Below are 55028 nucleotides of genomic sequence, written 5' to 3'. Positions count from 1 at the left end.
ATCAGATCGGCCGAACGGCAGTAGCGGACGTTGCCACACTGCATTCCACTTTCACAAAGCTCACAACTACCGCGTAATGGACAACCGGCGCGGCCCGGCTAGTCATCCTGTGTCAACCTGAAGGCTGGCCGGGCCAATCCTAGCGACGGAGCGGCCATCGCGAAAGCGAGACGAGTTCAGCCTCGTCTTTGATGCCGGCCATATAATTTGCGATAATTCGCGATGCGATCGTATCGAGGGTGTCCGGTGACCCTTGCTCAAGTTTCAGCTTATCGAAAACCCTGCCGAGGAGCGCCACTTCGGTTGCGTCGAATATACCGGCATCAGTCGCCTTTCGCCGGATTGGCATGATTTTCCTCCCGAAAGTCCTGGAGGGAAGCATGCCGCAAATTCTCCTCGCCGCGCAAGTGTTTCACGCGGCAGATGATGCCAGGCTTACCCATTGCGTAGCTGGCCGCTTTTGGGGCAGGCCACGGCATTGGTGGGTATTAGCGTCCAGCCTGCCGCCCAATTGGCTTAACCGCTGTGGTTCGTGCTAAGGGTGCCAGATGGGCAAAAAACCGGCATTCATCGTGTATCCCCCGCCTGCGAAGGGTTTCCCGTTCCTAGCCGTCATGCTCAAGCCAGACGGTGCAGCTACTGCCTACCCTTTCAATACCGAAGAAGAGGCCTCACTCTTTAACAAAGAAGCGGCTACGTCGCTCGGGTACGGCATCAAACATTAGGCGGGACACAGTCTGGAGCTTGATGCGGCTCTAGGTCCCTAGGAATGGTTAGGCAGTTCGTCGACTGTTGCTCGTCCCTAGCGAACCGTTCTAAGATCGGCATGGGGTGGACCGGATTGGCGCCAACGTTCATAGCTAAGCAGCTCTCTTGGCCGTCGGGGATCGGCGGCTGGCTAGTTCGGGCAGGAATGAATCGCGGCAACGCCCGGCTGAACAGCTACGCTCTCGATCAACTCCAGTTGGTGCCGGAAGATCGAGTCCTGGAAGTCGGATTCGGGGGCGGCGCAGCACTGCCTCGACGTCTCCGTGGCACATCATTGGTCTGCGGTGTTGATCGCTCTCAGGACGTCGTAAAAACCCCCTGTCGTCAGTTTGCCGAGGCTGTGAGCGCCGGACGAGCCGAGTTCCACTTCGGGACAGTAGAAGACCTGCCCTTGCGGGACTCGACATTTGAGGCCCTAAGCGTCCACACGGTATACTTCTGGCAAAGCCTTGAAGCTGGATCAGCGGAGCTTGCGCGCGTTTTGGTACAGGCGGGCGCATCGTGTTGGGCTTCCTCCCGAAGGTGCATATGGACCGGATGAACATGCCGGCGGATATCTTCACTCCGCGCGCCCCAAATGACGTGATCGCTGCTCTGCGAGATGCAGGGTTCAAGGAGACCGAGATTCGAATACCGAACTCGGAAACGGCAAGGGTCGTTGCGACAGCCATGCGAAGTTGCTTGAGCGGCGGTTCGCTGGCAGCCGCCGGAGTATCGCGCGCGTCCTGGCGATCGGCTGTGGCCAGCGCCATGCACTGCAGAGCCGCCGGTCGGCCGCCCGCCTTGCCTCCCGCATAGAGGTTCCGTCGACATCTAGTTTTGGGTCTGGCGCGTAGATTAGCCCGACCTTTTCCGAGCCGCATCGCTCGCAGTGTAATTTCGGGCTCAAGTCATCCGCCATAGCGGGAGCGTCCGTACCAAGCCTTGTCTTGAGCAGTTGCAGGTCCAGCATTTTGCTATGGTTGCAACTGGAGACGTGGCAGAACATTGTCAGCTTCATCTTTCCGTCGATGAGAGTTAGAACCGTCCAGCCTTTTCCCATTTTATCGGCATAGAGCAAGGCCAGTCAGTTCGCCACGCCGGCATCGTGGTGCACTACGGCATCAAGGATCGCCTCGTACACGCTACCTGTGTCTTCCTCGATCTCGGTACTGCTGAGTCCGACTGCCTTGGCGTCGGCGAACAGCTGCTGGGTAAGCTCAGCCACCGAGATGATATCGGCACCAATCGTTTCGGGCACGTTCGCCGAAATCCATTTGTACAAAAAATCTACACCGCGCTGGCTCATCCGCACCCTCCGTACGTTCACATATTGGCCCGCGCCCATTTGCAGCGGACGCGGGCCGACCAACTAAGGTCATGCCAACGTTGGCCAGCGGCACGCACCGGGCCGCCGCGACTTCAATTAGCAAACGATGAAAGGGTTCCAGAAAAAGGAGACCCGCCACCCGGATAAAATGACCGGTGGCAGCAAACTGAGCGCAGTCATTCATTTGCACGGCGGAAGCTTCAGTGAGCGCTGATATAAAGCGCGATCCGGTGCCCTGTATCGAGTCCGTGCCCCCGCCGGTCAGGCCCGGCCGTGGGCGCCACACCTTCGCGCCGGGCCGCGCCGTATCAGGGGAGCCACATGTGTAGGTGACGCGCTGCTGATCCTTGTTGGCAACAGCCATCTACGTCGTTCTCGAGGCAGTACAGCAGCTTTGGCCTTAGTCGACTTCGATAATCTTCGGCGACGGTTTTTTGGCGGGCGGCCGGCGCCTTTTAACCGGAGCTGACTTCTCCGTAGGCTGTGCCGAAAGACGAAGCTCCCGCAACCGTGCCGTCTTTGCCTTTCGCGCCTTCGTCTCTGCTTCGACTAATGGCTTAGCCTCACGATCAGCGCGCTCAAAGCGCTCTTCGTCCATCAGTCGTCGGGTCAAGATAGCCTCCCTCGGCTAACTGACCTATGAAATAATCGCTCGCTAAAATTGTTCCTTCGTCGGTCACCTAGAACAGAACGTCGCGGCTATTCCGTAAGCGATGGGCTTCTGCGATTGGAGCCGCTACACCCACGAGGGATGGACCACTTAGTTGTATATCCCCAAACGAAAATCGTTCTACAACTGCACACGAATTCTCTTAGAATCAAAACCGGTTGTGTGAGATAATAGGTGGCCATCCGGCCAAGGCGGCCCGGATTGGCTCTCCGGTCTAGCAAGCCATACGGCAAGTCGATTATGCTGGTTAACAAGGCAACTGCCGCCATAATCGGAGACTGCCCTGATGCATGACCGGAACGAAACTGCGAAGCGCGCTCGCGAAATCCTGAAGGCGTGCGGGATCGATATATGCACAGCCTTCGAGGCGCTGGCCGAGCGGCAGATCGATGCGCTGCTCGCACATCTGGATCAGCATCGGTTCAACAAGTACGGCCCTATGAGCAAACTTCGCCAACCGCCGGGCGGCGTCAATTCGCGAGTGCGATCGTTTCACGGCCTGCTTCAGCACCGCGCTGCACTCCGGCAGCCTCAGGCCTCTGCATCGCGGCAGAGTTGAAGGCCGCGGCATAGGGCTCACCATAGCCATCATAGGCGTCGGCCTGCAGGTGCCTGGTCAGGAAGGTCACGGTCGCGCTGGGCACAATGGTTACTGTTGATCTGGACAAGGTGCGTCTGGTTCAGAGCCACGTCTCGCCTAGGGGGAAAAAGGCGCTTGTCGATGAACCGGGTCGGCGCTTTATGACCAAGCGTTCAGACTTGGGGCCGCCTATACTCGGCAAGCGTGCTTCCCAGACAACAGCAGCGGTGCCGGCGACGATAGCGGCAAGCCCCATACCGGATCCCGATCCTGCAAGGCCAGACGAGACGAGAACAGGTCCACGAGGCTGATGCAGCCCCAGCCCAAGCACAAGGCCATGACGCCAAGTTTGCCGTTCCTCGCCCACGAGGACGGATAACGCGAAAAGCAGAACCGGGATCAGCGAGAGGTCGCAAGCCCGACGGGCCGGAAGGCACGGTCCTGCATTCCCAAGAAACAGGAGGCCCTAGGTGCCGGCATTCGTCGATGCGCCGAAACGATGTGCGGCCGGATCGGCTTCGGCCAAGGCAGATCGCAGGTCCCGGAGGACGACGACAAGGATCGAATCGGGTTAGGACATAGCACAGCCCAGCCAGCATGATCGGCGGCATATCCGCATCTAGCCCGAACTTGATCGCTGCCTAAGTGAGGCTCCAGATCAACGACATGATGCTGAACAGACGAGATTGCGCATGCCGCTGCTGATCAGCGTAAGTTCTGCTCATCGATCAGGATGTGGTGGACTTCGATGCGCTCGGGCAATTCGATCAGCAGTTCGGCATCACGATCAAGATGATGTACTTTGTCCGGCTTACCTTTAGTGAAAGCGGCCATCGCCTCCATGTTCGGCCAATAGGAGATGGTAGTGAACCAAGTCTCGTCGTCCTGATCCTCGCGGAAAAGTTGCACGCCGAGCGCCACTTTTTGAAGTGGCGGAATGCCTTCTGTCCGTATGTAGGGTTCGTAGATGCCTGCGACGTCACGACGGGTGCGGCCGCGCCAGATGCGCGCAATGGTCGGCTTCGTGGCCATGAAGGTCTCCCTATATCGAAGTGTTGTTCATGTCCGCAATCGGTTCAGCGTGCGCGAAAGGAAATCGCGAACGAGCGGCAGGGCTTCGTCGAAATGCGTTTCGAGCCTCAGTCGAAGGCGATAGTGTGCCAGCGATCTGCCAGCGCCGGCATTAGCCGCCGAAACTGGAAGGACGAGCAACAATATCCGTCCACAGGAGCATCCTCTGGGCCCGCCTCGCAGATGAAGAGATTTCGATCGCCCACCCGGGCATGGCGATGTCGCGTCACGTCATTCTGCAGCTACCTAAACACGCTTGGGCAGTTCGGGTTCCGAAGATACTTATCGATCAGGCCACATCAGCATCAAATGAGCGACGGTCGTGTGGACCCCGCTCGCTTCAACGCGTTGCGCCAGGACCACGAGCATGCCCAACCGGCCGCCATTTTCGCATCCAGAGGAAGCCCACGAAGATTAGAAAAACGCCGGCTGAGATGACGCCTTGGTCGTCTCACGGAAGCTGTTGGCCAGCCTTGAGTCAGCGCTTATGAAGCTTTAGCTCGATCGTGGGTTTAGGTTCGGCATCTGTTTTGCCCGCCAGTTCCTCATCGATTCGGAGTTCATATCGGAGTTCACCGGCGTAGCCTGACGTCAGCGCGCGCTTGACGTCAAACGTCCAGCCACGTGTCCCGCCAGAAATCCGGCTCGGGACGTTCCCTGCTGTCCTTTGTGTGGCGTAGGTGTCCTTGGTCGTTCTTGGAACTGCCTTATTAGCCCCAGCGGCGGCTGTAGAACCGCCCTCCGGATCGGTTTTGCATCGCTTCGAGAATGACCTTGGAAGAGGCTGCCTACCTCTTCGAAGATATCCCGTCGAGATAACCCCCTGTTTTTCCGCCGCGAGCAACAACTGATCAGCAAGATCCATGATGGCTGCCGGGTCTTCGATGAAGGTCTCCGGGAGGTGTTCCGCGATCCAGTCGTTGAGAAAATCGATCCCACGTCTGCTATCTTGCGGCAAGTTCGGTTGTAGCAAAGGTTCCGGTCGCGGCTCCCTGCCTGCCCAACGGCCCAACAAAACCAGATCAGCGCACGCGCTATTGAACTGGCCTGCGTCAGGCTTGGCGCTAGGTCCAAACTAAGCGAAGACAAGATCCCCTTACTCGCATCCGACAGGCGCCGGAAGCTGCCGGTGTTGTGGTGATCTTTCCGCGCAACCAATGGGTGGTGGTTCGACCGATTCGTCGCCGGAACAATCAGGCGCTAGCGCACGGCTTGATCTTCGACGCGGCCGTGCGTCGCTCATTTGAGGTATTGATTAAAATTCCGTAATTTAGGCGTAGATGCTGTGTGGATATCCCCGCCGAACCCATTGCCAATCGAACTGGTGCGGGCACCTTGGCCGGCATGGTCGCGGAACATGTTGAAATGGTGCTATTCGAGCAGTCGCTCGGCGACGGCGACGGCATGCATCGGCCATTCGGCGATCGCGTCGCTGATGCCGCGGCGAAAACATCGGGAACTGTCTTGTTCGACGTTCGTATCTATGGTGACAATCACGTCCAACGGATGGCCGCTATCGGGTATGACGACGCTGGCACCGCAATAGTTTTGATGGAGAAGACCGGAGATCTGAGGTGCGCGTCGGTAAACGGCGAGACCGCTGTGTTGGTAGCGGAGCTGGCTGCCTGGGAATCATCTCCTCTCAGCGAGCATGCGCGTGTTGATTTCCGAGGGGCGGCAGCGATGCTATTGGCAAAGCTTCGCAGTTCCGGTCACTTCGGCCGATCCAGTTGATCATCTACACAGCGCTGCGTTCGTGGGGGGACGTTTGGTGTGGGCCCCCGTCTAGACGGACCAAGTGAGGGATGCTTTGGGCGTCGTGCAGCAGACGTTCGAGCCTGACAGTCGCAATCCTCCAGTGATTGGCAGCGATAATCGCCTTCGCAATGCGCAAAATATCGTCCCAGCAATCGTATCGCTTGTGAGCAGACCTGCGGCCGGCGCCAATGGGAAGAACCGCCCTGATCGTCGCGTGCGTGAGATAGAACTGCCCTGACGCGGAAGGCGAGGTCCGTGCGGCGTCCCGAAGCGCGACCAGAAGAAAAGCCGTTTTCAACGTGTCTGTGTTCGAATGGCCCGTCGGGCTCGTCCCGCCTCCGCTCGCACCGAAATCCGCATGCCCCGAACAAGGCCTATGCGGGATGAGCGGGTGGCATCCGCTTCACCTTCATCGCCGCGCGGTCTTCTTGGCGAGATCGGCATAAACTGCGGCACGTTGTCCGTCATGCTTTTCGATCAGAGCCAACATTTCCGCTCGCGTCATTTGCCCAAGCTTCATCAGAAATTCGAACTCGTGCTTTGGTACCGACGCCGCCAGGCGTTCGAGCTTCATCTTTCTGCTTTCACTTCTGCCAATCATTGTCGCCGACCATCTGGTCGCGGCTGGACAACCCCTACATTAAAACTGGATGGCAAATTTAAGTGCGTGTTCTTGAACGCAGCTGTCTTTATCGCATCCACGGGCAAGACGATCACCATTCGCGCCGTCCGTTCGGGTAAGAGTTGTTTTCCGGAGACGAAGAACATGATTGCCAGAAGACCTAGCAGCAAAACGGTGGCGAACACATTAGCGATAATCTCTCCAATTTGCACAGTGCTCTCCGGTACGGGGGGGTGGTGCCACCTCATTGTCATGGCGGACATATTACCGGGGCGGGTGTCGCAGTCCGCTAGCTTGTCCGCTCAAGTTGTTGCACGGCAGCGATGAAGGGCGAAGATTCCTAGTGGATCCGGCCGGTGGGTTCCTCCATGGCGGAAGTCCCCTGTTATCCGAGCTTCGCGTACTCTTGCTTGAAGTTAAGCCTACAACGCTCCACCGCCATCGATGGCGGTGGAGCGAGGGCAATCCAGGTTAGTCATAGACCTTCACAATTTTTCGGGTGCTCGGATCCACAAGAACCGTCCGGTTGTCGATCACGACGTAGCGGTATTTGACTTTCGGAACCTCGTGGAGCTCGACCGTATCCGGCACAGGCGTGCCGACGTTGAGTTCCACGCCCGGAAGCTTGACGGAAGCCAGCGGCTGCTTCTTCACGTATTCGCGCACTACGGTATCCTGCTCAGGTGTGATGACAACATCTTCGGCGGCCACTGCGCCAACGCCAGCAAACAGGACGAGCGCCGCCGCGGCGCTGGTGAGGTGCATTCTCATCATTTTCTCCTCTTGTAATCTGACGACAGCGGGACCTTCCGCCCGCCGCTGTTCCGAACTTACCGCTAGCGGCATGGTTCCCGTGCTCAGACTTCAGTCGCATAATGAATCGGACTAAAGACCCACAGCAAAAGCATCTGTCTTGGCCCTTCCAGCTGCGCGGAACTGGAAAGGGGCGGTCAGTGTTGCCCGGAACATCAGGTTTATAGAACTGTTAGCCAAGCGCGATGGTTGCTGCGCCAAACTTTGCGGTGGCGCTCACTTTGCTAATGCCGGACTGGTTCTTGGCTGACATAGTGGATCGGCACAGCTACGTCCCTTCCTGTGCTGATAGGACCCGCGTTGCCCCCTCGCGGGCTAGCGGGTCCTCAACTTGTTACTCACCACGCATTCCTCTTATGCGGCCCACTTTAGCCACCGAGGGCCACGAAAACTGGGAAGCCTCGCGGGGCAAGTATTTCGCGCTTTGGCTGTCAAGGCGGTATCCACAAATCCATCCCAGAAGAAGAACAGAGCCGCACCGAACGCAACCATATAGGTCGTGAGGGGTAAAAAGGCGGGAAAAAGTCGCTGTGGTAGGCTGGCTGCGAATTAGAGTGTTGGCAATTTCATTGTGCAATAGGTCATCTTTGGCTCTTACTCCCCCGATGACTGGAGTTTTGTTCGCTTCAGTCGCCTCCGCTCGCTCTAAATAGCTGGCCGCCATTGGCAGCCGCTGCCGGGATCAGCCGCGGCTGGAGCCGTCGGCCCTGATGTTCCCCTCCAATTTCGATTAATAACGGTCGCGCAAACGGTCCACGCATTTGCGTGCCCCTGCAGGGCTAAGGTCCGGGGGCTACCCGACTGAAGTCCCTGCCCCGCAACCGAGGCCTATCAAGCACGTTACGACCGCACCCTTTGGCGCCGCCCGTGGGCGGACCGCTTTGTTGTCCATGCGACTTGGAGGTGACGTTGTGAGATACCTAGAAGCGAGGCAGGCCGTGACCTTTGTCGAACGGCCAACAGTCCATGACGGTGCAAATCAAGCCGCCGCAAATGACAACAATACCCCTGCTCCTGATACCTCGTCAGCGCTTGACCTCCTCCTTTCTGCGGAGGACGACAATATTGAGGACCTCGTCAGACGAACGGAGAGACTGGGCCTTTTCGCTGTCGTAGTGATGGCAATTGGACTCTTCTTCGTGCCGGCACTGTTGGTTGCGTTGAGCATGGGGAAATAGCCCGGACAAGAACCGGAAGAATTACTTCCTTCATTCGCCTCAATAGGCGGTCACGAGCGAGCCAAGGCGGCAGGGACCATGCGGGTGGCGCCGAGGCCCAGGCCTTACCTCGGCACTCGCTTCTTGCCGGTCATTGAGCAGCTTGCTGACCGCACTTCGGTGGGCTCACGTAGCCGATGGCTGCGTAAAGACATCATCGACATTCTGGACCACATTAGAAGGCCCGCCACTGAGGAAGCAGTGACGGGCTCTTTTTGATGGCAGCTCGGTTGACGGGACATTACCGAGCGACACCCGACCGAACTGCACGTTAACGTCGCGCGATCAGCGGGCAGAGCTGGTGCAGGTCCCGGTCATAAGCGCCCGCGTTGCTCAGAACGTCGACGCAACGCTTCTTCATTCGCGCCACCTGAGTGTCGGACATCCGGGCCACCTTGCCGGTCAGACTTGGTCCGCTCAGACTCGGATAGCTGGGGTTCGGCGCGTTGACGAGGTTCGAAGGACTGGGATGAATGCGCTGCTAGCCAGAACCCTGGCGAAAGTTGTCACGAATGACTTCATGATACTCTCCTGTTTGCGTTGCCTCACCCCCAATATTGCTGTGCCATTTCGTTGGCGAACTGGCTTCCGATTTGCCAAAACCAGCCAGAAGATTTTCCACAAATAAGGGTGCATGCTCGCCGCAGCGGCCGCCTTTGGGCTTCAACCCAAGCGAAGGATCTTATGCGTCTCGGACTTGCCGATTTCGATCGGCTGTAGACAACGCCTCGCCCCGAGGGAAGCCGATCTGCGACTATCGCTTTCTGGCGACCACCAAGAAATTCTGAGCAAAGCGTGCTGGCACACCGGCTCTCCTGCATATCGCCTCAACAGGCCCGACCAACATTTCGCAAAGCCTTGGTAGCAGCCACCCCGGCCGCGGCAAAAACCCATAGCCGATGACCCGTTCGACAACAAACCCGTTGGCAACGAGCATGTGGCGAAATGCGTGGATGCTCAACGTACTGCGCACGACGCGCCCCCGAATTCGGTTCAGAAAGCGGCAGACCAGCCCCATTGGCGAGGCTGCGTTCATGTGGATGTTCGACACCAGCAACCCGCCGTCGTTCAAATGCTCATGAATGGCCGACAGTGCATCCCGCTTAAGAGTGTCTTCGGCGTTCAGGAAGAATCGAAAAGCCGTAACCACGTCGAATCTTCTGGAAAGGGGGGCCACCGTCAGATCGGCTTTCACCAGCTTGACGTTGCCCGGAACCCGCGCGCAAGCAAGCATGGATTGAGAGACGTCGACGCCAACGACCTCACCAAACAACGGTCCTGCAACAGTTGTAACGCGGCCCGTGCCGCACGCGAAGTCGAGGCAGCTGCGGCCCGGCCCGCCAAGAGGCCTGAGAATGCTTTCGACCAGCGGGCGTTCGATCCGCGACCACAAGGCAGCATAGTAGCCCGAACGGAAGGTTTTGGCGTAATCGGCGCCGTAGCCTGGGGTCTTATGGCTCGATCGGTAATTGCTATAAGCGCTCCCCTCGAATGACCGCTCGGTCATTACATCACCATCAGAATCGCCCATCACAGCAACCTCCATTCTGGGCTTGCCAATAGATTTCACTCGTCCTGATCGATCCTCATGCGTTCACACGACGCAAGCCTTACAAATAGTTATAGAAGGGGCCAGAATTCCGATTATGCCGAGAGGCGGGGGTCAATTCAGGCCGCCCGCATCTCGCCTCCGCTAATCCTGTTTTTCTGTCTTTGCTGGGCCGGCGTCACAAGTGCGCATAGGAGCTGGCCGCTGTACCACGCCGACCACTTTTATGCCTTTGCGACTTGCGGGCAGAAAGTCGAAAGGTGCGATTTCCGCCGGGTGATGCATGAAGCCTTCCCCTGAGGGGCCGTGAGCCCCCGCTAAGGCAAAAATGCTCGACCCCCGATGGAGCTCGCATCATTGGAACGGCGAGGCGGAAGTAGGCAGCGAGCATCCCGACGCATAGTCGCGTCAAGATGCCAGGCCCCCGACTTAGGATCGAACTAGATATAGCTACCTTGCCGCCGCAATTTCCCGCTCTTGAATCAGGGCATTGTACGGGGCAGCATCAAGGTGGCGACGAGGTGGCAATCATGGCCACCATCATCAAGCGCGTCACCGACGGCATTTGGTCAGCGGCAGCTGCTGAAGAGCCGGCGGCCTTTAGTCATTCAATTGGTAGAGACCGAAGCCCGCCACCTTTCGATAGCGGGCAATTCACACGGAGTAGTCCGAAGTGGGCCCGCCTCAATGGCGGGAGAAGCGGGCTCGGCCAAGGATGCGGGTTCTTGGCCAGCAGCGGAATGCTGCCGTCACAGGAACAAGCCGTTGAATATCGGGTTCCGCTTATACGCGAAAAAGGGCCCGCTGTCCGTTTGTATGCCGCCTCAACCTGCCGTGGATGGCGCTGCGCGCGCTTAAGGAAGCCGCCGAGGTTGTTGACATCTGCTCGATGAAAGGCGTAGGTGCGCAGCTCGCCCCCCGCGTCCAGGGTGCAGTTTTTTGCCGATAGAGGTACCAAATGGACGACAAATATACTAATGCTCGTGAACACTTCTTCGCCGCGATCCGCGCGCTAGCAGCCTCCTCGGAAAGCATTCAAACGAGAGTGATCGAAGCGAACGTAAACGTTCTGAATGTCACGATCGACGAATTCGACGGCGACCCCGAACTCAAAATCAAATTTGCAAAATTGCTTGACCTTGTGGCTATCGATCAAGACGATTTGGAGACGGTCGCTGTTGAGAACGCGGCGCACATGTCGGACTTCGAGGCCGTGAAAGTCGCTGATCTGATCTGCGATTTCTACTACGAGATCACCTGACCGAGGTGGCTGGTGGCCGCGCAGCACGCGGCCAAATCGCCGACTTCCCCATAGTTGCCAGTAATCGTTCTGCGAAGCCGCTGATCCAGAACGTACTGTGTGGCGGAACCCCGGCTGCGGGCCAGTTTGGGCAGCGCTGCCGGAGCGGGATAGTACGCGGTAAGAAATCTGAACAGGTGTTCCATTCCACGTGGCTTAGCGGGACGTTGAAAATCGACTAAAAAAGCCCGCTGTTCCGTGGCAGAGCAGCGGGCAGTTTCAGGAAGCGTGCTGGGATCAACCAGCAAAGGTCAACGAGCGACGAAAGGGTTGGTTGCTGTGCCCGCGACACAGTTAACCAAGCTCATGCTTCACAGCTTGGATGACATAGATCGTGCGGCAAGACATCGCCGGGCTGACAAATGGTGTTCGGGATTGTCGCTGTCATTGTCGTTGTAATGGTACCGGCGGCTATCGCCGCAGCTCTAGACTAGGTCAGCGCCAAAAAGGGTATCGGGGGAAAGGTCGTTGTATTGTGGATCCCGACAAGCCCCCGGTCAGCGCGAACGTTCCAATCCGTCGGCCGAACATATGACATCGCGACCAGCGGAGCGACGGCCAGGATAACCAAGCCAAGATCTACGCCACCCCAGAACCCATGCGGTTGCCATACGATCGCCACGCCCGAACCGCCGCATCTGTGTCGCTGTGCCGCGTCCCTGCGCTGGCGTGGTGCTAGCTCACCCACTCGGCACGCCACGTTCCGTGGATATCTGCAGGGTTACCTTCGTAGCCATGTGACGCGACTCCTCTTCGCAGCCTCAGAGCCCTATAGGTATCGGGGCGAAACATCATCTCGACAGCGCCTGGCGCCAGACTGTGGCCTCAGCGTTTGACTGAAGCGCTGGATTGAATCGCTGCGAGCTCCTGCTGTGAGCAGCAAACGGTCGGCCGTCTCGGGTCGGAAATGTCGAGTTTGTCCCAAGGAATTCGATAAATGCCCTTGCGGTGCCGCATCCGAACGAGGTCGAGGATGGCCGTGCCGATTGACGAGGCTGACAGGCGCTCGAACGCCGCGAAAATACCGACATGGTATTCGGTGACCACCCATTCGTCGCCATGTTCCTCGGCGACGATCTCTTCCAGATGACCGATACAATGACCCTCCCTTGAAAGTACGCGCCGGCCAGCCAGTTGGTCGAGATTTACGGTATGCATCGTCAAGCTCCCGGAATCTTGCCGATGATGTGGTCGCGAAGCCAGACCTGCCAGTCAAAGATGGCAGTCTTGCGCACATCAATATCGAACTCGATATGGAGGCCGATGTCGCGAGCCTTGCTCCATGCTACCCGATGAGGCTTGGCGTGCCGTTTGCCGCCCAGCTTGGCGGCCAGAATGGCCATCCAGCGTCCGGGAAGCAGTCCCAAGCGGCGCGCCAGCGCAATCGAGCCGATTTCGACGGCAATGACCCTTGGGGGCTTGCCTTGTCTCAGCTGGGCTACCATCCCGTCCACCTTGCCGATCTTGACCTGATTTCCATCGACAATCTGCTTGTCCAAAACATCTCGTATAAGATGCATCAACTGCCTCCCAATATCTGAAGCGGGATGGTGACAACCGCGAGGATGAAGCCAAGCGCAACAACAAACAGCACTGCCGCGTTGGAGATAACGCCGTTGCGATGCTGGCCCATGTAAGACTTGTCATTGAGCAAGAAGAGAAATGGCACGACCGTCAGCGGCAAACTGGCGGCCGTCAGGGCCATTGAAAAGATGGTGAGCTTGAGCGGATCAATGCCGAGTGCGATCGGAATAGCGGCCGCTAAGATCGTCACGGTATAGACCATGGTGAAGCCTGGATCCTCACGAGGCTTCCGGTCCTCACCCCAATTCCACCCAAACCCCTGCGCGACGAGGTATGCCTGCTGAAGGGCGATTTCGGCGGTGGCGCCGAAGCAGGCGATGCCGAGCGAGGCCACGAACAGCACAAAGCCCCAGAAACCGAACACCGGAGTCAGCATCAACGGCAATTGATGGTAATCGTCCACCTGGGTGATGCCGTTCGCTCCAAGCACCAACGCAGCGACGATAAGCACGCCCACGGAAATGGTCCCGCCGAAACTCATGCCGAGCCCGGCTATGGCGCGATTGGTGCCGAGATAGGTCTTGTCCCACTTATCCTCGATCGCTCCGGCGGAATAAAACATAAAGAGATATGGTGAGATCGAAGCACCAAGAATGCTTACCGCCGTGAACCAGTAAGTGGCCTTGTCGTGATGCGGCAAGGAGGGCACCGAACTGACGGCGACCCGCGTCCAGTCAGGCTTGAGGATAACCGCCGCTGCCACGAAGCAGAGCGTCACAAGGCCCAAAAGCGAAACGCCTTTCTCAATCAGGCCGAAAGTGCCTTTCCACAGCAAGAGCCACGCAACGAAGGCTACCGGCAGGGCCCACAATTGGAATCCTATCCCGGTGGCGAGTTCGGCAGCAATGCAGACCCCGCCGATCTCAGCAGACAGCACCAGGAAATTGACCAGAAACGTGCTGACCAAAGGCCAAAGGAACGCATTGAAGCCGAAGCGCTCGCGAATGCCGTCCGCTATCGTGTGCTTGCTGACGGCTGCGAAACGGCCGGCCATCTCCACAAGGAAAATAATGCAGATAGTGCCGAGGAGAATGGCCCAGATCAGCTGAAATTGGAACAATGCACCGGCCTGGGCTGCTGTTGCCAACGATCCGACCTCAAGGAAGCCGCCAACGCTGGTGACGACGCCGAGTGAGATTTCCAGAATTTTTTTCATGGATTTGTCGCTTGATCTGCCGGATTTGCCACCACCAACTTAGCAACGGCATTCCGAAAATCCTGACGGGCTTGCTCCACTTGCCCTTGGTTGCCGCTCTTGATGGCGTCTTCGGCCCGCCCGGCAGCGGCCGTAAGCTGCCGGGCCAATTGCTTGGAGGAGTCCGAAACGTCCGTCCTTTGCAGTTGGCGATCGAGATCAGCTAGCGTCTGCGCCAAAGACCGCAACGTGGCTTCCGCATAGTGGGAAGGCACGGCGCCGGCGATCCAATTGTCGATCACCATGATTGCTGAATTCGCGGCGGACTTCGAGGTCTGCGCCTGCTGTCCTGCAGCGTTGGATGAAGAGCAGGCAGCCAGACAGGCGAGCATCACTGCGCCCGGCAGAAGGCACAGTGTGATGTTGACGAACGATGCTGCGATGCGTGCCATTGGACGCGTAAAGCATTGCGCTTGAAAAGGTTCCGCAAAGCGATTTGGCTCTTACTCGCGTGACGGCTACGAGGGTTGCCGGCAAATGCTGCTGCTTAAATTTGCTGTTCTACCGTGATACGTTTGACCTTAGATGCCGTGCGGATCGCATTCCTTAGTCACGCAATGGGATCGTTCCTCCTCGAGATTTCCGGCTTCGTTGACCCATAGGTTTGAAAAGGTCCGACCCAAAACTCTGCACATACCCGATTGGCTTTTCCACCGCTACCACTGGAAAGGTTATCTATCCACGCGCCCGCGCGCAGCTTCGTCACCGATGAAAGAGCAGCACCATTTAGCCGAGTGGATCTGGATCCCTGGCGTTTTGACCTTTTCGGCGTTAGGGATTTTTCAGCAGCGACGTCTAAGCCTGAAACTGCTAACTCGCCCACTCCGTCCGCCATTTCAGGTCGATGCCCTGGGTCAGGACCTCGGCTTCGTAACCGTGTGAGGCGGCGGCTTTCGCAGCCTTGATGGCGGCCAACACGGCATCGCCGTTGGAATGGTATGGGTATTCCTTCCCGTCGTAACGGATCTTCCAGCGGTCCCCTTCTTTGAAAACATAATACTTCGCAGCCGCCATAGGTACTCCCAGCGAAGAAGCTTGAAACCTTGCTCATGCAGCAAAGCATGACGGTAACCTCTCTACAAGCCGGCAGCCGCCCTGACCGGAGGAGAGCGTCGATGCCCGCGCCAAAAGAAATCAATTCTGGAAAGCGCGCAGCTGTCATGGACGCGGCCGAATATTCATCAATGAGGAAAGGCTCTGGGCTGCTTGCTGCGCATATCTCGAAAAAGTCGACGCCAAACGAAGTTGCACGCCCCGACCATTTCGGACTTTGCATCGTCCTCGACATTGAACGAATAATCTGGGCCGAGTACATCAAGCGCGAACATCATCGCGCGAAACACTCATACTCGCGGACCCGTGCTTGCCCGTTGCGGTCATTCACAGCCATTCAAGACATGTTTTCCCTGGTCCGAGACCTTAGCGCTTCCAACTCGTCATCAGGGAACCCTTGCTTCCGTATAGGGGGTCTTTACGAGGACGGCCAACAGTTGGGATGGTCGCGACCGCATCATCGTGCTGATCCTTGGTGGTACATTCGTCGTAAGCGCCGAACCGGGGATATGCGCCTACCACCAAAAAATCATCGGATGAAGCGAGACATTGGTGCCCGGTCCCTGCCGGGAGAATCGCCACGTCGCCGGCCTTCACCGTCAGCGTCCGCCCCTTCTTACCGCCAAACCGGACCTTGGCCGTCCCGCGCGCAACCCCTAGGACCTCGTGTATTTGCGAATGGTAGTGGACGTAGTCATAGATGCCATTTCGCCAGCTATGGTCCCAACCGTTTGTTTTGAAAATCACCTCCATGACGGCGGCCGGATCAAGCCTCTCCGGCAGCTTCACCGCACCGCGATAAATAACAAGCGGCCAGGACGGATGATTGGGCACCAGCCCGTCGTCAACAAACCGGAACTCGTTCGATTTTCGCTGCCTCACGAAGGCGGCGACTTCGTCTTTGCTCGGTGTCGCGAAACCGGTGATGGACTCGATCGCCTTTTTGGTGGTTTGCAGGATGCTCATCAATGCGGTCTCCACCGGATAGATGCAAAAGCCTTTCAGTTTAACATGCTTCAAGGTCCACCGGTTCCGCCTGCTTGGCAGGCCTGGCTCCAGTTGCCATGCAGGATAAGTGCGAAATCTGGTGGATTTCCCGACAAAAACTTTTTGCGGTCGGCATGTTCAGCTCAGACGTCGCGTGCCGCTTAACGTCCGATGACCTGGCGAATAATCTTGTCGTCGGGATCGAAGTCCCCCAAATCCTCGAACGTGACTTCGGAGCGCTGCCCAATGCACTTCAGGCAGGTTTAGAGCTCGAACCGATGTCCGATGGGTCCGGTAGGGTTCCATTGTACGTTTTTAACCAACGAGTTGCCTGCCATTCGGGGTGTTGTAGATTTCTACGGGCGGCAACCCCTCAAGAAGCCGCGGTGGCCGACGTGGGACTGTGGCAAGCTTCACCGGCATTCCTCTCCCGCGTCGGTCATTCGGGCTCGATTGCGAAGGCAACCTGCGCGGTGGTCTTGCGGTCCTGCCCGTCGTCAGGCGCGCAGGACCGCTTTTTTTCGACAACGGGTGCGCCATTGCCACGCCCGATCAATGCGTTAAGCCGCCTCTGAGGACACCGCTGAGTTGCCGTCATAATGCCGGCATGGTTACGGACGTTCATGCCGCCCGCCGGTGAATTTCAACCCATGCCTTCCAGCTGCTTCCTCGATCGAAAGCGCGCGCATCTGCGACAAAAGATCGAAGTTTAACCTAAACGGCGACCGTCATTGCTGGTTCCTTGAAGCTGGAAATCGAGCATCCAATATCTTGCGGATGGCGCCGCGAGCGAACCCGACCCATTCTGGGTGTTGGCTTTCTCGCTGCCGCGATGGCAAAATTAAGTGGAGGAACGTATGGCAGACATTTTTGAACCGCCGCTGCTGGTCGACGACACATCTTTCGGCAAGAGGTCGATCCGTGATGCGATGGACGCGATCGAGTTCCTCGAAGAGTGGCCTTTTGAAAAGCGGAGCAAGTTGCATGCATGCGCTTGCGAGGCCTGCTGCGCCGCATATGATGGCCGCTGTGAGGCCAAAGCGGCTCGGGAAGCCTTCATTGCGTGGGCACGCTGGGCGGGCATAATCGCCAGTGGAGCGGCGATGTTCGAAGGTAAGGAACGGGCAGGCGTCGTCGAATTGCTCTGAGGAAGCCTTCGCCGTCGAAAAGCAATTCCTATTTTGGCGTCGGCTGGGTATCCGGCTGCTGCACATGGCCTTTAGCGGTGATCTCTTTCGATGCCGATAGGTGAGGCTCTGCTTCAAACATGGCGCCGCGGTCTCAAGCCTGTGGACGGATCTAGCACCGTCGATGCAACGCGCTAGTGCCGGCCCAGAATTTGCAACTCAATCTTCACGGCCTGAAGGGGGGAGTTGTTCAGCGGCGTCTACATATCTCGCGATCGACTAGCCGCGTTGCGTGCGGGCACGCCTGATCCCATCCGGTGGATCGTCATAGACAATCATGGAATTCCGGACTGGGCGCGCGAGGGAGAAGTTCACACCACCGGAGCTCCGTTCAGGACTCGCCTGCCCCAAGAAGCCAGCGAGTACCGGCGATCCACGCAGGGTTGGCCGTTCAAGTCGCAAACGAGAGTCGCTACGAAGAAGGCTATCGGAAATGAAATCAGCATTGGGTGGATCGGATGGCTGCAATGCTTACCGTGCTACGCGGATTGCTGGTCATGCGGCGTCTCCACAGCATGGCACACGCCATGCAAACCGGTTGCATGATCCAAAGTGCGTGCAGCCTAAACCGAACCTGGCGGCGGTGGTGCCCACTGGACTGCTGCTGTCGTTGATCGTGGTGCTCATCCTTCTGTTCACCGGTTGGATGGGTTGGGAAATGGTTACCCGAGCGTCGCGTAGGTGTCGCTGACGACGGCTCAGGTGAGGTGCACTGATCGGCCAGCGCCACCGCGATCTCGAGACACTCAATCGTGGCGGCGCAGAGTAGCGCCGAAGAGCCTTCGCCTTGGCGAAATACCAAGTTCTTCAAAGCCGGGTATCTGTTGCGATGACATGTTGTCGATCTGAATCAGTTCCACTTGATTCGGTGTGACGGATGAACTCGCAAGCATTTGCGCCGTCGATACCAATACGTGCCAAGCAGCAAATGGCACTGGAACGAGAATGGGTGTAAGGCCGGCTGGGTGTGCAACGGTTCTGAGAAGTTCCTTATAGAAGTAGACGCCAGGACCGCCGCATTGATCGCACGCGTTTCCGACTCTGCAACGCTCCTACGGTCGCCTCTGCCACATCGTCCACATAAGCCGGTCGCAATCTTTGGCCGTGACCGAACATCGGATAGCAGTGTGCGCGAAGGCAAGCAGCTTGTTTTCGAGAAGCTTCAGAAGAATGCTGCCGACGACCGCAGCTTTTCTGAACCTGCTCAAAGCTCCAGAAAATCGTGGGCAATTGTGTTCCGCTCCTCGTCACGGAAGGCGGCCCTGAGATGCTGCAGGTTGAATGGGCTCGCGCGCAGCAGGCTCTCGAGGCCGCCAACGTGCTGGAAGATGTCAACGAGAAGCGACGGCGCTTGGCGGCGCGACAGAACCTTCCGTAGGCCACTTGGGGGTCCGCTGCTTTGAGCTTGCGCAAATATCGGCTATTCATTGGACCTTGAAGCTAAATCCGTGTTCCGCCACCAGACAGATCATGGATGTGTTGGGTCACGATGAGATCGATCACGCGGGCGGAAAGCAGTCGACGCGCACATGCCTGATTGGCCTGCCACCGGAGATCGCCTCTGCCGCGCGCGCTATTCCCTGAGCATCGATGCCATAGTGCCGATAAAGATGGGCGATAGTGCCGGTCTGCCCGAAATGCTCAACGCCAAGCGGTCGAACGCGGTGACCCGCGACAGATCCCATCCAAGCAAGTGTCACCGGATGACCGTCAACGACTGTGATCAGCGTGCAGTTCGTAGGCACCTGGTCCAAGAGTCTCTCGACATGGCTTCTTGCGTGAATAACGCCACGTTCTCGCGCAAGTAGGGCCGCGGTCCAGCCGGCGTTGAGCCGGTCGGCCGAGGTGACAGCAAGCAGCCCGACATCTCGCCTGTCCTCGCCCATCAAGCCAACTGCCTCAATGGCTTCGGGAGCAACGGCCCCGGTGTAAATCACCACGACTTCCGAGTTCGGACCAGGCTCGCGCATCCAGTAGCCGCCGTTGACGATATGCCGGGAAAGCTCCGGCCCGATCTCGCGGCTCGGCTGTTCGATCGAGCGCGTAGACAGCCTGCAATAGACAGAGCCGCCAACGGCGTCCCGTAGCCAGGTGGTCTCATCGGGCTCGGCATCTCCCGAGCGCTGAACATAGTCAAACGAGAACCGCATGATCGTCGCCAGCTCGTCGACGAAGGCGGGCTCGAAAGTGGCCAGACCATCCTGCGCCATACCGATGAGCGGCGTTGCTATCGACTGGTGGGCGCCGCCTTCCGGCGCCAGCGTCACGCCTGAGGGTGTCGCGGCCACGATGAAGCGAGCGTCCTGGTAGCAGGCGTAGTTCAACGCATCGAGCCCGCGCTCGATGAATGGGTCATAGAGCGTTCCAACCGGCAACAGACGTTCGCCGAAGACCGAGTGTGAAAGGCCGAGCGCCGAAAGCAGGATGAAGAGATTCATTTCGGCAATGCCGAGTTCGATGTGTTGTCCCTTGGGTGAGAAATCCCAGTTGAAAGTCGATGGAATTCGTTCCTTGCGAAAGAGATCGGCCATCTCGTTGCGCGCAAACAGCCCAAGGCGGTTTACCCAGGCGCCAAGATTGGTCGAGACGGTGACGTCCGGCGACGTCGTAACGATGCGCCTCGCGAATTCGTCCTCCCGCTTGCTGATCTCATGCATCAGCAAGCCGAAACCCTGCTGGGTCGACATTTGCGGTTGCAGAGGCACATTTAGGACGGCAGGCACATCGATATGGACCGATGTGTAGCGTCTTCTGCCTTTGGCATTGAAGGGGGCGTTGCGGACAAAATCAGAGATATCCGACACTTGCGAAAGACCTTCGTAAGGTTCCCACTCCCTGCCCGCCCTGACGCCGTGTGCAGCGCGCAACTCGTCAATCTGGGCCTTGGTCATCAGCCCGGCATGATTGTCCTTGTGGCCGGCCAGCGGCAAACCAAAGCCCTTGACGGTGTAGGCGATGAAGCAAACCGGTCGATCATGCGTGCGCGCGTTGGCGAAGGCCTCGACCAGTGTCGGCAAGTCGTGACCACCTAGATTGGTCATCAGCCGAGCCAACTCTTCGTCGCTGCGGCTCTCTATGAGCTTGGATACCGCACCCTGGTCGCCGATATCGTCAAGCAGGCGTTTTCGCCACGCCGCGCCGCCTTGATACGTCAGCGCGGAATAGAGCTGGTTAGGACAATGATCCAGCCATTGTTTGAGCGTCGCGCCGCCCGCCTCTGAGAAAGCCGCTTCCAGCAAGTGGCCGTATTTGACCAGGACCACGTCCCAGCCGAAGTTCCTGAACAGCGACTCGAACCGTTCCCACAGGCCTTCGCGCACGACCGCGTCGAGGCTTTGCCGGTTGTAGTCCACGATCCACCATGTGTTGCGAAGGCCATGCTTCCACCCCTCCAGAAGCGCCTCGAAAATATTGCCCTCGTCCATCTCGGCGTCGCCGATCAGGGCGACCATCTTTCCAACCGGCAGTTGCGCGCCCAATCCCTTGGCGTGAAGATAATCCTGCACAATCGACGCAAACAGCGTCTGGGCAACGCCCAGGCCAACGGAACCGGTCGAGAAGTCGACGTCGTCGGCATCCTTTGTCCGCGAGGGATAGGATTGGGCCCCTTTGTAGCCGCGAAAATTCTCCAGCTTTTCGCGGCTCTGATTGCCGAAAAGATACTGGATGGCGTGAAACACAGGACTGGCGTGCGGCTTGACCGCAACCCTGTCCTGCGGCCGAAGAACCGCGAAGTAGAGAACCGTCATAATCGTCGCCAGCGAAGCGGACGATGACTGGTGGCCGCCGACCTTCAGCCCGTCTTCGTTGGGCCGGATGTGATTGGCGTTGTGGATCATCCAGGTGGAGAGCCACAGCACCTTTTTCTCCAGCGCCGCCAGCAATTTGAGCTGTTGTGTGTCCATCTTCGCCGCCCTCATTTGACGGACCCGACCATAGACCACCACCAAAAGCGATTTTGGCCAATTTGCGCTGTAAAATGCCACACGATTGGCTATATCAGCGAACCTTGCCGGCTCTGGAGACCAAAAATGTCAAGCATGGCTCTCGATGATATTGACCGCAAGATCCTGACAGTCTTGCAATCCAACGCGCATGCGACAAGCGAGCAACTGAGCGAGGCGGTGGGATTGTCACCGTCCCCCTGTGCCCGCAGGGTCCGCAATCTGGAAGCGGCCGGTGTCATTACAAGCTATGTCGCGATCGTCGATCAGTTGAAAGTCGGATTGCCCATCAGCGTATTCGCCTCGATCAAGCTCGAGCGGCAGCGCGAAGAGGAACTCGACCGTTTCGCGAAGGCCGTCCAACGCTGGCCGGAAATCGTCGAGTGCTACCTGATGACAGGACAGCGTGACTATCTGTTGCGCATTGTCGTAAAGGACCTGCAGGCCTATGAGGCCTTTCTGAAGCGCACCCTCACCCGGCTCGAAGGGGTCGCTTCGATAGAATCGAGCTTTGCCTTGGGGCAAGTGAAGCACGCGCAACCGCTGCCTATCGAGTAGACCCTTGACGTGCGCTTTGGCGGCGTCCCTGGATCAGGGCTTCTCTTTCTTGGCTTTCGCAAAGCCGCGATCGGTCGCGATGAACCGCTCAAGCATCGGCGCGATCAGACGCAAAGGATCAGCAGAGGGTTGCCCCACCTCGCGCCCGAGAATCTCTGCATATCTCACCAGGTCGCGATGCAGCGGAGCCGGCAACTCCACCGTGATCTTGACCGGCCTGTCGTCGGTGATCGCAGCCAGTTTCAACTTGGCCATTCTTCAGCCTCCGTAAGGTTCAAGCACAAGGTCGCGGGTGACGAGGACGCGAACCGGGAATCCCGGTCTGATCGCAAGCGTTGGCGCGATGTCGAGCTGGCGCTGGACGATCTGCTGGCCGACCCGACTGACGCTGTCGGAGGCGCCGTCTCGCAGCGCGCGCGCAATTTCGCTTTCCTGGCCGGACGAGCCCGCCTGCGCGCCGACGCTCAGGAGCGTCGACAGCGTCGCTGCCTTGAACAGCTCTCCCCAATGGTAGTCGACACCATCCTCTAGACCGGCATAGCCCTGCGGATCCGTGCCGGGCTGCCGTTCCAGAACGATGGAGTGTCCATCGGGAAAAATCAGCCGGTTCCAGACAAGCAGCACGCGGCGTTGCCCGAACCCAACCCCGTTGTCGTACTGGCCTACAATGCGTGTTCCCTGTGGAATGAGCAGCGCCCGGCCGGTCGGGCTGTCATAGACATTCTCCGTTACCTGGGCGCTGATTTGGCCGGGCAGATCCGAGCGGATGCCTGTGACGAGCGCAGCCGGGATTACAGCGCCGGCCTGGAGCACATAAGGTGACGCCGGGGGCATGACGCGATCGGGAGCCACGGTCTGGCGATCCGCCGCGGTGTTGAGGAAAGCGGATTGGCGGTCCTGCGCATTCGGCTGGCCGGCCTGCCCGGCGGGCTCGCCGAGGTTTGGCATGGCAAGCGATCCAGATGTATCGGCGATCGTTGCGCTTCCTTGTCCTTCCTGGAAGAAGACATGCGACGTTCTGGCCGCCTCCTCTTCTGTCACCCGGCGCTGCTCTGCCTCGTCCACCGCGGGGGTCGCGATCATCGGTGACTGTCCCTTGTTTTGCGCATCGAGGATCGGCCTGCCGAGATCGCCAGGCAGCGGCGGCCCGAGGATCGGGCCGGAATAGTCGCGCGGCAAGCTTGCCAACCCATCGGCGGGCTGACGATTTGACGTCGAAATCAGCTCGTCGCCTTGTTTGCTCGTGTCGCCGTCCCGCAGAGCGTACACCAGCGCAACGCCAATGCTGAGCGAGGTGGCCAAGCCTATACTGGCGAGCACCTTGCGCGACAGGCGGGTCACGCGCGGCGGGTCGGCGCGAAGCCGCATCGGTTCGGCGGCAACATCGCTATCGGTCATGGCTGCTCCCCTCCGCCTGTTTTTGCGCCGGCCGTTCCAACGCGGCCGACGCTCGGCATTTGCCGCAGCCGGCCCTGTGCTCGTCCGTCGAGTCGGACAATCCTTACCGTCTGCTGCCGCTTGCCGCTGCCAAGACGCAGTTCGGCCGCGCCGAAGAGGCGGTCGACGATCAGGATGTTCTGGTAGACGCGGCTGTTGGCGATCTCGGCTTCGCCGTCCGGGCCGATGACGAAGATCGGCGGCATCTCGCCTTGCACGATTCCACGCGGAAACGCGACATAAACCTTGCGGCCATCGTCAAAGACGCTGACGGGCTTCCAGGGTGGCGCATCGCCTGTCAGGCCGTAGCGGTAATTGCGCGCGGCCATGTCGGGTATCAACGGCGTCGTCGGGATGGCTTGTCGCGAACCGGCCCGCGGCGCCGGGTAGGACCATGCGACGGCGGGCATGTAGGTCTTGGCCCCCGCGCGCAGTTCGAGCATATAGCTGCGCCGATCCGTGGCGATGACGAGATTGGTCTTGATGTCGGCCCGCGAGGGTTTCACCAGGACATGCACGCGCCGGGTAATGCCCGATCCGCTTTCGGTGTCACCGATGATCCAGCGCGCCGTATCCCCTGCCGCGATCGGACCCTCGCCTGCAAGGCTCTCGCCGGGCTCGAGAGCTATGTCGGTTATCTGACCGGGTGAGGCATAGACCTGATAGAGCGCGCCCTCGCTCCAGGGATAGATCTGGATGGCGTTGTAGTAGCCCTTCCGGCGCGGCTCTACACGCGCTACGGCATTGGCGTTCTCCACCCGCGCGGTCGGTGTGTTGCCGGCGCCACCGCCGCGCGCGGGAGCCCAGGCCGGGGGCATGAGCAGCGGCCTTGGTCGTTCTTCGCGTGCGATCTTCGGCAGAGCGGCCAAGGGCGGCACATAGGGATCGTAGCGGATGTTCGGCGGCTTTGTTGGCGTCGCGGCGCACCCTGCGAGGAATGCTGCTGCCGACACCAGCGCGGTCGACAGCAGGTATCCTCTGAGTGAAGGGACAGCGACAACACGCAATCTGAGGCTCATTGGCTCATCTCCCGCGACCAGTTGATGGCGTTGACGTAGATTCCGAGCGGATTGGCGCGAAGCCGTTCCGCGTCGCTCGGCGGCTGCATGACGATTGTCAGGATTCCGGTCCAGCGCTCCGTTCCCGAGAGCTGCCCATGGTCGTAGTGCCGCTCGATCCAGGCGACACGAAACGAATCCGGCGAGGCGCGGATGACCGACGACACCTCTACCGAAACCTGCTGCTTGCCGACCTTGGAGAACGGATCGTTGGCGCGAGCGTAGTCGTTGAGCGCGGCGGCACCCTGGTCGGTGGTCCATTCGTAGGCACGCAGCCAGTCCTGGCGCACGATGATCGCATCAGAAGGGATGGAGCGCACCTGTTCGACGAAACGGGCGAGATGCCACGCAATCTGAGGATCGGTCGGCTTGTAGCCGGCGATCGCGGGCGCGGTCGCCTGCGCCTGTCCCAGCGCATCGACCTGCACCACCCAGGGCACGACAGTGCCACGCGCCGACAGCCAGACAAGGGCGGCGGCGAGGCCGGTCGACAGGATCAGCGACCCGAAAGCCATGGCACGCCAGTTCCTTGCCTGAACGCGCGCGGAACCGATGCGCTCATCCCAGATTTGGGCTGCCTTCTGATAAGGCGTTTCCGGTCGAGGGATCTTGCCGTAGTGAACGGCTGGGCGCCGAAAGACATTCATTGGTTATTCGCCTTCAGAAAGAGAAATTGAAGCGCCGCCGCCGTGGCTGTCGCCGCCCCGCACGGCATGGGCGGCAGTCTGGGCGCCGTGTGACAGACGCTGGGATCGCTGCAGGCGTTTGGCCCATTCGGGCTGGGTGCCGGATGGATTGCCGACCCAGGAAGAAGGAACCGTAGGCGGCGAAGCGGCATTGCCAACCGTACCCATGGTTGAAGATCCACCAGTGATCCCGGCCGCCGAACTGGCGCCGGCGGTGAAGCTCGCCTTGAATGACTGGCCGGCGCGTGCCGCGGCGCGCTTGAGTGGTGAAACGGCAGCGGAGGCGCCGGCGCTTGCGATGCCGCCCGCGCCGGAGGCGAGGCCGGCGGCGCCGGCCTGGCCGGCCGCCGCGAGCATGAAAGCCGCCGAGCCGCCACCGGCGAGCGCGGGCGCGCCGCGCGCTGCCGACGCCGCTCCCGACAACGCTGACGCCCCGCCCCGCGCCGCCAGACCGGCTGCGCCGAACCCGGCAAGCGTCATGCCACCCGCTGCAAGACCGGTGGCGACGGCCGCGCCGGCGCCGAGCTGCGGTCCGCCTGAGACAATGCCGTTCGCGATCCCGGGGCCGAATATGCCGAGGCCAAGCAACGACAGCGCCGCCAGAACAATCGCCATGGCTTGATCGATGGTCGGGCTCTCGCCGCCAAAGCCTTGGGTAAATTCCCCAAACAGCGTCGAGCCGATACCGATGACGACGGCCAGCACCAGCACCTTGATACCGGACGAGATGACGTTGCCAAGCACCCGCTCGGCCATGAAGGCCGTCTTGCCGAAGAGACCAAACGGGATGAGGACGAAGCCAGCCAGCGTCGACAGCTTGAATTCGATCAGCGTGACGAAAAGCTGCACGGACAGGATGAAGAAGGCGAGCAGCACCAGCGCCCAGGCGAAGAGCAGGCAGGCGATCTGGATGAAATTCTCGAAGAAGGAGACATAGCCCATCAGGCCCGAGATGGCTTCGAGCAACGGCCGCCCGGCATCGAGGCCGGTTTGCGCCACCTTGCCGGGCCGCAGCAGGTCCTCGACCGTGAAGGAGGTGCCGCTGGCTTTCAGGCCAAGACCTGAGAAACTTTCAAAAACGATGCGCGCCAGGCTGTTCCAGTTGGAAATCAGATAGGCGAAGACACCGACGAAAAGCGTCTTCTTGATGAGCCGGGCCAGAATGTCGTCATCGGCGCCCCAGCTCCAGAAAAGCGCGGCAAGCGTCACGTCGATGACGATGAGCGTGGTAGCGACGAAGGCGACTTCGCCGCCGAGCAGGCCGAAGCCGCTGTCGATATAGCGCGTGAACGTAGCGAGGAACTGGTCAATGACGCCGGTGTTGCCCATGTCTATCGTTTCCCTTGGCCACTCGAACCTGGGGCGCCCAATGCCTGGCCCGCCGACGGTGATCTGAAGCCGAGGAAGCGATCACGTTGCGCGGCCCACAGGCGCGAACAATCCTTGTCAAGGAGCGCGGCCTCGCCAAGGCTCTGGCAGTGGCGAAGGCCTTCACGCAGCGCACTTGGCGCCAGCGTGACCGGGGCCGGCGAACCAGAACCGTCCGGCGTTTGCCTGTCGCGGGTCATTTCGAGCGGGGCAGCCGCGATCGCCGCCGCGACGAAGACGACGGCGCCCAGGCGAAGGAGTATCTTGCCATCCACGTCGCGCAACCTCAGCGGTTGAACATCGCGCCATTGCCGGCCTGGTAGCCGGATCCGGCGCGCAAAAAGCGACGACGCTGCTCGCGTCCCTGTTCGGCGGCCGCGGAGCGTTCCGCTTCGCTCAACGCCGCGGCGCGGCCGTTGGCGGCGACAACAGCCGTCAGGTCAGCGAGCTGCTGGGCCTGCAGCGCCAGAAGCTGATTGCCGGCTTGCGTCGCCTGCAGCGCGCCCGTCGCCGATTGGCTGGCTCCGACCAGCGACGACATCTGCACGCGGTTGGTGTCGATGTTTGCGACGGCTCCCGCCTGCACACGCATGGCGTCCTGAAGACCACCGACTGTATTTTGCCATCGCGAGCGCGCGTCCGCGACAAGCTGCTGCTCCGGCGCGGACAGAGAAACCTTCCCGTATTTCTCCTGGAACATCCTGTCGACCTGCTCGACATTGAAGGCGATGTTCTGCGCCTGGTTGAGCAGCTGTTGCGTGCGTTGTACCGATTGCTGCAGCGCCTGCAGTGAAGAGAAGGGCAAGCTCGCGAGATTGCGGCCCTGGTTGATCAGCATCTGCGCCTGGTTCTGCAGCGAGGTGATCTGGTTCGTCACCTGCTGAAGCGACCGCGCGGCCGTCAGAACGTTCTGGGCGTAGTTGGAAGGATCGAAAACGATGAACGCCTGGGCTGGCGTTGTCAGCAGCACCGGTGCGATCGCGAGCGGCGCGCAGAGCATGGCGCCAAGGGCAAGAGAGCGCGCGCGCAAACGATAAGTATTCATGACTGAGACTCCTTTTGCGTTTGTAGGTTCAGGTTAGAAAGCCCGGCAATGAGGTCAGCGGCCCAGCCAACGTCTCGGGCGCGCAGCCAGGCCGGCAGGAAGTCGTCGCGACCATGTTCGGCCACGATGCTGGCGATCAGGGCCTGATCCGCCTTGGAGGATGCAGCGCAAAGCGCGAGGCCGATTTCGGAGAGGCCCAGTTCGAACAGCCGATTGCCGCGCCGCGACTGGCAGTAATAGTCGCGCTTGGGCGTCGCGCGCGCCAGGATTTCTATCTGGCGATCGTTGAGACCGAAGCGGCGATAGATATCCGTGATCTGCGGCTCGATCGCGCGCTCGTTCGGCAGCAACAGCCTGGTCGGACAACTTTCGATGATCGCCGGCGCGATGTTCGAACTGTCGATGTCGGACAGCGACTGGGTGGCGAAGACGACGCTGGCGTTCTTCTTGCGCAACGTCTTCAGCCATTCGCGCAATTGACCGGCGAACCCCGCATCGTCGAGGGCAAGCCAGCCTTCGTCGATGATGAGCAGCGTCGGACGGCCGTCGAGCCGGTCGCCTATGCGATGGAACAGGTAGGAGAGCACGGCTGGTGCGGCTTGCGTGCCGATGAGGCCCTCGATTTCGAACGCCTGCACGGATGCGTGTCCGAGATGTTCGGTCTCGGCGTCAAGCAGCCGGCCGTAAGGGCCGCCAACACAATAGGGGCGCAGCGCCTGCTTCAGCTCATTGGCCTGCAACAGCACGCTAACGCCAGTGAGGGTGCGTTCCTCGACCGGCGCCGACGCAAGCGATGTCAGCGCGGCCCAGATATGCTCCTTGGCATCTGGATTAATCTGGAGGCCCTGGCGTGTGAGCATCGCGACGATCCAGTCGGCGGCCCAGGCGCGCTCATATGTGTCGTGAATGCGGGCCAGCGGCTGCAGCGAAACGGATGCCTCCACGCTCTCGGCAAGCCCGCCACCCAGATCGTGCCAGTCACCGCGCATAGCGAGCGCGGCGGCGCGGATCGAACCGCCGAAGTCGAAGGCGAAAACCTGGGCCTTGTCGTAGCGGCGGAACTGCAGGGCCATCAGCGCGAGCAGCACCGACTTGCCGGCGCCTGTAGGGCCAACGACCAGGGTATGGCCGACATCGCCGACATGCAGGACCAACCGGAATGGGGTCGAGCCTTCTGTCTTGCCGTAAAGCAAGGGAGGACTGACCAGATGCTCGTCCCGTTCCGGCCCCGCCCACACGGCAGAGAGTGGGACCATGTGAGCAAGATTGAGCGTTGAGACGGGAGGCTGGCGGACGTTGGCATAGGCGTGCCCGGGCAAGGAGCCGAGCCAGGCCTCGACGGCGTTGACAGTCTCGATGATTGTCGTGAAGTCGCGACCCTGGATGACTTTCTCGACAAGCCGCAATTTCTCGTCAGCCACGCGCGGGTCGGCATCCCATACAGCGACGGTCGCGGTGACATAGGCCATGCCCGACATGTCGGCGCCGAGTTCCTGCAGCGCCTCGTCGGCGTCCGCCGCCTTGTTGGCGGCGTCGGTGTCGACGAGCACGGACGTCTCGTTGGTCATCACCTCCTTGAGGATCGAGGCAATGCTCTTGCGCTTGGCAAACCACTGGCGCCGGATCCTGGTCAGGAGCCTGGCGGCATCGGTCTTGTCGAGCAGGATCGCCCGCGTCGCCCAGCGGTACGGGAAGGCGAGCCGATTGAGATCGTCAAGCAGGCCGGGCGTTGTCGCGGTCGGGAAGCCGACGATGGTCAGCACGCGAAGATGCTGGTGGCCAAGGCGTGGCTCGAGGCCGCCCGTCAGCACCTCATCGGCCACGAGCGCATCGAGGTAGATCGGCGTCTCGGGAACCCGCAACCGGTGGCGTTTGGTCGAGACCGTCGAATGCAGATAGGTCAGCGTTTGTCCGTCATCGAGCCACTGGCATTCAGGCATGAATCCGTCGAGCAGGGACAGCACGCGCTCTGTCCGGTCGACAAAGGCGCGCAGGATCGCGCGAGGATCCACGCTTGATTGCTCGCGACCTTCGTAAAGCCATCCTTCGGCACGCGCCGCGTCTTCAGGCGGCGGCAGGAAAAGCAAGGTTAGAAAGTAGCTCGAGACGAAATGAACCCCCGCTTCTTCGAAATCGGCTTTGCGCTCGGCGTCGAGCAGGCCGGAGGCGGCGTCGGGAAACTGGGTCTCGGGATACGTCGCGGCTTCATGGCGCTGCGCCTCGACGAAGATGCTCCAGCCCGAGCCGAGGCGACGAAAGGCATTGTTGATGCGCGAGGCCACCGCAACCAGTTCGGCTGCAACGGCGGAATCGAGATCGGGGCCACGAAACGTCGCGGTGCGCTGGAAGCTGCCGTCCTTGTTGAGCACGACACCGGGCGCGACAAGGGCGACCCAAGGCAGATAATCGGCCAGGCCGCTGGCGGTCCGACGATATTCGGCAAGGTTCATCATGCCGAGACCCTCAAACCGAAAGATGTGCGGGCAGCCGCAGGTGCCGGCGCCCGACTTCGAAAAACAGCGGATCGCGCCTGGCGGCCCAGACCGCCGTGAAATGGCCGAGCGCCCAGATGATGAGACCGACCAGCCAGAGCCTCAGCCCAAGGCCGACCGCACCGGCAAGCGTGCCGTTCAGGATCGCGATGGCGCGTGGCGCGCCGCCAAGCAGGATGTGCTCGGTCAGCGCCCGGTGAACGGGGACCGTCCAGCCCGGCACGGCATCGAGTTGTTCGAAAGCCGTTGCCATCAGATCAACGCCCCGCCACCGAAAGAAAAGAACGACAGAAAGAAGCTCGATGCGGCAAAGGCGATCGAGAGGCCAAAGACGATCTGGATCAGCCGCCTAAAGCCGCCAGAGGAGTCGCCAAACGCCAGCGTCAGGCCCGTGACGATGATGATGATGACGGCGATGATCTTGGAGACCGGCCCTTCGATCGATTGCAGGATCTTCTCGAGCGGCTGTTCCCACGGCATCGACGAGCCTGACGCATGGGCTACCGGCGCGATCATGAAGCTGACGGCAAGGGTGATCCCGGCCGTGGTCGCGAGGTTGCGGGATGCGCGCGCAAGTGTGCGGATCATGAGTTCTCTCCTGTGTTGTTCAAGGTGGCTTCAACGGTGCAGTAGTCGCCATCAGGACCGAGCCCCTCGACGCGCGTGAGTTCGGCCAGCCGCCGTGCGGAACCCCGTCCGGCAAGGACTGCGACAAGGTCGATCGTGTCGGCAATCAGCGCGCGTGGGACGGTGACGACGGCTTCCTGGATAAGCTGTTCCAGCCGGCGGAGCGCGCCGATCCCGGAACCGGCATGCAAGGTGCCGATACCGCCGGGGTGCCCGGTGCCCCAGGCCTTGAGCAGGTCGAGCGCCTCGGCGCCGCGCACCTCGCCGATGGGGATGCGGTCGGGCCGCAGGCGCAACGAGGAGCGAACCAGATCGGAGAGCGTGGCGACGCCATCCTTGGTGCGCATTGCGACAAGGTTGGGAGCGGCGCATTGCAGTTCGCGGGTGTCCTCGATGATGACGACCCGGTCCGTTCCCTTCGCCACCTCGGCGAGCAGCGCGTTGGTCAGCGTCGTCTTGCCGGTCGAGGTGCCGCCTGCAACGAGGATGTTTGCGCGGCCAGCAACGGCGGCGCGCAGGATTGCGGCCTGGCTGCGGGTCATGACGCATGTCGCGACATAGTCATCGAGCGTGAACACGGCGACCGCGGGTTTGCGGATCGCGAAGGCAGGTGCTGCGACGACCGGCGGCAACAAGCCTTCGAAACGCTCGCCGGTTTCCGGCAACTCCGCCGAGACCCGGGGGGAACGGGGATGCACTTCGGCGCCGACATGATGCGCGACGAGCCGCACGATCCGCTCACCATCGGCAGGCGTCAGCGTTTCCCCCGTATCGGCGAGGCCTTGGGAAAGCCTGTCCACCCAGATGCGGCCATCTGGGTTCAGCATCACTTCCACGATAGCGGCGTCGTCAAGGAACCGGGCGATGGCCGGCCCGAGCGCGGTGCGCAGCATGCGCGAACTGCGTGTGTGTCCTTCGGTGTTGTTGTACGAGATGACCATCGTGTTCCCGTCCGAGCCGGGAATACGTCAAAAAGCCCCGGTCGCGGGATGATCAAAAGAGCTGTGGATCAGTCCGATTCAACAGGTTTCGGCAGGCGTCGAGGCGCAGCGTGCAAAGAGAGGCGAACGGCGGCCCCATCGATCCAAGGCCACCAGGCCGGTTCGGGCGTCGGAAAAGGTTCCGTCTAATGTGAACATATGCAATAATAAGTTCATATTTATTGACAGATGACAGTTTCCGCGCCTATGAGAGGCTGGCGATGGCCCTGGTCATACAGGATCGTCCCCATCACCAGACGGAGGATTGCCATGTGGCCAGGTTCGGGAGCGTCAGCCTCTGCGCGTGCAGCCATCCTCGTCAGGTGCACCCGAAGAAAGCCGGCATCGCCGGCGCTACCATCACCATATGCCGTGGAGGGTTGAGACGCCTAGTGAGCACGTTCGAGATCTGGTTGGGCATTTTGCAAGGCGTTCGCACCACGGCGACGGTTACGGCCTATGGCCTGGTCTTTGCGGTTCCGTTCGCGCTGGTCTTCGGCATCGCGCAGTTTCTAACCACCGGTTTAACGCGCTTTCTGGTGACCGCGGTGATCGAGTTCTGGCGCAGTTCCGCCGTCGTCGTCCTGCTCTTTGTCTTTTACTATGTGCTGCCAGTGGTCGGGGTCACTTTATCAGCGCTGACCGTCAGTGCGCTGGTGCTCGGTCTCAACGCCGGCGGCTATGCCAGCCAGGCTGTGCGCGCTGGCCTTCAGTCCCTGCCTGCCGGCCAGCGAGAAGCTGGCATGGCGCTCGGCCTCTCGCGCGCGCAGATCCTGCTCCTGGTCGAACTGCCGCAGGCGCTGGTTGCCATGAGCCCGACCTTCGTCAACACCCTCATACAGCTCGTCAAGGCGACGGCGCTGGTGTCGCTGGTAACGCTGACGGACATGACGTTCCGCGCCAAGGAGATCGCGCAGACCCAGAACAATCCGGTCGCGATCTATTCGGCGCTGCTGCTTGCGTTCTTTGTCGTCTGCTATCCGATCACGCTTGCCGGCCGCTGGCTCGAGGCTCGTGTCAACGTCGAAAAAGGACCGTCGCGTGGGATTTGACGTGGGCTTTGCGTTGTCGACGATCCCGATCATTGTCGGCGCGATTGGTGCCACCCTGTTTGCCACCGTTTTGAGTTGTGTTGGCGCTTCGGCTGTCGGCTTCACCTTCGAAATAATCCGTCGCAGCGGTGGCGCGCCCGGCTTTGCGGTGCGCTTCCTGATCGACTTCATCCGCTCCACGCCGGTTCTGGCCTGGCTCTATTTCATATACTTCGTCCTGCCTTTCTATGGGATCCGTCTTGGTGCCATGACAGTCGGCGTCCTGGCCCTCAGCCTCTACTACAGCGGGTACCTGGCCGAGGTCTTCAAGGCTGGCATTGATGCTATCCCCAAGGGCCAGCAGGAAGCAGCGCGAGCATTATCGCTCAGCCGGCGCGATACGGTGGTTTTCGTCATCGCGCCGCAGATGCTGCGCAACATCGCCGCGCCGCTCGGCAACTACCTGGTATCGATTCTCAAGGCGACGCCTTATCTGGCGGTCCTGGCCGTGCCGGAAATGCTGGGCCGTGCCTTTGATATCGCTTCTGAAACCTATCGATACGCCGAGCCACTGACCGTCGCCGGTTTGCTGTTCCTGGCGCTGGCGCTTGTCGTCTCTTATGGGGTCAAGCGCGTCGAGCAGCGCCTGCTTGCAACTGGACGCCGCTAATGCTCTCTCCCGTTGCGGCCGTTCAGGCAGAACCCCTGGTCCAGATCGAAGGACTGAACAAGTGGTTCGGCGCATTGCATGTCTTGAACGATATCGATCTGACCATCCGCACGGGCGCGCGCATTGTCGTTTGCGGTCCCTCCGGCTCGGGCAAGTCGACCCTGATCCGGTGCATCAACGGTCTTGAGCGCTTTCAGAAAGGAACCATTCAGCTGGAAGGGGTGACGCTCGGACAAAGCGCTCGCAACACCGCCGTTGCGCGGCGGCAAACAGGCATGGTGTTCCAGAGCTTCAACCTCTTTCCCCACCTGAGCGTACTCGCCAACTGCACTCTGGCTTTGCGGCGAGTCCTTGGCAAATCGATGCGCGAGGCGGAGGAGATCGCTATGCATCAGCTGAAAGCGGTGCGCATCCCTGAAAAGGCGAACGCCTATCCCGGCCAGCTGTCTGGCGGTCAGCAACAGCGGGTGGCGATCGCGCGCGCTCTTTGCCTTAATCCCAGCATCATACTTTTCGATGAACCCACCTCGGCTCTCGACCCCGAAATGATCAAGGAGGTGCTCGACGTCATGACCGCTCTGGCGCGAGATGGTATGACCATGGTCTGCGTCACCCACGAGATGGCCTTCGCGCGTGAAGTCGCCGACGAGGTTGTTTTCATGGACGCAGGCCGCCTTGTCGAGCACGCTTCCTGCGAAGACTTTTTCTCAACAGCCGTTCATCCGCGCGCCCGGCTGTTCCTGGATACGATCCTGAGACATTGAGCAGGCCGTTTCGGACGGGCGGAGCGGCAACTGGTCGAGCAACGGCGATTGGTCGCTTGTCGCGGGCAATGCCGGGCGGGTTACCAGTCCGGCGCGAACGCGTAGCCCGCCGACCGGACGGTTCTGATCACATCGCTTCCGACGGCCGCGCGAAGCCTTTTGCGCAACCGTGCGATATGCACGTCGACGCCCCGCACGTCGGTTGCGGCAGCATGTTCCGGCCACGCCGTCGCCACGAGTTCTTCCCGGCCGATAACCTTGCCGGGGTTCGCCAAAAGGCTGCGCAACAGCTTGAACTCGATCGGCGGCATCGTGATTTCCTTCTGCTTGAAGAAGGTTCGGTGGGTCGCTCGTTCCAGACGAAAATCACCCTGCACCAGATCTCCGGTCCCTGTCTCACGCGATAACCGTGCAAGGCCGGCCTTGCCATGCAGCCAGGTCAGAAGTTGCTCGGGCGCGAACGGCCGTGAAAATATCTCGTCGACGCCAGCCTTGATCAGGTCCAGATGCAACTTGCCGGAACGTGGCGCGACCAAGCCTGCGACCGGGATGGCGTTTGTTGCTGGGGTCGACTTCAACCTGATGCACTGTTTTGCGATGGCACGCTCCCCTGGATGGCAGTCCAGGATCACCGCGAGCGGCTTTGCCACCTCGATGAGGCGGGTGACTTCCTTGTCCTCGGTCATTAGCTGCGTGTCGAAGCCCGCGACCGAGAGTATGTGTCCGAAGACCAGAAAGAAATCCGGATCCTGTGAGGAAATCAGGACAAGGGGCCTCATAAGGGGAAAAACCGGGTTTGCCGCGCCATAGGGCTGACTACCGCGCTCGTGGGCCCGACACAATACGCCACACTATCGGCGGTCCGCGAACTCCTTCGCTAACAATCGCGTATCGGCCTAGTCAAGCCTCATCCGCGAGTATGGCGCCGCTGATAGAATAGGCACGGCGCGTCGCTTGGATGGCCTGAAGCGTGACATCGATCAGAAGTGCGACAATGTCACCGTCGGGATGTTCAAGAACCTCGCCCAGCTCTGTCAGGGTCCAGCCAAGGGCGCGCAGACGTTTCGGCCAGAACGCTTCGCAGACAACGCTGATCTGTCGGATTCCGAGTCTTAGAGCCGCTTCGAGAAGACCGCACAGGACCACGCCCGCGACAGGGGAGGAGGCACCTTGGGTACGAAGCGAAGGGATGACGAAGAAACGCGTCCATTCGAATATTTCCGCGGCTCGCGGAGGCGTTCCCCCGGCGAGACCTGGAAATACTTCGCTCATCAAATGCGGCTCCAGCGTTGGGACCAGGCGCGAACCACCGACGATCTTGCCGTTGGTATCAAGCGCGAGAAGATAGAGCGCATGCTCGTTATCGAAGGCGTCGATCTCGATGTTGATGGGCCGCGCGACGGCGCGCCACTGCCTCTGCCTGACGTAGATGTCGTACCTTATGCGAAAATAGCGCTCCAGAAGTTTCCTGTAGTGCTTCCTGTTTGACCAGGTAACCAGATGAATACGGACCATGACGCCTCCAGGCGGAGGTCGTAGGAAACCGCGCTTGGCGCACGTATGACGGTATTCAGGTATTGCTAAATCTGGATTTCCTGCCGTCGCAGAGCTTTGACGATGGCATGCGAGACATTGATCGCATCGAGCTTGCCGCGAATGTTTCGTTGGTGACTCTCGACCGTGTTCCTGGTTACCCCGAGGATGCAGGCAATGTCTTCGTTCGATTTGCCTTGTGCGCTCCACTGCAGGAGTTCGCGCTCGCGCCCTGTCAAAGGCCTGGCATCACTGCCTTGGCCGCTCGCCTCCAGCCCCGAGAGACGTCGGAATGTGTGGACGCAGAGCGTTTCGATAAGAGGCATTGCGCTCAGTGGCACGTCGATCCGGTCGCTCGCCGCCGTGACGACGCCTGGACCCGCCAGCGGTACGTGGATGGGGACACAGATGCCATCTCGCATGCCAAACTCCGCCGCCTCGTCCATCACCAGTTTCGCGCGCGCAATCATCCTTCCTGCCGGAAGGTCGCTCCACAGGAACGGTTGCGGCGAATGCCGGCACTGAGCTACGCAGGGATCATGCAGAAAATGATCTTCCTCAAGGTAGCGGAAAAACCATTCGGGCGGCCAGCCATCGCCCAAAATCTCGCGCTGCCAGGCCGTATCATGCGGCACGGGCAAACCGGTAATGAGGAAATGACGCAATCCGTAGCGCGCCATTGCGGAGCGAAACTCTTGCAGGATTGCAACCGCCGACCGCCCCGTGTCGATCCTTGAGATCGCCGCAAAGAGCTGAGCAATACTATCGTTTTCCATTGGCAGACCTCGACGAAAGTCAGGCCCAACCCCGGCAACAACTTAAGCGAGTAGAGACACGATCTTCAATGGGACTTGCTGCGAATGTATACTGAAGGAGTCAATTAGCCGGCGCAAATACAAAGAAATCTTAGTCGGTTCAATAACCTATCGAATCCGATCGCGTCACTCGGCTGACTTTGAAGCAACCTGCTTCATCACGCGAGCGGGTCGCCGATGTCCTGGGCCTGCCGAGATCAGCGCCGCCGGTTCGACGCCCAAGGCCTTTGCCAGGATTTCGACCGTATCCAGAGTGGCGTTGCGGCGTCCAGCCTCGACGCTGCTGATATAAGCCCGCGTGCGCCCCGAAATGAAAGACAACTGCTCCTGCGAGAGTTTTCTTTCCCTGCGCAGCCGCTGCACGTTCAGACCAAAAACGCCGCGAAGATTCATCAAGCAACGGATGCTACGGCGCACACTCTGGTGCGACACACTATAGTGCACATTCTGCATTGACAGCCGTGCTGCTGGCTGTTTGAAACGACAGGCGAATTCATCGTTCCCTGAAAAAGGAATTGCCATGGCGAGCCTGCCGTTTCGCGAGCTCTTGGGCGACGTGTCGGAGCATTCCCCGGACGACGGGAGCGGACCCGAAGTGGACAAAAGCCGAGTCCAGAAATTCGTCTGCATCCGATGTGGCGTTTCCTACCCCGGCGATCTCGCCATAGACTCCCGGGGGTGCGAAAAGTGTCGTGAGACCGCGCCGGCAAATCTTCGGCCGGTCTATCCGGCCCACCAGCCACATCCCTTCGATGGAGCTACCGCCCAAGGCTCGCTATGGCGTTTCGCGCATATGCTGCCTTGCGCGGCCGAGGAGGCCGTGACGCTGGGCGAAGGTCAAACACCGTTGCTGGCAGCGCCGCGCATCGGCGCCTTTGTCGGCGTGGCAAACCTCGTGATTAAGGACGAAGGACGAAACCCGACCTGGTCGCACAAGGACCGCTTCTCAACAGTGGCCGTCAGCATTGCGCGTGCGCGAGGCGCAAAAATTGTCGCAACCGCCTCTTCGGGAAACGCCGGCGCCTCGCTGGCGGCTTACGCTGCCCGAGCTGGACTGAAATGCATCGTCACCACGTTCGCGGGATCAGCCGGCGCCATGCTCTCGCAAATCCGCAAATACGGCGCGACGGTTGTGCCGCTGGTCAGCAAAATGGACCGATGGTCGCTGCTTGCGCAGGCGGCTGACCGCTATGACTGGTTCATAGCCTCGCCCTATCACGGGCCGGTCGTTGGAAGCCATCCACTCGGCATCGAGGGCTACAAAACCATCGCCTATGAGATCGTCGAGCAATCGGGAGGCACCGCGCCGGACTGGTGCGTGCTGCCGGTCTGCTATGGCGATGCTTTGTCTGGCGTCTGGGCAGGATTTTGCGAGCTGTTCGCGCAAGGCGCGATCGCCCGTCTGCCGCGACTCGTTGCGGCGGAAGTGCACGGGTCACTGGCGGCGGCGCTTGCCAGCGGCGCCGATGCACTGCCGGAGCGCCCGATGGCCTTCGAGAGCCTTGCCGTTTCGATCGGCACGCCGCGCAGCACCTTCCAGGCACTGAAGGCACTTCGGGACTCGTGCGGCCATGCCGTACCCGTTGGCAACCAGGGGCTTGTCGCAATGCAGGAGCAGCTTGCCCGCGACGAAGGCATCTTTGCCGAGCTCGCATCGGTCACGCCGCTTATTGCGATCTCTACATTGAGGCGCCAAGGCATAATCGCGCCGACAGACCGCGTGGTTGCGGTTGTGACTGCCAGCGGACTGAAGGATCTCGACCGGTCCGTCACGCAGGACAGGAATGATCGGATTTTCCAGACAACCCAGGATGCCTGGCGCTGGCTGGATGCCAATGAGCCCCGGCTCGCCTCCTAAAACGCCGGGCAAGTTAGTCGCTCGTCTGGGCCTTCACGGCTGCCTGTGTTTCCAGCACCTCGGCCAGGCTGCGGCGGTTCCAGACAAAGCGCGTCCATTGTGTTTCTGCCCTTGGCGCGATGATTGAAAGTGTATTCGGTTCGCTGACTTGCGCGCATGGCCAGCCAGGCAAGCTCGAGAGCCAGTCGTCATTGTAGACAGTCTCGATATGTCGGTGACCTTCGTCCGGCATGATGGCGGCGACCTGGGCATCCGGGTGTTTGGTTGCAACCCATTGTGCCACCAGCGCGGCGGCGCCACTGGTCGGCCCCATGAAGATGCCGTGATCGCGCAGCAAACGATGAGCCGCCATATAGGCTGGGTAGGCACCGACCCAATGGATCTCGTCGACCAGTTCGTGGCGAACATTCTTCGGCAACACGCTGTTGCCCAGCCCGCGCAGCATGCGTTTGCCAACGGGTTGACCAAACAGGATGCTGTGGTGGGTATCGACGGCGAAAACAGTGAGATGGGGAAAGATGGTTCGCAAAAACCAGGCAGTGCCACAAAGCGAGCCGCCTGTGCCGATACAACCGACAAGGCAGTCAATCCGACCCATCGCGCGGATCAGAAGCTCGGCCAGCCGCGCATAGGCGAGCCAATTTCCCGGACTATCGTATTGACGCGTCCAGAAGCCGTCCGGCTCCCTGGCCAGGATGTCATGAAGACACTCAAGCCTGCCGGGCTGGTTGCCATCACCACGGGGATCGTCCAACGCGATGACCGAGGCGCCGATGCGCTCGAGGCGCGCCTTGTATTTGGCGTCGATCAGCGTCGAGGCGGTGACGAGCGTAAGCCGATAGCCGCGCGCCGCGGCGAGCAGCGCCACCGCCATTCCGAATGTGCCTGACGTCGTCTCGACAATATGCGCGCCAGGCTTCAACTCGCCGTTCGACGCGGCGCGATCCAGAATGTGTCGGGCCGGCATTAGTTTCATCAGCGGAAAGGCGGCAGCGACAAGATTTGACGACAGGTGAGCCAGACGGGGCGTCTCCAGGTCTCTGAAATAGTCGGCATCGATGGCTACCATTGCCACCCCTCCCCGTTGACCAGATGACGCTCGACGTCCGTGAACCCGGCCTGTTCTGCTTTCCGCGCGACAAGGGTCGCCTTTCGTCTCAGGGACGCGTCGGAGAGGTCAAAAATGACACCGAACAGAGAGCCGCTATGGGCGACCTGCACACCGCACGCTCCGGCTTCGTCGGCGATCTGGACGACCTCGTTGAAACCCTGTTTCGGCAGATGCCGTTGACTGATCAGGGCACTGGCCGAGGCGGCGCGTCCAAGAAGTTGAGGGTCCTGAAAGCGAACGGCCCGCGCCGCCAAAGTCCGAAGCACGCCGAATTGCTGAATTTCGGTACTGTCATAGTGGGCGGGCGACAGCTGCAACGTGTCGACTGGGGTGCCGCCGTTCGCCTTGAATCCCACCAGCAACAGCGGCGGCAAGGAGCCGCCGAAGTTTTCGATCACGGTGCCTTCACGCTGCGCAAACAGGACAGCCTGATCATCATAGGCGATAGCATCGCTTGCACGCTCGGCGGCGACGGCGAGACGGCCGACGCTCAATGGCCGCAACTGGACTTTGATAGCAGCAGCCACAGCGCGGATCGAGGCGACAACGTCGGCTGTCGATGAGCCATAGCCGTGCCCGACCGGGATCGAGCTGTGAAGTGTCAGCTCGCCGCCGCTGCTGACACTCAAAAGATCAAGCGTCAGCCGCGCGGCCGCCGCCGCTTTGACCTTGTGATCGGGATGGACAATGATCCCCTTGCCAACGCCCAAGACAAAGGTCGCCTCCGATTTCAACCCGGCAATCGGCAGTGTCACCAGGCCGCGTTGAAGATGCCCGTCGTCCCCTTGGAAGACGCCCTGGATAAGTTCTCCGTGATGCGCGATTGCGGTTGCCGTTCCGGCCAGGGGCTGCGATCCGTCACGGATCGCCAAATCGCCATCGATCGCCATAGCCATCTCCACCGCATTCACGGGCCATGGAGAGAAATGGCGGAAGTGAATGACAGCCGCCCTCAATGGATTCCGGTATTGACTGCGCTTAAATCGCGCATGCGCTTAGCGGATGGAGGCTTGTCAGCATTATCGTCGCGCAAGTCTGCGCAACGGGCTCAGTTGCATCCATGGACATCAAAGCCGGAGCTCGCAGCCTGGCTATGATCTGCCCTCTCCCAAGATCGACTTCCGCCAGGTCGCTCATCCCCATCGACGACAAGCGAGAGCCTTGTTCCTGGTCTCTCCGAGGCTGGCTGAGCCGGCTCGATCCAGCTGTTTCGCGAACATCGGCCAACAGACCGGCCAATAATCTCGGCGACACGGGTTTTATTCATGGATTTCAGAGCATTGAGGTACTCTAACATCGGCCAGCATGACGATCATCGTCGGCGCCGTGGGCCTCCAATCGGACATTGTGGATGCCTGCGCTGATGATCGGCCAACAGATCGGCCAATTAGGCTGGAAAAACAAAAATAAATCTTTATAATTATATATTTAACTGAAACAAAGATCGGCCAACCATGGAAGAAACCGTCCAGCGCATCGAACCGGCACGACTGGAAGACATATCCGAGCCGATATCGGATGCGCTGGCTGAGCTGGCGGCGGCATCGGCCGTTCTGGGCAAAAGCCTGCATCCGCGCACCGCAGCCAATCTCGCCGATCTCGTGCGCATCATGAACACCTACTATAGCAACCTCATCGAGGGCCACAACACACGCCCCCGCGACATCGAACGCGCCCTGGCCGGTGAGTTCGACAAGGACAAGGAGCGGCGCAATCTGCAGATCGAAGCCGCGGCGCATGTGCGGCTGCAGGCTGAGATTGACAAGATGGCAGCACAGGAACGTGTACCCGAGCCGGCCTCGCCCGAATTCTTGCGCTGGCTGCATGCCGAATTTTACCGCGATGCCGATGAAGCGATGTTGCGCATCCGGGATGCAGGCCGCGAATTCGTCATGACCCCCGGCAAGTGGAGATCGGCGTCGGAGCATGATGTCGCGGTCGGACGATACCAGCCGCCATCGAGTGACCGCGTCGAGGCGTTCATGGAGTATTTCGCCACGCGGTACCGTTTCGCCCGCATGGGCAAAGCCGCACGCATCCTGGCCATCCCGGCAGCCCACCACCGGTTCAACTACATCCATCCCTTTCCCGACGGCAACGGCCGCGTCAGCCGCTTGATGAGCCATGCCATGGCCCATGAGGCCGGTATCGCTGCGCATGGGCTGTGGTCGATTTCGCGTGGCCTGGCCCGGGGCTTGAACAGCCGGGGCGACTACAAGCGCATGATGGATCACGCCGACATGCCGCGCCAGGGCGATCGCGACGGCCGCGGCAATCTTTCGGAACGCGTGCTTGGCGATTTCATCTTGTGGTTCTTGCACGTGTGCGTCGACCAGGTCGGCTTCATGTCCAGCCTGTTCGATCTCAATCAGCTCGCACGGCGGCTGCAGCGCTTTGTGCAGCGCCACGACGTCAAGCCGGAGGCGTTCCGGCTGCTCGAGGAGGCGCTGTTGCGTGGAGAGTTTGATCGCGGCGAAGCCTCGCGCATCACCGGCCTGCCGGAACGTACCGCGCGGCGCGTCTTTGCCGATATACTGGGCCTTGGCCTGCTTGCATCGGATACCCCGAAAGGTCCGGTGTCGCTGCGCTTCCCGGCCGATACGCTGGATGAGCTGTTCCCCAAGCTGTTTCCCGAAACCTAGAACGACAGGGCGCGCCCTGGCCAGCGAGCCCCCCGGGGCTCGCATGCAGGCGTATTGCAATATTTTGTACATACTTTGTCAATCTATATTGACGAAATAGTGCCCTCGACCATAACTTTGGGTGGCTGCGGCTGAACCGGATCGGGGAGGCGCACGCAATCAATCTCATGGGAGGACTGCACGATGAATTTTCGAGCCCGATCGGCCGCCCTTGGCCTGGCCTGTATCGCCTATGCCGCGATTGTTGGAAGCCTGCTGCCAGCCGCGGCAGAAACCACGAAAGAACGCGTCCTGAAGGACGGGCGCATCGTCATCGGAATTCATAACCGCGCGCCATGGGGCTACAAGAAGGAGGGAACAGGCGAGCTGGTCGGATGGCATCCAGACCTGCTGAGAGCCGCATTCGCCGACCTCGGCGTCAAGCAAATCGATTTCGAGGTAACCGAGTTCGGAGCCTTGATTCCAGGCCTCATGGCCGGGCGTTTCGACGCCGTGGCGTCGGGCCTGTCGATAACTCCGGAGCGATGCAAGCAGGTCGCCTTCGGCGGTCCCGACCTGAAGTCGGACGACGCGGCCGTCGTGCTCGCCGGCAACCCCAAAGCGATCCACAGTTATACGGACCTGGCAGGCAAATCAGACCTCATCATGGGGGGCGGCCGGGGCAGCAACGTCATCAAGAATGCAATCACGCAAGGCGTCCCGGACGATCGGATCCTGCAGTTTCCCGACATTGAAACCAACATCGCCGCATTGCGCGCCGGGCGCATCGATGCGGCGGTGTTCTCGTCGCCGACCGTCATCGGGCTGCTTGCCGGGAACAAAAGCCCCGACCTCGAGCGCGCCAGCCCTTTCAGTACAGGCGACAGTTCAATCAGTTACATCGCTATCGCGTTCAGGAAGGACGATGGCGATCTGCGCGACCTCTATGACAAGGGCTTGGCCAAAGTCATGTCCAGCGGCGCGATCGCCACCATCATGGCGAAATACGGGTTTGGCCCGGCCGAAGCCGTGCCGACAGGACTGACAACGGCGCAGCTGTGCGGTTCAGCCAACTGATCTGCATTGCGGATCGTACCCGGGCAGCATCGCTGCCAGCCATCGGATCGCGTGGCGCCGCACGAACAGGCGGCGCCACTGTCCATCGGCTGCCTTGGCTGACTGTCAGTCCGGATCACCGGATGAAGCGACGTCTTCAGGGATTTCCTGGCGCAAGTTCGGCCCCTTGGCCAAGCGCCTGCCAAGCGCGGACACGAAGGCGTTGTAGCGCTCGCTCGCCTTGGCGCGTGCCGCCTGCGCCATCGGTTCAGGCAAGGCAGGTGTCGTCGCCAACCAGAAGCGAATAAACACCGCCAGGGTTTCAATTGAGATACCGACATCCCGCTCCAGCCGCATGATCCGGCGGTCGATCTGATCGAGACGCTTGGCCACCGCCGCCTCGCGCTGTGCGTCGGCATCGGGGGAGAGGAAGGAAGCGATCGCCGCTTCGGCGATCAGCGACTGCGACCGGTCGCGCCTGACGGCATAGTCGACAAGCAACGCCATCACCGCAGGGTCGAGATAGACGGAGATCTGCACCTTCTTCTTCATCGCCTTCATGGCCGTCATAGCTCCATGCCATCGTCTGGATCGAGCGCGATTTGCCGCGCGACGGTCCGCGCGGCGCGGGCCATCCGGCTGCTGCTAGCGGCGAGATCATCAGCCTCGTCAGCCGTATCGATCTCGAATTCGTTTGCGGGCGCCGCAGGCGCTGAAGTCGCGACAACGTTGTCGAGTTCGGGCTGACGCCGCCAGCCGGAGTCGGTCGCATCGTCCTGGCCTTTCGCGCCAGCGGCCTGGGCTGCTGGACTCTGCGACGGCAGCGGCGACGGAAGGCTTGTCCAGTCGTCAGGCTTGACCTCGCTTCGCACCGTGAGCGCTGGCGGTGGCAGGACGCGGTTTTTCAACCGCGGGTCTTCGAAGTAGCGCGCCTTCTTCGCCCGGATCGGCGGCGTACCGGCCAGCATGACGATTTCGTCGCCAGCCGGCAGTTGCATGATCTCGCCGGGTGTCAGCAACGGCCGCGCCGTCTCGGAGCGCGAAACCATGAGATGACCGAGCCATGGCGAAAGCCGGTGACCGGCATAGTTCTTCATCGCCTTCATTTCGGTTGCCGTGCCCAGCGCATCCGACACGCGCTTGGCGGTGCGCTCGTCATTCGTCGCGAAGCTGACGCGCACGTGGCAGTTGTCGAGGATCGAGTTGTTCGGTCCGTAGGCCTTCTCGATCTGATTGAGAGACTGCGCGATCAGAAAGCTTTTCAGGCCATAGCCGGCCATGAAAGCAAGCGCTGACTCGAAGAAGTCGAGCCGTCCGAGCGCCGGGAACTCGTCCAGCATGAGCAGCAACCGATGACGATCCATTCTCTCGTGCAAGTCCTCGGTCAGACGCCGGCCGATCTGGTTGAGAATGAGACGGATCAGCGGTTTGGTGCGACTGATGTCGGAGGGCGGAACGACGAGGTAGAGCGTCGCCGGAGCGGCATCCGCGACGATGTCGGCGATGCGCCAGTCACAGGAGCGGGTGACCGCGGCGACGACCGGATCGCGGTAGAGGCCGAGGAAGGACATCGAGGTCGAAAGCACGCCTGAACGTTCGTTGTCGGACTTGTTCAGCAACTCTCGTGCAGCACTTGCAATGACCGGGTGCGGACCGCCCTCCCCCAGATGCGCCGTCGTCATCATGGCGGCCAGTGTCGATTCGATCGGTCGCTTGGGATCGGACAGAAATGCCGCAACGCCGGCCAGTGTCTTGTCGGGTCCGGCGTAGAGCACATGCAGGATCGCGCCGACCAGAAGCGCGTGACTGGTCTTTTCCCAGTGGTTGCGTCGTTCAAGCGAGCCTTCGGGATCGACCAGAATATCGGCGATGTTTTGAACGTCGCGCACCTCCCATTCACCCCGCCGGACCTCCAGCAAGGGGTTGTAGGCGTTCGACCTGGCATTGGTCGGATCAAACAGCAGTACCCGGCCGTGCCGAGCGCGGAAACCGGCGGTAAGGCGCCAGTTCTCGCCCTTGATGTCATGGACGATCGCCGAGCCGGGCCAGGTCAGCAGCGACGGCACGACCAGGCCAACACCCTTCCCCGAACGCGTCGGCGCAAAGCAGAGCACATGCTCTGGCCCGTCATGGCGCAGATAATTCGGCCCATATCGCCCGAGCACCACACCGTCCGGAACAAGCAGGCCGGCGGCCTTGACCTCGCTCCTTTCGGCCCAGCGGGCGGAGCCGTAGGTCTCGACCTTCGTCGCTTCGCGGGCACGCCACAGGGACATGCCGATCGCCACGGCGATTGCGATGAAGCCGCCCGAGGCAGCGATGAGGCCGCCGCGCATGAAGATGCCGGGCGCATAGGCGTCGTAGAAATACCACCACCAGAAGATGGCTGGCGGATAGTAGATGGGCATGCCGGCGATGACGACCCAAGGCGGGCCCAGCTGTGTCTGGTACCCCAACTGCCACGCCGACCACTGCGTCGCCCCCCAGGTGGTGAGCAGCACGATCAGGAAGACAACGACAATCTGGCCCCAGAGGACTTTTGTTCCCGACATGCGTTTCTCCTCGCTGCGAAGAGGTCCGGCAAAGTGCATTTGAATTCAACGGCCCATCCGACCCGATCGCGCGGTGTCGAGCTGTCGGCAAGGAAGACAGGCGATCGGCAGCCATGGACCCGCGCTCGAGCAGCCCGCAAAAGACGGGATCCGGCGTAGGTCATGCGATCGCAGGCGTTGGCAATCTCGCGTTCCCTACGAAACTCTGGATGCGTGCCGATCGCCACCGGCCGAAGCTTTGCCGATGAGATCACAACCCCAGTCCTTGCTTGCGCCCGAAACTCCAGTCAATGCCGCCGTCGCCGCGGGCGATGCCGGCGATATGGTTGCCGAGATGCCGCTCCAACGACGGCGTCCACGGCACCAGTTGAAAGCCGAGCCCGTCATCGATCATCGCAAAACGGCCGGAGGCAAGCGCAAAGCGCTGGCGGTAAATACCGGACACGAATTCGCCACTGCCGGCACGGTTGAAGGGCTGGCCGGACGTCGCCGCGAGCTTGCTGCCCAGTGCGTCGATCTCCCTTCGGCGCAAAGTGTCGATCAAGCCGTTGGCAAAGACGATGCCGCGTGCCTGCCGCTCAGCCAGATCCAGGCCGACCAGATGTTTGGCACGCCGATTCATCGCATGCCGCACCTCAGCACCGAATCCGCCATCGGACAGCGGTGCCGGCTTGCGCGCGAGCGCCTGCCTGTCGAGCCAGGTCGCGCCATCGGCGACGACCTGGCGTTCGATGTCGAGGTCGCTGCGAACGGCGAGCGCGAGGCGCCGGCGTCCTTGGGCGTCGTCGAACTTGCGCAGCTCGACGATCGAGCCCGGTGCGCCATCACCCGCTGCGTCGAGATCGGGAAGTCGGACATGATGGCAACGGCCGTCGACGCCGTCGATGACCGCATAGGCGGTGCCCTTGAGCTCGTCATCCAGTCCGCGCTCGACCAGGCGGCCCAGGATGGTTTCGTCAAGCGTCTCCGCCGCCAGCACATAGCTGGCACTGGCGCGCTCGATGTCGCGCCCGCAAAGCGCCCGATGCAGGCGTTTGATGATATCGCCGCGTTCGCCGAGCTCACGCAGCGTCGCCTCGGCTTTGTCGCTGACGACCCATTGGCCAGGACCGATCTCATCGGCAAGGCCGAGCCCCTCGAGTCTGCGCAGGCGCCCGACCTTGAAGGTGCTGAATTCGTCAGGCCGGCGATCGGCGTGAGGCGCAAGGTCGATGATGCCGTCTGGACCAGCATCGCGCATCAGCTGGCGGTCGAGTCCAGTCCAGCCATCCGCATCGACCTGCCGCTCGACGTCCCGGCGGACTTCGAGATCGGAGCGGAGGCCGAGCTCCCGCGTGATGAGGGCGCTGGCGCGATCGCGCATGCCGCGGCTGATGTAATCGCGAGAGATCACGAGGTCCCGGCCATCATCGCCTCGGCCGCGCAAGATGACGTGGAGATGCGGGTTGTCGGTGTTCCAGTGATCGACCGCAACCCAATCGAGCGACGTGCCGAGATCCTTTTCCATCCGGCCCATCAAGTCGCGCGTAAAGGATTTCAGATCCGCCATTTCGGCGGCGTCCTGCGGCGAGACGATGAAGCGGAAATGATGCCGGTCATCCCTGCAGCGCTCGACGAAATCCGTGACCGAAGCATCCTCGACCTCGGGGCCAAACATGCGGGCTTTGGCGCCGTCGCGCGTCACACCTTCGCGCTGCAGATAGGTGAGGTGGTCGCCAGCGGCGCGGCGCGTTGCGAATGGCGAACCACGCGGGTCTTGATGACGGCGACGCGGGAACGGCTGGTCAGGAAGCGATTGGCCTGAATGCTGGCCACCCTGCCCCGGCCAAACTGCGAATGACTGGCGAGCCGGATCCGGCCGGAGCGCGACACGCTGCCGCCGGCCTTTTGCGTTGCGGCAAGCGCCTGGGCGATGAAGGGCCGGGAGGACTGGGAACGCGTCGAGCGAACGCGGCCCGGACGGATGAGGAATTCGCGCTCATCGGCCATGACGCCGGCCCGCAACGTGCGATGAATGCAGCAGATACGACATGTTGTCTGCCTCCGGCACATTGCGCCGAAGCGCGGCAATGTGCCGGAAGCGGCGAAAAACCCAACAAAGACAACCGACCGGCCGGCGCACAATGTGCGCCCTTTTATCTCGCCATCCCTCGGTCGTTGCCGTGAGCGTCCGGTCCCTGCACATATTTGAAGTAGTGCAATCTCGCGTCATGTCGGGTTCCTTCGGTTTGTGGAGGATATTCGGATGGCGCCTCGCCGCTCCTGGGCCAAGGCCAACAGCCCCTACTGGTCGTCGCAGGTCGCGAGCTGGCTCAGCAGCGATCTCAGTGCGCAGGAATTCTGCCGCCAGCACGATCTCTCGATCAGGACGTTCGATCTGTGGATGCACCATCTGGTGAGCAGCGAAGAGCTGCGCAAGCGTGCGGAAAAGCTGCGGAATTTGCGCCGGAAGAAGACCGGACGTAAGCGCAAGACGCAACGGTCGAAGCGTCCCCAGAGGCGGCCGCGCTATCGCTACGGCAAGCGCACGGACAGCGGCCCGATTGCTTTGCGGGCGTTCTGGAGCATGCATGTCGAGGCGATGAACTGGAGCGGCATGGGCCATGCCGAGTACGCCGCCGCGCTCGGACTTTCGCGACATGCGTTGCGGATCTGGCGCGATCGGCTCGAGGAATCCGGCGACGAAATGGACTGGCGATCGCTGCTTCATCCCAGTGCCCGGGCCCTATTAAGCAGCGCTGCTAATTGCGCGCGGCGCCAATACCGCTTGACACCCGAAGCGATGGACGGGCGATCGCACCGGCGCAGCTTCACCGAAGAGCAGAAGCGGGCGATCGTTGCGGAGACCGAGAGACCCGGCGTCGTCGTCGCGCGGGTCTGCCGCCGCCATGGCATTGCCACCAGCATGGCCTTCCGCTGGCGAGAAGAGTTCGGCCTGACTGCCCGCAAGGCGCCTGAACTGGCGCTGGTCGAGATCGCCGATGGAGCAGAAAGCGAGCCGCCGGCGCTCGTCGCGTTGCGCAATCTCGTGCGGCCGCCGGATGGCATGGTGGCGATCGACCTGGACGATGGGCGGCGCGTGTTTGCCCCGGCAGGCGCATCCGCGGCTGCGGTCAAGCGGCAGTTGGCCGGCAAGGAGAAGGCATCATGATCGTCGTTCCGGCGGGCGTGAAAGTGCATCTGGCGTTGGGTCACACCGACATGCGCAAAGGTCTCGATGGTCTTGCGACGCTCATCCAGGAGCATCTGAAGAAGGATCCCTTCTCGGGCCATCTGTTCGTCTTCCGCGGCAAGAATGCCTCGCTCCTGAAGATCCTTTTTTGGGACGGAACGGGACTGTGTCTGTTCACCAAGCGCATGGACCACGGACAGTTCATGTGGCCGCGCCTGGCCGAGCCTGGCGGCTCGGTGGCACTGTCGCCGGCACAACTCGCGATGCTCATCGAGGGCATCGACTGGCGTGCCCCGGAACGCTTCTGGCGACCGATGCTGGCCGGCTGAAACCGGCACTTCTATTGTCGCGAATAAGCCCGGAATCCTTGGGTTCCTGTGCTGTTTGTGATAGAATCGGTCGATCTCCAAAACCTGCCATCCGATCCAGCACTTCTTCAACGTCTCGTGCGCGACATGGCGGCCGCGGTCGAGAGCCGTGATGGCGAGATCGAGCGGCTTCAGTCGATCATCAAAAAGCTCCAGCGGGCGCAGTTCGGCCGCAGCTCGGAGCGGCTCGATCCCGATCAGCTTGCACTCGCCCTGGAAGAACTCGACGCTGACATCGGACGCATCCAGGAGAGCCGTCAGGTCGTCAGCAAGCCGTCGACTGAGCGGCCGTCGCATCGCAAGCCGCTGCCCGATCATCTGCCGCGCGAGGATGTTCTGGTCGATGTCGACAGCATGATCTGCGCGTGCTGCGGCGGCGCGCTGCATGCCATCGGCGAGAGCGTGAGCGAGATGCTGGATTGGGTTCCAGCGCAGCTTCGCGTGATCAGGACGACGCGGCCCAAATATGCATGCCGGACCTGCGAGACGGTGGTGCAGGCGCCGGCGCCGGAGCGGCCGATCGCTGGCGGTCTGGCGACGCCGGCGCTGCTGGCGCAGGTGCTGGTCAGCAAATATTGCGATCACACGCCGCTCTATCGGCAGTCGCAGATCTTCGCTCGCAATGGCGTCGAACTTCCGCGTTCCACCCTTGCCGGCTGGGTCGGCGGCGCCTGCTGGTGGCTGGAAGCCCTGCACGAGCGGCTCGCCAAAAGCGTCTTCGCGTCGAACCATCTTTTTGCCGACGACACACCGGTGCCGGTGCTCGATCCCGGCCGCGGCCGCACCAAGACGGGGCGACTGTGGGTCTATGCCCGCGAGCAGAGGCCATGGGGCGGACCGGAGCCGCCGGCCGCGGTCTATCTGTTTGCGCCGGACCGCAAAGCCGAGCGTCCTGTCTCGCATCTCGAGCACTTCAAGGGCGTGCTGCATGTCGATGGCTATGCCGGGTTCGAGCGGCTCACCGGCAAGGGAGACATCGTTCTGGCTGCCTGCTGGAGCCATGCACGGCGCAAGTTCTACGACGTGGTACAGGCGACCAGCGCGCCGATCGCGGTGGAAGCCCTGCGACGGATCGGCGAACTCTATGCTGTCGAGGCCGACGTTCGCGGTCAATCGCCGGGCCATCGGCTTGCAGCCAGGCGCAGCCGCTCCAAACCAATCGTCGACGCCATGCGGGTCTGGCTCGAAGCACAGCTGCCGCTGTTGCCGGGTCGCAGCACGCTCGCCGAAGCCGCCCGCTACGCGCTCTCGCGCTGGGACGGCCTGACCCGCTTCCTGCATGACGGTCGCATCGAGCTCGACACCAACCCGGTTGAGCGCGCCATCCGCCCAGTCAGTCTCGGCCGCAAGAACCATCTCTTCGCGGGCAGCGACGGCGGTGGTCATCGCTGGGCGGTGCTGTGCTCGTTGATCGAAACCTGCAAGCTCAACGACGTCGAACCGTATGCCTGGCTGCGCGATGTGCTCATCCGCATGGTTGCAGGGCACCCCATCAACCGGCTCGACGAATTGCTCCCATGGGCTTGGAAAGTCGGAAATGCTGTCAAGAACTGAGCGACGTGCAACGACCGGACGCTTACTCGTTGCCTCGCGACCTATCCATCGCGCACGCCATAACGCCCAACAAGACGCCAGGGCGCGAATTGAGAACAAATCCTTCATGGCTCCGACGTCCAGACATCGGGGCTGCTGAACAGCTCGCGCGACCGCGGACCGGCTGAAAAAAGATCGCCCGCCCGAGACGATGCTTGCATGTCGGCCGATGCGCCCTCGCCCAACGAGCGATCGGCGGTGGCGGTCGAGCCGGATCGGTTTGTGAACAGCGGCGCGACGGTCCATGGAACGGCGTTGCGCTGAGCGGCGGTCAGCGCGCCGGGACCATCACCGCCGTCCCAGAAAGGGCGCAGTCTTGCAACGTAGGACCGGGTCTCGGCCGGTAGGAGACGGCCCATCAAAGAGGCTTCGTAACGGGCCGGCCCCGCATTGTAGGCCGCCAGGAAACCAGGCGAGCCGTATCGATCATACAGCTCGCGCAGATAGGCCGTTCCGGCGAGAATGTTGTCGCGCGGATCAAAAGGATTGTGGCCCAAATGATGGCGAAGGCGCAGCTCAGCCCAGGTCGCGGGCATGACCTGCATCAACCCTACCGCGCCTTTGCGCGAGACGGCGACCGGGTCGCGAGCGCTTTCCAGGCGCATGATCGCCCGTATCCAGCGTTCCGGGATGCGGAAGCGATGTGACGCCTCGGCAATGTGCGCTGCATAGGGATCGTCCGTGGACTGGCGTGAGACCGGTGCTGGTTGTGCGTCGGCGCCCGTCAATCCGTGACAGAAGATCGCCATGCCGGCAGCAAACAAAAGAGTTCCAGGCCTCACCCGCATGCGACCAAGGAAACGCCGTCCGGCGGCACGCATCTTTGCCGCTCGCAAGGTCATCGTGAGCGATCCTGACGCGATTTCGGCCGGCTCCAGCGCAGCGACCAGGAGCTCCCATCCGCGCTGGGACGGAAAAGGTTGGCGCGGAAACGCCGGCCAAACATCGGATCCTCCAACCGGCAGGACAAATAGTCGCCCGCGGCCGGCCCGGTCTCCCTCCAGGCCGCGCCGATTTCCGGGCCGCTGTCGTCGCCGATATGGATGCGAAAATCCGGTGCATTGCCCTCGGATGTCCTTGTCGGGACGAGCACCAATTCGGCATCCAGAAGCAGCGTTCGAATGCGACCGCTGAAACCAGATTGGGTTTGCTCGAAAACACCGATCTCGGGCATGGAAATGTCTCCTTCCTATTTTGGTTTGGCTGGGTTTCAGTTCTCCGGAGCGAGCCAGACGTAGCGTCCGTCGCCCCTCTCGTCGGTCCAGAGCGGCAGCGCGCGTCCGACGATCGAGGTCGCCGGGAAAGGCCCGAAATAACGGCCGTCGAGGCTGTCCCCGACCTTCCGGTTCATGACAAAGATTTCGTCGGCGGCGATGATGCGGCAGCCCTGCCAGTCAGGCAGAGAACGCCCCTTGTGGTCGCGCGCAAGTGCTGCGCCCAACGCGACGCCGTCGGCAGTGACAATGCGCCCGATACGGCAGACCTTTTGCCCGGGGAGTGCCACGAGGGTCTTCAACATCGGTACGCCAATCGGAAGATAGCCGCGCTGCGCTGCGAACCGGGCGATCGGTTCGGGCGGTTCAACGACTGCGAGCTCGCCGGCCGCAGCGTGCGTGCCTCGGCTCACCGCGTAGAGGCCGATGGGCGCGCTGGCCGATGCGTTCCACATCAACAGCGGCGGCATCTTCACGACAGCCGGCGTAACGCTCGCGGCGACCGCGGCAAGCGCCGTGATTGAGCAGGCAAGGCGGCTCATGATGTGGCTCGCTTGCGCAACAGGAAGCCCTGGTGCTGTTCGAGCGAATAGGCGCGCGGGGTTCCGCCGGCGACCAGGCGGTTGTGGGTTTGGCGCCAATAGTCGGGCGCGGCATCGGCGGGATGAATGCCGATCGCCTCAATCGCGTCGATCAGCTGGAGGACGCGCTCGACCTTGTTCCAGCCCGTGATCGTGAGCAGGATCTCACCGCCAGGCCGGATGTGAGGCAGCGTCTGATAAGCTTGCGAGGGTCGGACGGCACGCACGATATCGATGCGCGACATGACGGTGCCGAAGTCGTTGGCCGCCCAGCGCACAAAGGCAAAAACAACGTCCGGCGCAAATGCGAGAACGCGGCGGCGCCTGTCGATGATTGTCTCATGGACGGTTCGCCCGAAGCGGATCCGATGTTCAATCCGCTTCTCGACCCAGATCAACTCGACGGTCGTGAGCGCGCTACGCGGCATGGCTTGTGGAAACGACGTCATGTGTCATCGCCCGTGCGGCGACCGGCGCGTTGGCCATCGCGTGTCGGTCGGCCAGCAGCCAGCCGCGACTGTTCCTCGCGCTGGTTCGCCGGGTGCCGCGCAAGACTGTTAGATTGACTGTTAGACTCCAAGTTAGGAGCGCGATTTTCCTCGCCGGTGCCACGGCTTAGGGCCGCTGGCGGTTCCCGATAGCCCGATAGTACGGTTCCCGATGGCACGACGGTTCGGGTTCCCGATAGCACGAGCCTGTCAACGAGGGCTGGCGCCGGTTCGAACGCCAAAAGAACGCGGCCGCTGGCTTCGACTTCCGTGAACAGAAGGTACCCGGGCAGCGGTTGGCGACGCACGATGTCGCGCAGCTCGAAGGCGAAGCGCTTGAGCGGGGAGAGGCTGCCGGACTTCTGATGCAAATGCCGGATGTCGAAACGCCAGCCGGCACGCTGGCGCCCGCCATGCTTGCGCACCAGCCGGTAGAGCCAGCGATCGAGGCCACCCGTCAGCCCGAAATAGGCACGATCGATCGTCAGAATAAGCGCTGAGTCCACAACCGCGCGGTAGAACCAGTCCGGCAAAATTAACTCGAGGCCGAGCGGGCGGCCGTTTCGGCCGGTGCATTCCTGCCACTCATTGATCCACGAGAAGCGATGGCGCCTGCCTTCGGCGGGTTGGCGGATCGAGGTGACGACGCTCGTCGATTGCAGGCGATCGAGCGCTGCCTTGAGGCGCTGGTAGTCTCGCTTCGAGACGCCGCGGCCGATGAAGGTCAGCATTTCGTATGGCGTCGCAGCCATCAGGCGCGACGTGCGCAGCCCGGCGTCGCGTGCGTTGACGATCTGGCTTGCGGCCCAGATCAGGATATCGGCATCCCAGATTGTCGCCATCCCGTGGTCAGGCACGGCCTCCACCCTGATGGTCACATCGCCAGCGCGAAAGTCGATCGGCGCGATGCGTCTGGATTTGGCGAGGGAAAAGAAAGGATAGGCCATGAGGTCCTGCGCATCGCGTGATGCGAAATCACCGGGCAGCGCGTGGAACAGGTCGAGCTGTCCGCGCTCGGAGGGTTGGCGTGTTCGTCCCGACATCGGGTTGGCGGCGGCTTAGCGGGTTTCGCGCCCGGCATAGGGGATCAACCGGGCTGCATGAGGCTTGGCGGGCAGCACCGAGCCATGCGGATCGGACGTCGAGGTCATTGCCCCGCGCTGCACCCAGGCTTGAAGATCGTCGACGGCGTAGACGACGCGGCCGCCAAGCTTGCGATAGGCAGGCCCGGTCCCGTAGGTGCGGTGCTTCTCCAGGGTGCGCGCAGAGAGGCTGAGGAAATGCGCGGCCTCCGCGGTGCGCAGGTAGCGCGGCGGCATTGCGGCGGTGTTGGCGTTCATGGGGGCGTCTCCTTCCGGCCGTCACGGTTGAACGGCGATCCATGGCCAGGATGGAGGAGCAAGGGGCCGGTGATCAGGTGCGCAATTGACAGGCGCTTTTTTGCACCGTGAGCCACCAGGTTTCAGGAGAAACGCCGCCGCACGCGCAGCAATTGCCGATAGCCGCGCTCGACCATCTTCAGACCGTCGCGCACCAGGCGGTGCGTCTGGTAGCGAAAAGCAGAATCGTGCCAGTCAGCCGCGCTGACCAGCCGCCGGCCGAACAAGGCGGTCGCGACTTCAAAATGGGATGCCTGTTCCTCCCGGCCATCCAGACATCGCAGCATATGACTAAGACGCCGGCGCTGGGCCGTGGTCAATCTGGCGTCGGGGATATGCTGCCTGGGGAATTAACGAAAGAAAC

At 61.2% G+C, this 55028-nt stretch carries 57 protein-coding genes and 4 pseudogenes (1 of these 61 running past the window's edge); 17 read left to right on the top strand and 44 right to left on the bottom strand.

Translation table 11 applies throughout. The features are described 5' to 3' along the window. From FJV80_RS28300 to FJV80_RS28275, 3 genes are all read right to left on the bottom strand, one after another. A protein-coding gene (locus FJV80_RS28300) for a hypothetical protein (protein WP_245437838.1) crosses the window boundary here: on the bottom strand, positions 1–44 show its 5' portion. Its footprint begins 259 nt before the window's first position; only the first 44 of its 303 coding nucleotides appear in the window; its start codon is at positions 42–44; the stop codon falls past the left edge of the window. Positions 45–139: 95 nt separating this feature from the next. Further along, the gene (locus FJV80_RS28295; RefSeq protein WP_095789655.1) at positions 140–349 is read right to left on the bottom strand and encodes a hypothetical protein; all 210 of its coding nucleotides are present in this window, start codon (positions 347–349) and stop codon (positions 140–142) included. Positions 350–1834: 1485 nt separating this feature from the next. Next, positions 1835–2056, bottom strand: a complete 222-nt coding sequence (locus FJV80_RS28275; RefSeq protein ID WP_095789654.1) for a DUF768 domain-containing protein — start codon at positions 2054–2056, stop codon at positions 1835–1837. Between the two features lie 977 nt (positions 2057–3033). Between FJV80_RS28275 and FJV80_RS28265 the strand changes: the two genes are divergently transcribed. Then, positions 3034–3306 carry a hypothetical protein gene (locus tag FJV80_RS28265; RefSeq protein ID WP_142878010.1) on the top strand — a complete coding sequence of 91 codons (273 nt, stop codon included), beginning with the start codon at positions 3034–3036 and terminating at the stop codon, positions 3304–3306. Between the two features lie 726 nt (positions 3307–4032). On the opposite strand, the gene FJV80_RS28260 is transcribed toward FJV80_RS28265, so the two are convergent. The 3 genes and pseudogenes from FJV80_RS28260 to FJV80_RS35320 form a co-directional block, all read right to left on the bottom strand. Continuing rightward, positions 4033–4359: a hypothetical protein gene (locus FJV80_RS28260; protein WP_095789540.1), complete on the bottom strand. Its 327-nt coding sequence runs from the start codon at positions 4357–4359 to the stop codon at positions 4033–4035. Between the two features lie 110 nt (positions 4360–4469). Further along, positions 4470–4628: pseudogene (locus tag FJV80_RS35325) on the bottom strand (alpha/beta hydrolase); the annotation flags it as partial. Between the two features lie 248 nt (positions 4629–4876). Further along, positions 4877–5371 carry a hypothetical protein gene (locus FJV80_RS35320; protein ID WP_245438105.1) on the bottom strand — a complete coding sequence of 165 codons (495 nt, stop codon included), beginning with the start codon at positions 5369–5371 and terminating at the stop codon, positions 4877–4879. A gap of 314 nt (positions 5372–5685) precedes the next feature. On the opposite strand from FJV80_RS35320, the gene FJV80_RS28245 reads away from it, so the two are divergent. Then, complete coding sequence (locus tag FJV80_RS28245) at positions 5686–6132, top strand: hypothetical protein (protein ID WP_245318228.1); 447 nt, start codon at positions 5686–5688, stop codon at positions 6130–6132. Between the two features lie 433 nt (positions 6133–6565). Here the strand turns inward: FJV80_RS28245 and FJV80_RS34705 are convergent, their stop codons facing one another. Continuing rightward, entirely contained in the window at positions 6566–6730 is a 165-nt protein-coding gene (locus FJV80_RS34705) for a hypothetical protein (RefSeq protein WP_179296032.1), read from the bottom strand. A gap of 519 nt (positions 6731–7249) precedes the next feature. Beyond that, positions 7250–7549, bottom strand: coding sequence for a DUF1236 domain-containing protein (locus FJV80_RS28235; RefSeq protein ID WP_095793424.1), 300 nt, complete (start codon positions 7547–7549; stop codon positions 7250–7252). A 980-nt stretch (positions 7550–8529) separates the two neighbouring features. On the opposite strand from FJV80_RS28235, the gene FJV80_RS28230 reads away from it, so the two are divergent. Further along, positions 8530–8769, top strand: a complete 240-nt coding sequence (locus FJV80_RS28230; protein ID WP_142878009.1) for a hypothetical protein — start codon at positions 8530–8532, stop codon at positions 8767–8769. Positions 8770–9562: 793 nt separating this feature from the next. Here the strand turns inward: FJV80_RS28230 and FJV80_RS28220 are convergent. After that, complete coding sequence (locus tag FJV80_RS28220; protein WP_142878008.1) at positions 9563–10339, bottom strand: class I SAM-dependent methyltransferase; 777 nt, start codon at positions 10337–10339, stop codon at positions 9563–9565. A gap of 976 nt (positions 10340–11315) precedes the next feature. Here FJV80_RS28220 and FJV80_RS28215 point away from each other — a divergent pair. Beyond that, positions 11316–11618: a hypothetical protein gene (locus FJV80_RS28215; RefSeq protein ID WP_142878007.1), complete on the top strand. Its 303-nt coding sequence runs from the start codon at positions 11316–11318 to the stop codon at positions 11616–11618. Between the two features lie 864 nt (positions 11619–12482). On the opposite strand, the gene FJV80_RS28210 is transcribed toward FJV80_RS28215, so the two are convergent. The 6 genes from FJV80_RS28210 to FJV80_RS28185 all read right to left on the bottom strand — a co-directional run bounded on the left by FJV80_RS28210 (position 12483) and on the right by FJV80_RS28185 (position 16455). Continuing rightward, complete coding sequence (locus tag FJV80_RS28210) at positions 12483–12815, bottom strand: hypothetical protein (RefSeq protein ID WP_142878006.1); 333 nt, start codon at positions 12813–12815, stop codon at positions 12483–12485. 2 nt (positions 12816–12817) lie between these two features. Next, the gene (locus tag FJV80_RS28205) at positions 12818–13177 is read right to left on the bottom strand and encodes a hypothetical protein (protein ID WP_095774540.1); all 360 of its coding nucleotides are present in this window, start codon (positions 13175–13177) and stop codon (positions 12818–12820) included. Next, the gene (locus tag FJV80_RS28200) at positions 13177–14397 is read right to left on the bottom strand and encodes a divalent metal cation transporter (protein ID WP_142878005.1); all 1221 of its coding nucleotides are present in this window, start codon (positions 14395–14397) and stop codon (positions 13177–13179) included. Before FJV80_RS28200 ends, FJV80_RS28205 begins: the two co-directional genes overlap by 1 nt. Next, a complete protein-coding gene (locus FJV80_RS28195; protein WP_095774542.1) occupies positions 14394–14828 on the bottom strand; it encodes a hypothetical protein in 435 nt (144 codons plus the stop codon). The genes FJV80_RS28200 and FJV80_RS28195 overlap by 4 nt, the downstream gene beginning before the upstream one ends. 418 nt (positions 14829–15246) lie before the next feature. After that, positions 15247–15450, bottom strand: a complete 204-nt coding sequence (locus FJV80_RS28190) for a hypothetical protein (RefSeq protein WP_095789532.1) — start codon at positions 15448–15450, stop codon at positions 15247–15249. A gap of 405 nt (positions 15451–15855) precedes the next feature. Beyond that, entirely contained in the window at positions 15856–16455 is a 600-nt protein-coding gene (locus FJV80_RS28185; protein WP_095774544.1) for a cupin domain-containing protein, read from the bottom strand. Positions 16456–17333: 878 nt separating this feature from the next. Between FJV80_RS28185 and FJV80_RS28175 the strand changes: the two genes are divergently transcribed. Then, positions 17334–17624: a DUF982 domain-containing protein gene (locus tag FJV80_RS28175; protein ID WP_095774545.1), complete on the top strand. Its 291-nt coding sequence runs from the start codon at positions 17334–17336 to the stop codon at positions 17622–17624. Between the two features lie 197 nt (positions 17625–17821). Continuing rightward, a pseudogene (locus tag FJV80_RS28170) lies at positions 17822–18002 on the top strand (LysR family transcriptional regulator); the annotation flags it as partial. Here the strand turns inward: FJV80_RS28170 and FJV80_RS35755 are convergent. Beyond that, entirely contained in the window at positions 17975–18109 is a 135-nt protein-coding gene (locus FJV80_RS35755; RefSeq protein WP_348643999.1) for a hypothetical protein, read from the bottom strand. The pseudogene FJV80_RS28170 and the gene FJV80_RS35755 sit on opposite strands and share 28 nt — an antisense overlap. 134 nt (positions 18110–18243) lie before the next feature. On the opposite strand from FJV80_RS35755, the pseudogene FJV80_RS35750 reads away from it, so the two are divergent. Beyond that, positions 18244–18379, top strand: a pseudogene (locus FJV80_RS35750) (DUF2231 domain-containing protein); the annotation flags it as partial. 783 nt (positions 18380–19162) lie between these two features. On the opposite strand, the gene FJV80_RS28155 reads toward FJV80_RS35750, so the two are convergent. Beyond that, the gene (locus tag FJV80_RS28155) at positions 19163–21568 is read right to left on the bottom strand and encodes a transketolase (RefSeq protein ID WP_142878013.1); all 2406 of its coding nucleotides are present in this window, start codon (positions 21566–21568) and stop codon (positions 19163–19165) included. 126 nt (positions 21569–21694) lie between these two features. On the opposite strand from FJV80_RS28155, the gene FJV80_RS28150 reads away from it, so the two are divergent. Beyond that, positions 21695–22165 (top strand): Lrp/AsnC family transcriptional regulator, encoded by a 471-nt coding sequence (locus FJV80_RS28150; protein WP_095774546.1) that lies wholly within the window; start codon positions 21695–21697, stop codon positions 22163–22165. A 33-nt stretch (positions 22166–22198) separates the two neighbouring features. Here the strand turns inward: FJV80_RS28150 and FJV80_RS28145 are convergent, their stop codons facing one another. Genes FJV80_RS28145 through trbB form a run of 11 tightly spaced genes read right to left on the bottom strand, consistent with a single transcriptional unit; the run spans position 22199 to position 31819 of the window. Further along, a complete protein-coding gene (locus tag FJV80_RS28145; protein WP_095774547.1) occupies positions 22199–22420 on the bottom strand; it encodes a DUF2274 domain-containing protein in 222 nt (73 codons plus the stop codon). A 3-nt stretch (positions 22421–22423) separates the two neighbouring features. After that, positions 22424–23563 carry a TrbI/VirB10 family protein gene (locus tag FJV80_RS28140; protein ID WP_142878003.1) on the bottom strand — a complete coding sequence of 380 codons (1140 nt, stop codon included), beginning with the start codon at positions 23561–23563 and terminating at the stop codon, positions 22424–22426. Then, positions 23560–24621 carry a P-type conjugative transfer protein TrbG gene (gene trbG / locus FJV80_RS28135; protein ID WP_142878002.1) on the bottom strand — a complete coding sequence of 354 codons (1062 nt, stop codon included), beginning with the start codon at positions 24619–24621 and terminating at the stop codon, positions 23560–23562. Before trbG ends, FJV80_RS28140 begins: the two co-directional genes overlap by 4 nt. Beyond that, positions 24618–25307 (bottom strand): conjugal transfer protein TrbF, encoded by a 690-nt coding sequence (trbF, locus tag FJV80_RS28130; RefSeq protein ID WP_095789529.1) that lies wholly within the window; start codon positions 25305–25307, stop codon positions 24618–24620. The genes trbG and trbF overlap by 4 nt, the downstream gene beginning before the upstream one ends. A gap of 3 nt (positions 25308–25310) precedes the next feature. After that, the gene (gene trbL, locus FJV80_RS28125; RefSeq protein WP_142878001.1) at positions 25311–26675 is read right to left on the bottom strand and encodes a P-type conjugative transfer protein TrbL; all 1365 of its coding nucleotides are present in this window, start codon (positions 26673–26675) and stop codon (positions 25311–25313) included. 2 nt (positions 26676–26677) lie between these two features. Next, positions 26678–26989, bottom strand: coding sequence for a putative entry exclusion protein TrbK-alt (gene trbK-alt, locus FJV80_RS28120; RefSeq protein ID WP_095774686.1), 312 nt, complete (start codon positions 26987–26989; stop codon positions 26678–26680). A gap of 11 nt (positions 26990–27000) precedes the next feature. Continuing rightward, positions 27001–27759: a P-type conjugative transfer protein TrbJ gene (gene trbJ, locus FJV80_RS28115; RefSeq protein ID WP_095774552.1), complete on the bottom strand. Its 759-nt coding sequence runs from the start codon at positions 27757–27759 to the stop codon at positions 27001–27003. Beyond that, entirely contained in the window at positions 27756–30212 is a 2457-nt protein-coding gene (trbE, locus tag FJV80_RS28110) for a conjugal transfer protein TrbE (protein ID WP_142878000.1), read from the bottom strand. The genes trbJ and trbE overlap by 4 nt, the downstream gene beginning before the upstream one ends. A 10-nt stretch (positions 30213–30222) precedes the next feature. Continuing rightward, on the bottom strand, positions 30223–30504 hold the full coding sequence (locus FJV80_RS28105) for a VirB3 family type IV secretion system protein (RefSeq protein ID WP_095793393.1): 282 nt from the start codon (positions 30502–30504) through the stop codon (positions 30223–30225). Further along, the gene (locus FJV80_RS28100) at positions 30504–30839 is read right to left on the bottom strand and encodes a TrbC/VirB2 family protein (protein WP_095789525.1); all 336 of its coding nucleotides are present in this window, start codon (positions 30837–30839) and stop codon (positions 30504–30506) included. Before FJV80_RS28100 ends, FJV80_RS28105 begins: the two co-directional genes overlap by 1 nt. Beyond that, the gene (trbB, locus tag FJV80_RS28095; RefSeq protein WP_095789524.1) at positions 30836–31819 is read right to left on the bottom strand and encodes a P-type conjugative transfer ATPase TrbB; all 984 of its coding nucleotides are present in this window, start codon (positions 31817–31819) and stop codon (positions 30836–30838) included. The genes FJV80_RS28100 and trbB overlap by 4 nt, the downstream gene beginning before the upstream one ends. 260 nt (positions 31820–32079) lie before the next feature. Between trbB and FJV80_RS28090 the strand changes: the two genes are divergently transcribed. The 3 genes from FJV80_RS28090 to FJV80_RS28080 are packed head-to-tail and all read left to right on the top strand — an operon-like array spanning position 32080 to position 34323. Continuing rightward, the gene (locus tag FJV80_RS28090; protein ID WP_245437841.1) at positions 32080–32910 is read left to right on the top strand and encodes an amino acid ABC transporter permease; all 831 of its coding nucleotides are present in this window, start codon (positions 32080–32082) and stop codon (positions 32908–32910) included. Next, positions 32900–33559, top strand: coding sequence for an ectoine/hydroxyectoine ABC transporter permease subunit EhuD (ehuD, locus tag FJV80_RS28085; protein ID WP_095789522.1), 660 nt, complete (start codon positions 32900–32902; stop codon positions 33557–33559). The genes FJV80_RS28090 and ehuD overlap by 11 nt, the downstream gene beginning before the upstream one ends. Beyond that, positions 33559–34323 (top strand): amino acid ABC transporter ATP-binding protein, encoded by a 765-nt coding sequence (locus tag FJV80_RS28080; protein ID WP_095789521.1) that lies wholly within the window; start codon positions 33559–33561, stop codon positions 34321–34323. The genes ehuD and FJV80_RS28080 overlap by 1 nt, the downstream gene beginning before the upstream one ends. Positions 34324–34403: 80 nt before the next feature. On the opposite strand, the gene FJV80_RS28075 is transcribed toward FJV80_RS28080, so the two are convergent. From FJV80_RS28075 to FJV80_RS28060, 4 genes are all read right to left on the bottom strand, one after another. Beyond that, positions 34404–35009 carry a response regulator transcription factor gene (locus tag FJV80_RS28075; protein ID WP_245437842.1) on the bottom strand — a complete coding sequence of 202 codons (606 nt, stop codon included), beginning with the start codon at positions 35007–35009 and terminating at the stop codon, positions 34404–34406. Between the two features lie 214 nt (positions 35010–35223). Beyond that, complete coding sequence (locus FJV80_RS28070; RefSeq protein WP_142877999.1) at positions 35224–35838, bottom strand: acyl-homoserine-lactone synthase; 615 nt, start codon at positions 35836–35838, stop codon at positions 35224–35226. Positions 35839–35903: 65 nt separating this feature from the next. After that, the gene (locus FJV80_RS28065; RefSeq protein WP_095789518.1) at positions 35904–36632 is read right to left on the bottom strand and encodes a LuxR family transcriptional regulator; all 729 of its coding nucleotides are present in this window, start codon (positions 36630–36632) and stop codon (positions 35904–35906) included. Between the two features lie 165 nt (positions 36633–36797). Beyond that, complete coding sequence (locus FJV80_RS28060; RefSeq protein WP_348628974.1) at positions 36798–37193, bottom strand: helix-turn-helix transcriptional regulator; 396 nt, start codon at positions 37191–37193, stop codon at positions 36798–36800. 73 nt (positions 37194–37266) lie between these two features. On the opposite strand from FJV80_RS28060, the gene FJV80_RS28055 reads away from it, so the two are divergent. Continuing rightward, complete coding sequence (locus tag FJV80_RS28055; RefSeq protein ID WP_246689070.1) at positions 37267–38529, top strand: threonine synthase; 1263 nt, start codon at positions 37267–37269, stop codon at positions 38527–38529. A 13-nt stretch (positions 38530–38542) separates the two neighbouring features. Here the strand turns inward: FJV80_RS28055 and FJV80_RS28050 are convergent, their stop codons facing one another. Together FJV80_RS28050 and FJV80_RS28045 are read right to left on the bottom strand one after the other, a co-directional pair. Beyond that, the gene (locus FJV80_RS28050; RefSeq protein ID WP_142877997.1) at positions 38543–39598 is read right to left on the bottom strand and encodes a PLP-dependent cysteine synthase family protein; all 1056 of its coding nucleotides are present in this window, start codon (positions 39596–39598) and stop codon (positions 38543–38545) included. Next, complete coding sequence (locus FJV80_RS28045) at positions 39592–40530, bottom strand: kinase (RefSeq protein WP_142877996.1); 939 nt, start codon at positions 40528–40530, stop codon at positions 39592–39594. The genes FJV80_RS28050 and FJV80_RS28045 overlap by 7 nt, the downstream gene beginning before the upstream one ends. Before the next feature lie 564 nt (positions 40531–41094). Here FJV80_RS28045 and FJV80_RS28040 point away from each other — a divergent pair. Both FJV80_RS28040 and ehuB read left to right on the top strand, forming a co-directional pair. Then, positions 41095–42282, top strand: a complete 1188-nt coding sequence (locus FJV80_RS28040; protein WP_142877995.1) for a Fic family protein — start codon at positions 41095–41097, stop codon at positions 42280–42282. A gap of 183 nt (positions 42283–42465) precedes the next feature. After that, positions 42466–43338, top strand: a complete 873-nt coding sequence (gene ehuB, locus FJV80_RS28035) for an ectoine/hydroxyectoine ABC transporter substrate-binding protein EhuB (protein ID WP_142877994.1) — start codon at positions 42466–42468, stop codon at positions 43336–43338. 105 nt (positions 43339–43443) lie between these two features. Here the strand turns inward: ehuB and FJV80_RS28030 are convergent, their stop codons facing one another. The 3 genes and pseudogenes from FJV80_RS28030 to FJV80_RS28020 form a co-directional block, all read right to left on the bottom strand. Beyond that, positions 43444–43878 (bottom strand): CopG family transcriptional regulator, encoded by a 435-nt coding sequence (locus FJV80_RS28030; RefSeq protein WP_095774687.1) that lies wholly within the window; start codon positions 43876–43878, stop codon positions 43444–43446. Positions 43879–43883: 5 nt separating this feature from the next. Then, positions 43884–45869 carry a conjugal transfer protein TraG gene (locus FJV80_RS28025; RefSeq protein ID WP_142877993.1) on the bottom strand — a complete coding sequence of 662 codons (1986 nt, stop codon included), beginning with the start codon at positions 45867–45869 and terminating at the stop codon, positions 43884–43886. Positions 45870–46119: 250 nt separating this feature from the next. Beyond that, positions 46120–47858: pseudogene (locus FJV80_RS28020) on the bottom strand (DUF3363 domain-containing protein). 256 nt (positions 47859–48114) lie between these two features. On the opposite strand from FJV80_RS28020, the gene FJV80_RS35315 reads away from it, so the two are divergent. From FJV80_RS35315 to FJV80_RS28005, 3 genes are all read left to right on the top strand, one after another. Beyond that, complete coding sequence (locus FJV80_RS35315; protein WP_246689066.1) at positions 48115–49020, top strand: transposase; 906 nt, start codon at positions 48115–48117, stop codon at positions 49018–49020. Continuing rightward, positions 49017–49370, top strand: coding sequence for an IS66 family insertion sequence element accessory protein TnpB (gene tnpB / locus FJV80_RS28010; protein WP_023767057.1), 354 nt, complete (start codon positions 49017–49019; stop codon positions 49368–49370). Before FJV80_RS35315 ends, tnpB begins: the two co-directional genes overlap by 4 nt. Before the next feature lie 126 nt (positions 49371–49496). Beyond that, entirely contained in the window at positions 49497–50963 is a 1467-nt protein-coding gene (locus tag FJV80_RS28005) for an IS66 family transposase (RefSeq protein ID WP_246689069.1), read from the top strand. A gap of 104 nt (positions 50964–51067) precedes the next feature. On the opposite strand, the gene FJV80_RS28000 is transcribed toward FJV80_RS28005, so the two are convergent. The 7 genes from FJV80_RS28000 to FJV80_RS27970 form a co-directional block, all read right to left on the bottom strand. Next, positions 51068–51790 carry a lytic transglycosylase domain-containing protein gene (locus FJV80_RS28000; RefSeq protein ID WP_246689068.1) on the bottom strand — a complete coding sequence of 241 codons (723 nt, stop codon included), beginning with the start codon at positions 51788–51790 and terminating at the stop codon, positions 51068–51070. A gap of 50 nt (positions 51791–51840) precedes the next feature. Continuing rightward, positions 51841–52176: a DUF736 domain-containing protein gene (locus FJV80_RS27995; protein WP_142877991.1), complete on the bottom strand. Its 336-nt coding sequence runs from the start codon at positions 52174–52176 to the stop codon at positions 51841–51843. A 36-nt stretch (positions 52177–52212) separates the two neighbouring features. After that, the gene (locus FJV80_RS27990) at positions 52213–52758 is read right to left on the bottom strand and encodes a S26 family signal peptidase (protein WP_142877990.1); all 546 of its coding nucleotides are present in this window, start codon (positions 52756–52758) and stop codon (positions 52213–52215) included. After that, positions 52755–53246: a DUF2840 domain-containing protein gene (locus tag FJV80_RS27985; protein WP_095774574.1), complete on the bottom strand. Its 492-nt coding sequence runs from the start codon at positions 53244–53246 to the stop codon at positions 52755–52757. The genes FJV80_RS27990 and FJV80_RS27985 overlap by 4 nt, the downstream gene beginning before the upstream one ends. Beyond that, positions 53243–54328, bottom strand: a complete 1086-nt coding sequence (locus FJV80_RS27980; RefSeq protein WP_142877989.1) for a replication initiator protein A — start codon at positions 54326–54328, stop codon at positions 53243–53245. Before FJV80_RS27980 ends, FJV80_RS27985 begins: the two co-directional genes overlap by 4 nt. A gap of 15 nt (positions 54329–54343) precedes the next feature. Beyond that, a complete protein-coding gene (locus FJV80_RS27975; RefSeq protein WP_095774576.1) occupies positions 54344–54625 on the bottom strand; it encodes a helix-turn-helix domain-containing protein in 282 nt (93 codons plus the stop codon). A 122-nt stretch (positions 54626–54747) separates the two neighbouring features. Beyond that, the gene (locus tag FJV80_RS27970) at positions 54748–54951 is read right to left on the bottom strand and encodes a DUF2285 domain-containing protein (protein WP_246689067.1); all 204 of its coding nucleotides are present in this window, start codon (positions 54949–54951) and stop codon (positions 54748–54750) included. Positions 54952–55028: the final 77 nt, after the last annotated feature.

Origin of the sequence: Mesorhizobium sp. WSM4310, from assembly GCF_007003935.1 — a bacterium.
Taxonomy (GTDB): domain Bacteria; phylum Pseudomonadota; class Alphaproteobacteria; order Rhizobiales; family Rhizobiaceae; genus Mesorhizobium.
The sequence above is the reverse complement of the archived record's forward strand: the minus strand, read 5'-3'. Positions and strand labels throughout refer to the sequence as shown.

Bases quoted from the DNA above. Each gene is read 5' to 3' on its own strand.
- FJV80_RS28295 (WP_095789655.1), bottom strand. From the start codon at position 349: ATGCCAATCCGGCGAAAGGCGACTGATGCCGGTATATTCGACGCAACC.
- FJV80_RS28275 (WP_095789654.1), bottom strand. From the start codon at position 2,056: ATGAGCCAGCGCGGTGTAGATTTTTTGTACAAATGGATTTCGGCGAAC.
- FJV80_RS28265 (WP_142878010.1), top strand. From the start codon at position 3,034: ATGCATGACCGGAACGAAACTGCGAAGCGCGCTCGCGAAATCCTGAAG.
- FJV80_RS28260 (WP_095789540.1), bottom strand. From the start codon at position 4,359: ATGGCCACGAAGCCGACCATTGCGCGCATCTGGCGCGGCCGCACCCGT.
- FJV80_RS34705 (WP_179296032.1), bottom strand. From the start codon at position 6,730: ATGAAGCTCGAACGCCTGGCGGCGTCGGTACCAAAGCACGAGTTCGAA.
- FJV80_RS28235 (WP_095793424.1), bottom strand. From the start codon at position 7,549: ATGAGAATGCACCTCACCAGCGCCGCGGCGGCGCTCGTCCTGTTTGCT.
- FJV80_RS28220 (WP_142878008.1), bottom strand. From the start codon at position 10,339: ATGGGCGATTCTGATGGTGATGTAATGACCGAGCGGTCATTCGAGGGG.
- FJV80_RS28215 (WP_142878007.1), top strand. From the start codon at position 11,316: ATGGACGACAAATATACTAATGCTCGTGAACACTTCTTCGCCGCGATC.
- FJV80_RS28210 (WP_142878006.1), bottom strand. From the start codon at position 12,815: ATGCATACCGTAAATCTCGACCAACTGGCTGGCCGGCGCGTACTTTCA.
- FJV80_RS28205 (WP_095774540.1), bottom strand. From the start codon at position 13,177: ATGCATCTTATACGAGATGTTTTGGACAAGCAGATTGTCGATGGAAAT.
- FJV80_RS28200 (WP_142878005.1), bottom strand. From the start codon at position 14,397: ATGAAAAAAATTCTGGAAATCTCACTCGGCGTCGTCACCAGCGTTGGC.
- FJV80_RS28195 (WP_095774542.1), bottom strand. From the start codon at position 14,828: ATGGCACGCATCGCAGCATCGTTCGTCAACATCACACTGTGCCTTCTG.
- FJV80_RS28190 (WP_095789532.1), bottom strand. From the start codon at position 15,450: ATGGCGGCTGCGAAGTATTATGTTTTCAAAGAAGGGGACCGCTGGAAG.
- FJV80_RS28185 (WP_095774544.1), bottom strand. From the start codon at position 16,455: ATGAGCATCCTGCAAACCACCAAAAAGGCGATCGAGTCCATCACCGGT.
- FJV80_RS28175 (WP_095774545.1), top strand. From the start codon at position 17,334: ATGGCAGACATTTTTGAACCGCCGCTGCTGGTCGACGACACATCTTTC.
- FJV80_RS35755 (WP_348643999.1), bottom strand. From the start codon at position 18,109: ATGCTGATTTCATTTCCGATAGCCTTCTTCGTAGCGACTCTCGTTTGC.
- FJV80_RS28155 (WP_142878013.1), bottom strand. From the start codon at position 21,568: ATGGACACACAACAGCTCAAATTGCTGGCGGCGCTGGAGAAAAAGGTG.
- FJV80_RS28150 (WP_095774546.1), top strand. From the start codon at position 21,695: ATGTCAAGCATGGCTCTCGATGATATTGACCGCAAGATCCTGACAGTC.
- FJV80_RS28145 (WP_095774547.1), bottom strand. From the start codon at position 22,420: ATGGCCAAGTTGAAACTGGCTGCGATCACCGACGACAGGCCGGTCAAG.
- FJV80_RS28140 (WP_142878003.1), bottom strand. From the start codon at position 23,563: ATGACCGATAGCGATGTTGCCGCCGAACCGATGCGGCTTCGCGCCGAC.
- trbG (WP_142878002.1), bottom strand. From the start codon at position 24,621: ATGAGCCTCAGATTGCGTGTTGTCGCTGTCCCTTCACTCAGAGGATAC.
- trbF (WP_095789529.1), bottom strand. From the start codon at position 25,307: ATGAATGTCTTTCGGCGCCCAGCCGTTCACTACGGCAAGATCCCTCGA.
- trbL (WP_142878001.1), bottom strand. From the start codon at position 26,675: ATGGGCAACACCGGCGTCATTGACCAGTTCCTCGCTACGTTCACGCGC.
- trbJ (WP_095774552.1), bottom strand. From the start codon at position 27,759: ATGAATACTTATCGTTTGCGCGCGCGCTCTCTTGCCCTTGGCGCCATG.
- trbE (WP_142878000.1), bottom strand. From the start codon at position 30,212: ATGATGAACCTTGCCGAATATCGTCGGACCGCCAGCGGCCTGGCCGAT.
- FJV80_RS28105 (WP_095793393.1), bottom strand. From the start codon at position 30,504: ATGGCAACGGCTTTCGAACAACTCGATGCCGTGCCGGGCTGGACGGTC.
- FJV80_RS28100 (WP_095789525.1), bottom strand. From the start codon at position 30,839: ATGATCCGCACACTTGCGCGCGCATCCCGCAACCTCGCGACCACGGCC.
- trbB (WP_095789524.1), bottom strand. From the start codon at position 31,819: ATGGTCATCTCGTACAACAACACCGAAGGACACACACGCAGTTCGCGC.
- FJV80_RS28090 (WP_245437841.1), top strand. From the start codon at position 32,080: ATGGCCCTGGTCATACAGGATCGTCCCCATCACCAGACGGAGGATTGC.
- FJV80_RS28080 (WP_095789521.1), top strand. From the start codon at position 33,559: ATGCTCTCTCCCGTTGCGGCCGTTCAGGCAGAACCCCTGGTCCAGATC.
- FJV80_RS28075 (WP_245437842.1), bottom strand. From the start codon at position 35,009: ATGACCGAGGACAAGGAAGTCACCCGCCTCATCGAGGTGGCAAAGCCG.
- FJV80_RS28070 (WP_142877999.1), bottom strand. From the start codon at position 35,838: ATGGTCCGTATTCATCTGGTTACCTGGTCAAACAGGAAGCACTACAGG.
- FJV80_RS28065 (WP_095789518.1), bottom strand. From the start codon at position 36,632: ATGGAAAACGATAGTATTGCTCAGCTCTTTGCGGCGATCTCAAGGATC.
- FJV80_RS28060 (WP_348628974.1), bottom strand. From the start codon at position 37,193: ATGGCAATTCCTTTTTCAGGGAACGATGAATTCGCCTGTCGTTTCAAA.
- FJV80_RS28050 (WP_142877997.1), bottom strand. From the start codon at position 39,598: ATGGTAGCCATCGATGCCGACTATTTCAGAGACCTGGAGACGCCCCGT.
- FJV80_RS28045 (WP_142877996.1), bottom strand. From the start codon at position 40,530: ATGGCGATCGATGGCGATTTGGCGATCCGTGACGGATCGCAGCCCCTG.
- FJV80_RS28040 (WP_142877995.1), top strand. From the start codon at position 41,095: ATGGAAGAAACCGTCCAGCGCATCGAACCGGCACGACTGGAAGACATA.
- ehuB (WP_142877994.1), top strand. From the start codon at position 42,466: ATGAATTTTCGAGCCCGATCGGCCGCCCTTGGCCTGGCCTGTATCGCC.
- FJV80_RS28030 (WP_095774687.1), bottom strand. From the start codon at position 43,878: ATGAAGGCGATGAAGAAGAAGGTGCAGATCTCCGTCTATCTCGACCCT.
- FJV80_RS28025 (WP_142877993.1), bottom strand. From the start codon at position 45,869: ATGTCGGGAACAAAAGTCCTCTGGGGCCAGATTGTCGTTGTCTTCCTG.
- FJV80_RS35315 (WP_246689066.1), top strand. From the start codon at position 48,115: ATGGCGCCTCGCCGCTCCTGGGCCAAGGCCAACAGCCCCTACTGGTCG.
- tnpB (WP_023767057.1), top strand. From the start codon at position 49,017: ATGATCGTCGTTCCGGCGGGCGTGAAAGTGCATCTGGCGTTGGGTCAC.
- FJV80_RS28005 (WP_246689069.1), top strand. From the start codon at position 49,497: ATGGCGGCCGCGGTCGAGAGCCGTGATGGCGAGATCGAGCGGCTTCAG.
- FJV80_RS28000 (WP_246689068.1), bottom strand. From the start codon at position 51,790: ATGCGGGTGAGGCCTGGAACTCTTTTGTTTGCTGCCGGCATGGCGATC.
- FJV80_RS27995 (WP_142877991.1), bottom strand. From the start codon at position 52,176: ATGCCCGAGATCGGTGTTTTCGAGCAAACCCAATCTGGTTTCAGCGGT.
- FJV80_RS27990 (WP_142877990.1), bottom strand. From the start codon at position 52,758: ATGAGCCGCCTTGCCTGCTCAATCACGGCGCTTGCCGCGGTCGCCGCG.
- FJV80_RS27985 (WP_095774574.1), bottom strand. From the start codon at position 53,246: ATGACGTCGTTTCCACAAGCCATGCCGCGTAGCGCGCTCACGACCGTC.
- FJV80_RS27980 (WP_142877989.1), bottom strand. From the start codon at position 54,328: ATGTCGGGACGAACACGCCAACCCTCCGAGCGCGGACAGCTCGACCTG.
- FJV80_RS27975 (WP_095774576.1), bottom strand. From the start codon at position 54,625: ATGAACGCCAACACCGCCGCAATGCCGCCGCGCTACCTGCGCACCGCG.
- FJV80_RS27970 (WP_246689067.1), bottom strand. From the start codon at position 54,951: ATGCTGCGATGTCTGGATGGCCGGGAGGAACAGGCATCCCATTTTGAA.